Source organism: Pseudomonas sp. PDM15, assembly GCF_014851565.1.
Lineage (GTDB): Bacteria > Pseudomonadota > Gammaproteobacteria > Pseudomonadales > Pseudomonadaceae > Aquipseudomonas.
Genome location: NZ_JACVAA010000002.1, coordinates 168174 through 225844, shown reverse-complemented (window position 1 = coordinate 225844; position 57671 = coordinate 168174). Strand labels below are relative to the sequence as shown.

47 protein-coding genes (1 of these 47 only partly in view) are annotated in these 57671 nt (G+C 62.5%); 32 read left to right on the top strand and 15 right to left on the bottom strand.

The genetic code is table 11. The features are described from left to right. The 9 genes from IB232_RS05055 to IB232_RS05015 all read left to right on the top strand — a co-directional run. Positions 1-729 carry the 3' portion of a hydroxypyruvate isomerase family protein gene (locus IB232_RS05055; protein WP_192397458.1) on the top strand. 75 nt of this gene lie to the left of the window's left edge, so the window shows 729 of its 804 coding nt (coding positions 76-804); its start codon lies beyond the left edge, outside the window; the stop codon is at positions 727-729. A gap of 75 nt (positions 730-804) precedes the next feature. After that, on the top strand, positions 805-1914 hold the full coding sequence (locus tag IB232_RS05050) for a DegT/DnrJ/EryC1/StrS family aminotransferase (protein ID WP_192397457.1): 1110 nt from the start codon (positions 805-807) through the stop codon (positions 1912-1914). Positions 1915-1943: 29 nt separating this feature from the next. Next, positions 1944-2486: an acyltransferase gene (locus IB232_RS05045; protein ID WP_225592152.1), complete on the top strand. Its 543-nt coding sequence runs from the start codon at positions 1944-1946 to the stop codon at positions 2484-2486. A gap of 88 nt (positions 2487-2574) precedes the next feature. After that, positions 2575-4002, top strand: coding sequence for a polysaccharide biosynthesis protein (locus IB232_RS05040; RefSeq protein ID WP_192397455.1), 1428 nt, complete (start codon positions 2575-2577; stop codon positions 4000-4002). Positions 4003-4012: 10 nt separating this feature from the next. Further along, positions 4013-4939, top strand: coding sequence for a WavQ (locus IB232_RS05035; RefSeq protein ID WP_192397454.1), 927 nt, complete (start codon positions 4013-4015; stop codon positions 4937-4939). Between the two features lie 19 nt (positions 4940-4958). Beyond that, the gene (locus tag IB232_RS05030) at positions 4959-6236 is read left to right on the top strand and encodes a hypothetical protein (RefSeq protein ID WP_225592151.1); all 1278 of its coding nucleotides are present in this window, start codon (positions 4959-4961) and stop codon (positions 6234-6236) included. Continuing rightward, positions 6226-7347 carry a DUF1972 domain-containing protein gene (locus IB232_RS05025; protein WP_192397453.1) on the top strand — a complete coding sequence of 374 codons (1122 nt, stop codon included), beginning with the start codon at positions 6226-6228 and terminating at the stop codon, positions 7345-7347. The genes IB232_RS05030 and IB232_RS05025 overlap by 11 nt, the downstream gene beginning before the upstream one ends. Before the next feature lie 104 nt (positions 7348-7451). Continuing rightward, on the top strand, positions 7452-8837 hold the full coding sequence (locus IB232_RS05020) for an undecaprenyl-phosphate glucose phosphotransferase (protein ID WP_192397452.1): 1386 nt from the start codon (positions 7452-7454) through the stop codon (positions 8835-8837). 113 nt (positions 8838-8950) lie between these two features. Further along, on the top strand, positions 8951-10177 hold the full coding sequence (locus IB232_RS05015) for an O-antigen ligase family protein (protein ID WP_192397451.1): 1227 nt from the start codon (positions 8951-8953) through the stop codon (positions 10175-10177). A 60-nt stretch (positions 10178-10237) separates the two neighbouring features. On the opposite strand, the gene IB232_RS05010 is transcribed toward IB232_RS05015, so the two are convergent. Further along, positions 10238-12292 (bottom strand): hypothetical protein, encoded by a 2055-nt coding sequence (locus tag IB232_RS05010; RefSeq protein WP_225592184.1) that lies wholly within the window; start codon positions 12290-12292, stop codon positions 10238-10240. Positions 12293-12671: 379 nt separating this feature from the next. On the opposite strand from IB232_RS05010, the gene IB232_RS05005 reads away from it, so the two are divergent. From IB232_RS05005 to IB232_RS04985, 5 genes are all read left to right on the top strand, one after another. Continuing rightward, the gene (locus tag IB232_RS05005; RefSeq protein WP_192397449.1) at positions 12672-13040 is read left to right on the top strand and encodes a DUF3302 domain-containing protein; all 369 of its coding nucleotides are present in this window, start codon (positions 12672-12674) and stop codon (positions 13038-13040) included. 3 nt (positions 13041-13043) lie between these two features. Next, positions 13044-14003 carry an HlyD family secretion protein gene (locus IB232_RS05000; protein WP_192397448.1) on the top strand — a complete coding sequence of 320 codons (960 nt, stop codon included), beginning with the start codon at positions 13044-13046 and terminating at the stop codon, positions 14001-14003. Between the two features lie 108 nt (positions 14004-14111). Further along, a complete protein-coding gene (locus tag IB232_RS04995; RefSeq protein WP_192397447.1) occupies positions 14112-15272 on the top strand; it encodes a CynX/NimT family MFS transporter in 1161 nt (386 codons plus the stop codon). A gap of 97 nt (positions 15273-15369) precedes the next feature. Then, entirely contained in the window at positions 15370-15798 is a 429-nt protein-coding gene (locus IB232_RS04990; RefSeq protein ID WP_137971677.1) for a hypothetical protein, read from the top strand. An 11-nt stretch (positions 15799-15809) separates the two neighbouring features. Then, positions 15810-16142 carry a YnfA family protein gene (locus tag IB232_RS04985; RefSeq protein ID WP_192397446.1) on the top strand — a complete coding sequence of 111 codons (333 nt, stop codon included), beginning with the start codon at positions 15810-15812 and terminating at the stop codon, positions 16140-16142. A 15-nt stretch (positions 16143-16157) separates the two neighbouring features. Here the strand turns inward: IB232_RS04985 and IB232_RS04980 are convergent, their stop codons facing one another. The 6 genes from IB232_RS04980 to mnmC all read right to left on the bottom strand — a co-directional run bounded on the left by IB232_RS04980 (position 16158) and on the right by mnmC (position 26117). Continuing rightward, positions 16158-16388, bottom strand: coding sequence for a YheU family protein (locus tag IB232_RS04980; RefSeq protein ID WP_192397445.1), 231 nt, complete (start codon positions 16386-16388; stop codon positions 16158-16160). Positions 16389-16449: 61 nt separating this feature from the next. Continuing rightward, on the bottom strand, positions 16450-19203 hold the full coding sequence (locus IB232_RS04975; RefSeq protein WP_192397444.1) for a hybrid sensor histidine kinase/response regulator: 2754 nt from the start codon (positions 19201-19203) through the stop codon (positions 16450-16452). 102 nt (positions 19204-19305) lie between these two features. Then, entirely contained in the window at positions 19306-20502 is a 1197-nt protein-coding gene (locus IB232_RS04970) for an osmoprotectant NAGGN system M42 family peptidase (RefSeq protein ID WP_192397443.1), read from the bottom strand. 14 nt (positions 20503-20516) lie between these two features. After that, positions 20517-22253 carry an N-acetylglutaminylglutamine synthetase gene (gene ngg / locus IB232_RS04965; protein WP_192397442.1) on the bottom strand — a complete coding sequence of 579 codons (1737 nt, stop codon included), beginning with the start codon at positions 22251-22253 and terminating at the stop codon, positions 20517-20519. 20 nt (positions 22254-22273) lie between these two features. Then, complete coding sequence (locus tag IB232_RS04960) at positions 22274-24043, bottom strand: N-acetylglutaminylglutamine amidotransferase (protein WP_192397441.1); 1770 nt, start codon at positions 24041-24043, stop codon at positions 22274-22276. A gap of 130 nt (positions 24044-24173) precedes the next feature. Beyond that, complete coding sequence (gene mnmC, locus IB232_RS04955) at positions 24174-26117, bottom strand: bifunctional tRNA (5-methylaminomethyl-2-thiouridine)(34)-methyltransferase MnmD/FAD-dependent 5-carboxymethylaminomethyl-2-thiouridine(34) oxidoreductase MnmC (RefSeq protein ID WP_192397440.1); 1944 nt, start codon at positions 26115-26117, stop codon at positions 24174-24176. A gap of 95 nt (positions 26118-26212) precedes the next feature. Between mnmC and pap the strand changes: the two genes are divergently transcribed. Next, positions 26213-27700, top strand: coding sequence for a polyphosphate:AMP phosphotransferase (pap, locus tag IB232_RS04950; RefSeq protein ID WP_192397439.1), 1488 nt, complete (start codon positions 26213-26215; stop codon positions 27698-27700). Here pap and IB232_RS04945 read toward each other — a convergent pair whose 3' ends face one another. After that, positions 27701-27910, bottom strand: coding sequence for a DUF6316 family protein (locus IB232_RS04945; RefSeq protein ID WP_192397438.1), 210 nt, complete (start codon positions 27908-27910; stop codon positions 27701-27703). Between the two features lie 210 nt (positions 27911-28120). On the opposite strand from IB232_RS04945, the gene IB232_RS04940 reads away from it, so the two are divergent. Further along, a complete protein-coding gene (locus IB232_RS04940; protein WP_192397437.1) occupies positions 28121-29080 on the top strand; it encodes a DMT family transporter in 960 nt (319 codons plus the stop codon). Positions 29081-29089: 9 nt separating this feature from the next. Here IB232_RS04940 and IB232_RS04935 read toward each other — a convergent pair whose 3' ends face one another. The 3 genes from IB232_RS04935 to IB232_RS04925 form a co-directional block, all read right to left on the bottom strand. After that, positions 29090-29710 (bottom strand): NAD(P)H-dependent oxidoreductase, encoded by a 621-nt coding sequence (locus IB232_RS04935; RefSeq protein WP_192397436.1) that lies wholly within the window; start codon positions 29708-29710, stop codon positions 29090-29092. Then, complete coding sequence (locus IB232_RS04930) at positions 29703-31097, bottom strand: class II fumarate hydratase (protein ID WP_192397435.1); 1395 nt, start codon at positions 31095-31097, stop codon at positions 29703-29705. The genes IB232_RS04935 and IB232_RS04930 overlap by 8 nt, the downstream gene beginning before the upstream one ends. A 67-nt stretch (positions 31098-31164) precedes the next feature. Then, positions 31165-32175, bottom strand: a complete 1011-nt coding sequence (locus IB232_RS04925) for a DUF2804 domain-containing protein (RefSeq protein WP_192397434.1) — start codon at positions 32173-32175, stop codon at positions 31165-31167. 258 nt (positions 32176-32433) lie between these two features. Between IB232_RS04925 and IB232_RS04920 the strand changes: the two genes are divergently transcribed. The 6 genes from IB232_RS04920 (at position 32434) to IB232_RS04895 (ending at position 37431) form a co-directional block, all read left to right on the top strand. Continuing rightward, complete coding sequence (locus IB232_RS04920; RefSeq protein ID WP_192397433.1) at positions 32434-32931, top strand: DUF2059 domain-containing protein; 498 nt, start codon at positions 32434-32436, stop codon at positions 32929-32931. Positions 32932-32943: 12 nt separating this feature from the next. Then, positions 32944-33249 (top strand): BolA family protein, encoded by a 306-nt coding sequence (locus IB232_RS04915; RefSeq protein ID WP_192397432.1) that lies wholly within the window; start codon positions 32944-32946, stop codon positions 33247-33249. A 206-nt stretch (positions 33250-33455) separates the two neighbouring features. Continuing rightward, positions 33456-34394, top strand: coding sequence for a rhodanese-related sulfurtransferase (locus tag IB232_RS04910; RefSeq protein WP_192397431.1), 939 nt, complete (start codon positions 33456-33458; stop codon positions 34392-34394). 114 nt (positions 34395-34508) lie between these two features. Continuing rightward, a complete protein-coding gene (locus IB232_RS04905; RefSeq protein ID WP_412547714.1) occupies positions 34509-35108 on the top strand; it encodes a DsbA family protein in 600 nt (199 codons plus the stop codon). Beyond that, positions 35101-36879 carry an ABC transporter ATP-binding protein gene (locus IB232_RS04900; protein WP_192397430.1) on the top strand — a complete coding sequence of 593 codons (1779 nt, stop codon included), beginning with the start codon at positions 35101-35103 and terminating at the stop codon, positions 36877-36879. Before IB232_RS04905 ends, IB232_RS04900 begins: the two co-directional genes overlap by 8 nt. 99 nt (positions 36880-36978) lie before the next feature. Beyond that, positions 36979-37431, top strand: a complete 453-nt coding sequence (locus tag IB232_RS04895) for a hypothetical protein (RefSeq protein WP_192397993.1) — start codon at positions 36979-36981, stop codon at positions 37429-37431. A gap of 12 nt (positions 37432-37443) precedes the next feature. Here the strand turns inward: IB232_RS04895 and IB232_RS04890 are convergent, their stop codons facing one another. The 3 genes from IB232_RS04890 to ccoG all read right to left on the bottom strand — a co-directional run bounded on the left by IB232_RS04890 (position 37444) and on the right by ccoG (position 41019). Next, positions 37444-38049, bottom strand: coding sequence for a hypothetical protein (locus tag IB232_RS04890; protein ID WP_192397429.1), 606 nt, complete (start codon positions 38047-38049; stop codon positions 37444-37446). An 82-nt stretch (positions 38050-38131) separates the two neighbouring features. Then, a complete protein-coding gene (mapR, locus tag IB232_RS04885; RefSeq protein WP_192397428.1) occupies positions 38132-39541 on the bottom strand; it encodes a GntR family transcriptional regulator MpaR in 1410 nt (469 codons plus the stop codon). Positions 39542-39603: 62 nt separating this feature from the next. After that, positions 39604-41019 carry a cytochrome c oxidase accessory protein CcoG gene (ccoG, locus tag IB232_RS04880; RefSeq protein ID WP_192397427.1) on the bottom strand — a complete coding sequence of 472 codons (1416 nt, stop codon included), beginning with the start codon at positions 41017-41019 and terminating at the stop codon, positions 39604-39606. 115 nt (positions 41020-41134) lie between these two features. On the opposite strand from ccoG, the gene IB232_RS04875 reads away from it, so the two are divergent. The 7 genes from IB232_RS04875 (at position 41135) to IB232_RS04845 (ending at position 50461) form a co-directional block, all read left to right on the top strand. After that, positions 41135-41308: a hypothetical protein gene (locus tag IB232_RS04875; RefSeq protein WP_192397426.1), complete on the top strand. Its 174-nt coding sequence runs from the start codon at positions 41135-41137 to the stop codon at positions 41306-41308. 145 nt (positions 41309-41453) lie between these two features. Then, positions 41454-43895 (top strand): EAL domain-containing protein, encoded by a 2442-nt coding sequence (locus tag IB232_RS04870; protein WP_192397425.1) that lies wholly within the window; start codon positions 41454-41456, stop codon positions 43893-43895. A 221-nt stretch (positions 43896-44116) separates the two neighbouring features. Further along, complete coding sequence (hppD, locus tag IB232_RS04865) at positions 44117-45199, top strand: 4-hydroxyphenylpyruvate dioxygenase (RefSeq protein WP_192397424.1); 1083 nt, start codon at positions 44117-44119, stop codon at positions 45197-45199. Positions 45200-45203: 4 nt separating this feature from the next. Then, positions 45204-46340, top strand: coding sequence for a homogentisate 1,2-dioxygenase (locus IB232_RS04860; RefSeq protein ID WP_192397423.1), 1137 nt, complete (start codon positions 45204-45206; stop codon positions 46338-46340). Between the two features lie 74 nt (positions 46341-46414). Next, positions 46415-47398: a fumarylacetoacetate hydrolase family protein gene (locus IB232_RS04855; RefSeq protein ID WP_192397422.1), complete on the top strand. Its 984-nt coding sequence runs from the start codon at positions 46415-46417 to the stop codon at positions 47396-47398. Then, positions 47388-48050: a maleylacetoacetate isomerase gene (gene maiA / locus IB232_RS04850; RefSeq protein ID WP_192397421.1), complete on the top strand. Its 663-nt coding sequence runs from the start codon at positions 47388-47390 to the stop codon at positions 48048-48050. The genes IB232_RS04855 and maiA overlap by 11 nt, the downstream gene beginning before the upstream one ends. 866 nt (positions 48051-48916) lie before the next feature. After that, the gene (locus IB232_RS04845; protein ID WP_192397420.1) at positions 48917-50461 is read left to right on the top strand and encodes a DUF4365 domain-containing protein; all 1545 of its coding nucleotides are present in this window, start codon (positions 48917-48919) and stop codon (positions 50459-50461) included. Between the two features lie 53 nt (positions 50462-50514). Here IB232_RS04845 and IB232_RS04840 read toward each other — a convergent pair whose 3' ends face one another. Then, positions 50515-50982 (bottom strand): Lrp/AsnC family transcriptional regulator, encoded by a 468-nt coding sequence (locus IB232_RS04840; RefSeq protein WP_192397419.1) that lies wholly within the window; start codon positions 50980-50982, stop codon positions 50515-50517. A 198-nt stretch (positions 50983-51180) separates the two neighbouring features. Here IB232_RS04840 and IB232_RS04835 point away from each other — a divergent pair, with 198 nt between their 5' ends. The 3 genes from IB232_RS04835 to IB232_RS04825 all read left to right on the top strand — a co-directional run bounded on the left by IB232_RS04835 (position 51181) and on the right by IB232_RS04825 (position 57506). Beyond that, entirely contained in the window at positions 51181-54648 is a 3468-nt protein-coding gene (locus IB232_RS04835) for an indolepyruvate ferredoxin oxidoreductase family protein (protein WP_192397418.1), read from the top strand. 82 nt (positions 54649-54730) lie between these two features. After that, entirely contained in the window at positions 54731-55783 is a 1053-nt protein-coding gene (locus IB232_RS04830; protein ID WP_192397417.1) for a Glu/Leu/Phe/Val family dehydrogenase, read from the top strand. Positions 55784-56102: 319 nt separating this feature from the next. After that, positions 56103-57506, top strand: a complete 1404-nt coding sequence (locus tag IB232_RS04825) for an amino acid permease (protein WP_412547709.1) — start codon at positions 56103-56105, stop codon at positions 57504-57506. The last annotated feature ends 165 nt before the right edge of the window (positions 57507-57671 follow it).

Genomic DNA, 57671 nt, shown 5'->3' with positions numbered 1-57671 from the left:
GCAGGCTTTGATGGTGTCGAAATTCAATTTCCCTACGAGGTGCCAGCCAGAACGCTCAATGCTGAACTTGCTAGATGCAACATGCCTCTGGTACTAATCAATTTGCCTGCAGGCGATTTTATAAATGGCGGCGCAGGTCTATCGGCTATTCCAAGCAAACAAATAGAGTTTAATAGTGCTTTAGAGCAAGCTCTAAAGTATGCCGAGGTGGCGCGCCCTAGATATGTAAACGTTCTTGCAGGTCGTATTGGTCACGGCCTATGCAGAGAGACTGCTACTGATCAGCTAGCGGTTAACGTGCGGAAAGCCGCAGAGATATTTGAACCGCTGGGAATCCAAGTGTTGGTTGAGATGATCAATACGCTAGATGTGCCAGGATATCTAATTGATACTCCAATGGGTTTAGATGATTTGCTTAAGAGGGTTGATCATCCAAATTGCGGGGCACAGCTTGATATCTACCATCTTGCGCGGCAGGGTTTTGATGTGGATTCCGAAATTCGCACACTCAAGAGATATATAAAGCACGTACAGTTTGCAGATTGTCCAGGGCGAGGGGAGCCAGGAAGTGGGGAGCTGGATCTATTCTCTGCTGTTCGCGCTCTGCGAGAGATTGGTTACGATGATTGGATGTCGGCCGAGTATAAGCCAGTCAATATGCATAAGAGTCTGCAGTGGTTGTCCACGTGGCGAGAATGGCCGCAGGTTCGTGGTTGTAATAATGGCTGATTTTGCTGTCGTTGAATATCATAGATTCTGAGTGGTTGTGTTTTATTCTTAGGGTGATGCAGGTGGTTTCTTTCTATGAGTAAACGTTCGGTATATGTAACACAGCCGTATCTTCCTCCGTTGGCAGAATTTCTGCCTTATTTGGAGGAGATTTGGAGTAATAAAACACTAACAAATGGTGGGCCGATGCATCAACGCCTAGAGGCGGCGCTTTGCGAACATCTTGGTGTGGAGCATATTGCGCTGTTCAATAATGGCACTATTGCATTGCTGACTGCCCTGCAGACCATGCGCATCACTGGTGAAGTAATCACAACACCATATTCGTTTGTTGCTACTGCGCATTCTCTATTGTGGAATGGAATAAGGCCGGTATTTGTTGATATAGATCCTCAGACTCTTAATATTGATCCCGGTAAGGTTGAGGCTGCAATCACTCCGCAAACCACTGCAATCATGCCGGTACATTGCTATGGGAATCCATGCGCTGTTGAGGACCTGCAGGGTATTGCTGATAATTATAATTTAAAAATAATTTATGATGCGGCACATGCTTTCGGGGTGCGTGATACTGGTGGAAGTATACTTCGCCATGGTGATTTAAGTGTTTTAAGTTTTCATGCGACAAAGGTTTTTAATACTTTTGAGGGAGGGGCTATAGTTTGTCCCGATGCTAATACCAAAAAACGAGTCGATCAGCTCAAAAACTTCGGCTTTGTTGATGAGGTTACGGTGGTTGCGCCGGGAATTAATGGAAAGATGAGTGAAATAAACGCGGCCTTTGGCTTGCTACAACTGCAGCACATGAGCCGAATTGTCGCTCGCCGAAAAGAGATTGATACCTACTATCGAGAAATGCTTGGTGGTGTTAAGGGAGTTTGTCTGCTCGGTAACGGTGGGGCGGATAGTGCTAATTATTCATATTTTCCGATTCTGGTTGGAGCCCAATATTCTTTGAGTCGCGATCAGCTTTATGAGAAGTTGAAGTGTCAGGGTATATATGCTCGCCGATATTTCTATCCTCTGATTAGTGATTTTCCGATGTATCGTGGTATGCAGTCTGCGCAACGTGGCAACTTACCAGTAGCAAGCGCTATATCCGATAGCGTCTTGTGTTTGCCTATTTATCCAGCTCTTGGCGATGAAGATCTTCAGCGAATTGTTCGTGTGATTCAGGAAGGATAGTTATGGGCTTTTTATCGAGAGATGATCTAATGGATCTGGGCTTCGCGAAGCTTGGGCTAAATGTACTTGTCTCTGATCGGGCATCGTTATATGGATGCGCAAGAATTTCAATTGGGGATAATGTGCGTGTGGACGATTTCTGCGTCCTATCTGCGGGAGAGGGGGGGATTGAAATTGGGAACTATATTCATTTGGGTGTTTATAGCTCTCTAATTGGTGCGGGTAAGATTGTCTTAGAAGACTTTTGCGGAATTTCTTCGCGTGTTTCTGTTTATAGCAGTAATGATGACTATAGCGGTCAAAGCATGACGAATCCGACGGTGCCAGAGGAATTTACTAATGTCCAGCATGCGGACGTTACCATTGGCAGGCATGCAATTATTGGGGCCGGGAGCGTTATTCTTCCGGGTGTTATTTTAGGGCAAGGTGTTGTTGTTGGTGCGCTCAGTTTGGTGACAAAAAGTTGTCAGGACTATGGGGTTTATTCCGGGACGCCTGCAAGATTTATAAAGGAGCGCAAGAAGAATTTTGTTCAGTTGGAGCAGTTGCTCAGAGTGCAGAGTGCAGAGTGATATTTTTGATTGATTGGGATTTGCGTGGGCGTTTAACGTGTCCTTAAAAAGAAATGTAATAGCAGGTTACGTCGCTCAGATATATTCAATGGCAGTAAGTGTGCTTATGTTGCCATTATATATGAAGTCACTAGGTGCAGAAGCTTATGGCTTGATAGGCTTTTTTACTATGCTATTGGCATGGTCCGCTCTGCTGGACTTAGGGCTTGTGCCAACAATTAGCAGGGAGACGTCCCGCTATCGCAGTGGCGCTTTATCAGATCAGCAGTTTCAGGGATTATTTCACACTTTACAGATGATGTTCCTGGTCGGTGGCTTTTGTGGTGGTGGTGGATTATGGCTACTTTCAGATGATATTGCCTACCAATGGCTGAATGTTGGTGATTTATCGCGCTCGGAAGTGCTGCTTGCTGTGCAAGTAATGGTCGTAACTACTATGCTGCGGTGGATGGGAGGGCTGTATCGCGGAGTAATTAACGGTGCAGAACAATTGGTTTGGCTGAGTTCGTTTGGTGTGGTGGCTGCAACCTGTCGTTCGATTCTGGTTTTCGTTAGTATGTGGCTGTTTGGATTCACACCGAAGATTTTCTTTTTACACCAGCTTCTGGTTTCTCTTGTTGAGTTAATATTTCTTTATTGGAAGGCTCGTTCTTTTGTTTCTAAAGAAAGTGTATCTCACGGGTGGTGGTCAATTCGGGATATTGCACCTGTCTTAAAATTCTCTGTTGTGATTGCTTTTACCTCATCGATTTCTATTTGTCTGACTCACCTAGATAAATTAGTCCTGTCGGGAATTCTTCCATTAATAGAGTATGGTTACTTTTCCTTGGCTGTGCTAATGGCGGGGGTTGTAACTATGATTAGTGCGCCTGTGGGAGGGGCGCTTATGCCTAGACTTGCCTTTTTGCATGCAGAGGGTAATGACGAAAAATTAGGGTACCTCTACCGTGGAGCTACTCGCCTAGTTAGTGCGCTGGCAGGATCTTTAACTGTTTATTTGTATTTTTTTTCGCATTTGATTGTTTACGCTTGGACGGGAGATGCTGCAGTGGCAAGAGAGGCGTCCTCCATTTTGGAGTTATACTCTTTGGGGAATTTATTTTTGGCTTTTGCTGCTTTTCCATATTATCTGCAGTATGCGCGGGGTGATTTGAAATTGCATCTGTGGGGGAATGTTTTCATGCTTGTATTCTTGGTTCCAATGGTGGTTGTTTTTTCTAAAGAGTTTGGTGCGCTTGGGGCTGGTAGGGTTTGGGTTGCCTTGAATTTTATATACTTGATAACCTGGGGTGCATATGTTCATTGGAAATGGTTGCCAGGCTTTCATTTGCGTTGGATATGGAAGGATATATTGATAATTATCTTGCCTGCTACTTTGAGTGGGTGGGGTATCTCGGTGCTCTTGCCTATTGCGAATGGGCAGAGTGAGGCTTTGATTCAAGCAATGCTTGTCGGCGCTGCGGTGTTGCTGGTATCGATGGTCTCGTTTGTTTTGAGTAATAGGAAGAGTGGGTGACGGCAATAGTATGAAGAAGTTTCTTATTTTTGCGCCTGCATACGATGCGAATGTGGGCGGTGCTATTGTCTTGCATAAGCTCTGTTCGTTGTTGAATTCTTTAGGGTATGAAAGTTATCTATATCCGTCTTTCATTAATTTTGAAATAAGCCGTATGGGTTTCTGGCGTCAGCTTCTTGGTTTGGTTGCTGATTATGTTAGAGGCTTTAAGCGCTACCTGACCAATCCTGCACTGGACACACCGGTGTATCGCGGTAAGGTTACAGATGACTTTGTGGTCGTGTACCCGGAAATTGTTTTTGGCAACCCTCTAAAGGCAAAGAATGTTGTCAGATGGTTTTTGCATCGGCCAGGATTTCATACAGGGGTTGTTTACTACGGCCAAGGAGAGTTGCATTTTGATTTCAATGATTTTGCGCGAGGCTTTCAGTATCCAGGGGCGATGATTTCGGAGTTGAGGCTAATGATTACACATTTCCCATTTGAAATTTACAATGAGAATTGTGCACTTCCCGCTGGTGAGAGGAAGGGGGTTGCTTACTGTGTTCGAAAGGGCGAGGATAAGACCGGGTTGCATCTAATAGACGAAGGAATAAAAATAGATGGAATGTCTCATGCAGAAATTGCTGAGGTGTTCAAGCGAGTTCGGACTTTTATTTCTTACGACTCCTATACCGCCTTCTCAGTATTTGCGGCCATATGCGGTACCGATTCAATTGTTATTCCCGATCAAGGTGTCGATAAATTGAGATGGCACCCGCGGGCTGAGGATAGATATGGTATTGCATATGGAATTAATGATCTGCCAGAGGCAAGGGATACAGTTCATTTGCTCAAGAAACGGTTGTTGGATATAGAGGAAGAGTCCCGTCGTTGTGCCTCTCTGTTTGCGAAAGAGACAATTGATTATTTTTCAGGGCGTAGAGATTTAGATTGAATTATTTGCGGGAGGGGAGATGAGGTTCTTGTTGCTTTATAAGGGGCATTATAATGGTACTCTGCGCGGGCCAGAAATGCGCTATGTTGCTGTTGCTGATCAACTGATTTCATCAGGGCACGAGGTGGTCATCTGCGGGAAAGCTGGTGGTGATAGTATCTCTGATGCGGTTCAGTTTGTTGCTGTTTCAAGAGTCTTTCGTTTGCTGAGAGCATTTTTGAACGCTGATGTAATTGTTCTTCATGGTGGTGGCCCTGTTGTTTTGGCTTTTGCATTCATATCAGCTCTTTGTGGGCGAAAAATTGTGCTTGATAGCTATGTGCCGCACTGGATTGAGCTTGATGCAATGGCAGGGAGTTCCGGACTCTCGCTTAAGCTGAAATTATTAGTGAAGACATATTTCAATGCAGTTAGATGTTTTTCTGCTGGGCTGCTCTTTGATTTCATTATTGTGGCCAATAAGCGACAGCTGGATTTGCACCGAGGGATGATGTTTCCTTTCCAGTTGACCCGAGATTTTTCCCGTGTTTCGGTTATCCCATTTGGATGCGAAGAGTCTCGTAACTGCTCAAGGGCTGATGGGCGGAGGCTTATGTCTGAGTTGGGAGGAGTTAAATTAGGTGATGATGATTTCTTGGTTGGTTGGCTCGGAGGAACCTATGGCTGGTTTGATCTTGAACTCCCTTTGCGAGCTGCCTCAGAAGCAATTTGTCGTAACTCTCAGATAAAGCTTATATTTTTTGGGGTTGATAAAGCCTATAGAGAAGAGCTCCTTGAATATGTTGCGCCTGCAGCTAGGGACAACATCATATTTCTCCCTTGGGTGGATTTTTCTAGACGTTTCCAGTATTGGTCTGGTTTTGATTTGTCGCTGGTGTGGGGGGGGGGAGGGTACGAGAATGATTATGCTTCAAGGACTCGTAATTTTGATTGCCTGACGCTGAGTTTACCGATAATTCAGAATTACGATGACGAGTGGGGTGAGCGACTTCGGGCTTCTGGTGGTGGAGTGATTGCTGATCAATCCTCTTTGGCTGAGGGCATTTACCGTCTTAGTAAGGATCAAGGCACATTGGCGGCAATGCGCAAGTCTATGGCGGAGCTCGCCGGTGGCTTTTATTGGAGAAAATTTACAGACTCTCTACTTCAGCAAGTTGCGCAACCTGCAATGAGTCTTGGGCGCAGGATGGTTGGTTTTTTTGCAATGCTTGCTGTGCTTCCGGCTGTTTTCGTTTTTTTTGTTTTTAGCTCTCTTACTATTTTTCTTGAGAGATGGTTCTCTAATAATGAAGCGTAAGATTAATATTCTAGGTACGCGCGGTATACCTGCTCGACATGGGGGCTTTGAAACGTTCGCGGAAAAGTTAGCGTGCTTCCTCGTTCAGAATGAGTGGTGCGTTACAGTATACTGCCAAGAGGAAGGTGATGGAGCAATCTGGGAAGACCAGTGGCTGGGTATTCGTTGCATTCATATACCTGTTAGCAGAGATGGCGCTCTTGGTACCATAATTTTTGATTGGAAGGCGACAGTACATGCATTGTCTGCAGAGGGACTTTTCCTGACATTGGGTTACAATACCGCCATCTTCAACTTACTGCAGCGTCTGAAGGGACAGGTCAATGTCATTAATATGGATGGTATTGAATGGCGTCGGGACAAGTGGGGTATCGTCGCCAAGACATGGTTCTGGCTTAACGAGCGTATCGGTTGCTGGGTGGGTAACCATCTAGTTGCGGACCACCCGAATATTAAGGCGCACTTGGCGACTCGCGTGAGCGAGCAGAAGATTACGATGATCCCTTATGGAGGAGAGGCGGTCATGCAAGCTGATGTAACCGCGTTGGCAAGTCATGGCCTCGAGCCAGGAGACTTCTCCGTCATTATTGCCCGTCCCGAGCCGGAGAACTCGCTCATCGAGATGGTGCGAGCTTTCAGCCAGAAGCCTCGCTTTCATAAGTTGGTGGTGCTCGGCCATTTCCAGCCTGATCGAAATGAATATCATCGACAGGTGATGCAGGCTGCTGGCCACGAGGTTGTCTTCCCTGGTGCCATCTACGATGCCCGCGTCGTAAACGCCTTACGTTTGTACAGCCGTTTTTACTTGCATGGGCACCGGGTAGGAGGTACCAATCCGTCGCTGGTTGAGGCTTTAGGTGCAGGTTGTGCTGTGATTGCTCACGACAACCAATTCAATCGCTGGGTTGCAGGTGATGGGGCTGCTTATTTTGCGAATGAAGTGGAGTGTGGCCTGCTGTTTGATCGCCTGTTGGCTGATGAGACTGCAACTGCGGGGATGCGTGCGGCCAGTCGGGGGCGTTTCGAGGGGCACTTCACGTGGCCTCAGATTCTTACCGAGTACGATGCACTGCTGAGCGATTGGCACTCGAAAGTGGGGGGGCATTTCTGACTCGCGACGTCCCTTGCGGACTGCAAGCGCTGAGCGGACGGCCCGCACTATCTGCTAGGATTGCCCACTTTTGATGATTTGCTGCTGGGAGCAGTATTTACTTTATGCCCTTATATCCCCGCTATCAGCCCACTTTCGCTGAACGCTATCCGATCGCTACGTTAGCGGCCATGGTGGATTTTCTGGTCGTTGTGGCTGCGGGTTATCTGTCCCATCTATGGCGTTTCGACAGTTTGGCCATGGACGGGCGCTATACGCTGACGACATTCCTATTTGCCCTCGTGGTGATGCTCAGTCTGTGGTTGTGCGGCATGTATCGCTCTTGGCGAGGCAAGTCTTTTGCCCGTCAGATGGGCAGCTTGTATGGCGGATGGTTGGCAGCCATTGGGATTGCCTTCACCTTGGCATCGGTGCTGAAGGAGTCTCAAGTTTACTCTCGGCAATGGTTTTTCATGGTGCTAGCGCTGGGAGGGCTTGGTTGTACTTTGGCGCGTTTTGCCCTGCACCGGCTCTTAAAGGGACTACGCTCGAGCGGACATAATCTGAAAACGGTGGTTTTGGTTGATGCAGGAGGGCGTGCAGCTCATCAGCTGAATCAGCGCCAGGCTCTGCAGGAACATGGCTATTTCGTTGCCCGCGTTCTGCCTTTCGCACCAGATAGCGAGTGGTTGGATCTGTTGGTAGATACCATAGAACAGAAGCGCCCGCATGAGGTTTGGTTGTGTTTGCCGCTGACGGAAGGCGCCACGATCAAGGCGGTACTTTATGCTTTGCGGCATCATATGATTGAAGTCAGATTCATTCCTGAGTGGGGGGATATACCCTTGCTCAACCACCGGGTTAGTAATATTGCCGGCCTTTACTCCTTGGACTTGAGTTGTAGTCCGATGGATGGCTCCGCCCGAATTGTGAAGAGAATAGAAGATCTTTTGCTTGGCACGCTAATAGCTCTTCTGGTCCTGCCTGTCTGCGTCGCTATTGGGTTGGCGATTAAGTTTTCATCTCCTGGACCAGTACTGTTCAAACAATATCGTACGGGCATCAATGGCCAGAAATTCAAGGTTTATAAATTTCGCTCCATGGTCGTGCACCAAGAGTCCATGGAACAGGTGACCCAAGCAGTTAAGGGCGACGTACGAATTACCAAGCTTGGTGCTTTTCTTCGGCGCACCAGTCTCGATGAATTGCCGCAGTTTTATAATGTTTTGCAAGGGCGCATGTCGATTGTTGGACCTCGCCCTCATGCGCTGGCGCACAATGAATTTTACAAGGATTTAGTTGAGTCTTATATGCAGAGGCACAAGGTCAAGCCGGGAATTACAGGCTGGGCACAGGTGAATGGGTTTCGTGGTGAGACCGATACCCTTGATAAGATGCAGAAGAGAGTCGAGCACGACCTTTGGTATATAGATAATTGGTCACTTGGTCTGGACCTTCGAATCATATTCGAAACCCTTTATAAGGGCTTTGCTGGTCGCAATGCCTATTGAGTGATCACCATTTAATCGCGGGTTGAAGGCCCTATGCTTAAGGCATCGGGCTTTTTTATGGGCAGGCTATAAAGCATAAGCCGTAGTATTTCTGCTGTTGAGGGAGACTGGAGTTGGACGTTATTGGTGCTCGCAAGAAAGGATCCTGGAGAACTATTGCTTTATGGCTTATAGCGACAGGGGTCTTTGTCCAGCTAGCAGGCTTGGCGTTTAATTACGACAGTAGTCGCTATGCTACGCAGCTGTACTTTTCTCTTTTCCTCCCCTCATTGATTATGCTGCTCAGCAAGCCGGCGACTATGCGTCTGTGGTGGCAGCCGTCGGCCATCATTCTACTGGTCTTATTCAGCTGGGTGTTGCTGCAGGCTGGACTTAATCCCGGCTCGCAGAGTGGTCTTGGGCAGTGGGCCAAGGTCGTATTTTTGCTATTTTTGTACATCTCTGCGCTATCCATGCTGGTGGAAAAAGAGGCATTGCTAAGGCGCGCCATCTTGGCTGCTGTGACCGTCGTTGCTTTTTTTGCTTGGGCAACCTTGTACTACCAATATGGTGTTCTGGATCACCCCTTGAGTTATCCGGAAGTGCGCCTGTTTCGCCTGTATGAACTGGGGTGGCGCGAATTTGCCGATCTTGATCATCCAATCGTAGCCGGCCTGTACTATTCGGTTTTTGCTATCACTCTCTGCTGGTTATTTGTCAGTCGTCCGGTCAGCTACTGGCAGGCGGTCCTCATGGGTGTTGGAATGTTGGGGCTGTTGCTATATGTATTGTTTACCTTTTCTCGTGGGGCATGGTTCTCGCTGGCTGCCGGTCTATTCGTTCTATTGGTATTTACTCCCAATCTGAAGGCCAGATCACTGCTGGCATTGGGGGCGATTTCTCTGGTGCTGATTCTGTTCTTGCTCTGGCCGGAGATTCAGGCCGAACGGAGTGTCGGTTTGAGCAACCGCGATCAGATCTGGGCCAATTGGTATGCTCATCTACCCGACTTCTGGCTATGGGGCAGCGGCATTGGCGCCGAGCTCTTCTATCGTTTCTCTGAGGCCTATAAGGTCATTCATGCCCACAGCCTCTATCTCCAGCTCTGGTTCGAGCTGGGTATCGTGGGCATAAGTCTTTTTGCGGCATTCTTGGTCAGTCTGTTGTGGAAGGCTTGGCAATGCCGCCAGCAGCCCCTAGCGCGTCTCGGTGGCGCTCTGCTGGTGTTTGCCATCGTGGCGATGGTCACCGACATCTATGCCGTCTTCCATCGCCCTAGTCCTTACTGGGTGGTGCTCTGGTTCCCGGTTGGCATATTGCTCGGGGTACAGAAACCGGAGCGTGTACCGACTTCCGGTTGACTAGCTGGGAACAAAAAAGGCCTGCAACAGCAGGCCTTTTTATTAGCTCCGATCCCAGCGTCAGTCCTTGCACCCTTCATAGTCATTAAGCGAAATGACCCGGGTCTTGCCGACGCGGTGGCGGTAGATCTCGCGCAGGTACTTGATGGCTTTCTTCACGCTGTCGCGGGACAGGCGGATGTCGTTGATCGAGACGAACTTGTCCTGGTCGTGGATCAGTTCGCGGTACTTCTTCTCGTACATCGGCTTGATCGCGTACCAGTTGGTGTCGAGGATCTTCGCCGGGTTTTCGTACTCGTTGAGCATGGCCTCGATTCGCGCCTCGTCGAACTCCTCGGAGACGATGAAGTCGAGCATGGCGTTGTCCAGGCTCTCGTCGTAGCGGTACTGGTCGCGGGCGAAGCAGCGCTTGATGAAGGCCACGATCAGGGTCAGGAAGTCGTCCGACAGGCACGGGCTCTTGACGATCAGCGTGGTCAGCGACAGGTTGGCCGAGGCGCCGATCACCAGGGCGTAGCGCTTCAGGGTGGTGTTGGGGAACAGGCTGTTGAGGTGGGTCTTGAGTCGGTTCAGGTCCATGTAGGACAGCTTGTAGTCCTTCGGCAGAGAGACGATCGACACCACCGAGGAGCAGTTCTTGAAGAAGTGCAGGTCGCTCAGGGCGCTGGCGTCGAAGTTGGACTTCTTGTACTGCTCCAGGGCCGCGCGGTAGCGCTTGGCCTCGATCGGCAGCAGGCTGATGCCCTCGATGGCCTGGGTCACCTTGTTGAAGTGCGGTAGATCGATAGAGCGGAAGAACAGGTCGTCGATGTTGAGCTTGGGCTGCTCCTTCTCGAATACCTTGAACTTCTCGGTGGTGGTCGGCGGTGTCTGCTCGGCCACCACGGATTCTGCATAGGCCACGGCCACCGGGCCGGCCAGGCTCATGAACAGGTCGTTGGCGTCGAGGCGAATGGTCTCGCCGATGTCGATGCCGGCACGGCGGAAGTAGTTCTGGTCGTAGTCGGTGGTCACCGCCTGGGCGGTGAGGATGTTGAAGATCTGCTGCGAGATGTACTGGTTGGCGTGGCGTTCCATGGCGTTCACGTCGATGTTCTGCACGTTGCCGCCGTCGCTCTCCTCGGCGTAGCGCATGATGTCGTTGGAGATCAGCATCATGGCGTTCCATGGGCGGATGCGGCGCATCACGCTTTCTTCACCGGTTTCCTCGCTGTCGAAGTTGTAGGAGAAGTCCCACTCTTCGGCGAGGTACTTGCACAACAGGCGGCCGGCGTTGATGTGCAGGGCCTCGGACATCTCGATGCGCTGATCGGAGATGTTCGGCAGGATGCAGATGCCGCTGGTGAAGATCGGCTCGAAGACGAAGGAGTGGCCGCGGTTATCCTCGCTGCTGCTCTCCTGCTTGGTCTCGAAGGTCTTGCTCATGTAGGCGAACTGCTGGGCCAGGCCGAATTCCGAGGCCATGCCCGAGCCGGTGCCGCCGCCAGCGCTGAAGATGTAGAAGTACAGGCGCGACTGGTTGGCCTTGATGCCGCAGGAGTCGATCAGGTAGCTGTGGATGAACTTCCAGTCGGCGTTGGAGAAGCGCTGGGTATCCTTGTTGAGGATGATCTTGGCCAGGTACTGGCCGAGGATCGGCGCGTTACCGGCGCCACCGGCGTGGACCTCGGACAGGTCCATGATCTTCATCTTGCTGTAGTCGTCGAGGAAGCCGCTGGTCTCTGCCTTGCGCGAGAAGCGGATGCGTCCCTCGATGTCCTTGTCCAGGTCGCCCAGCATCACCAGCGGCTCGATCAGGAATACCGGCTTGGCGGCGCGGCTGCCGGACAGGCGCAGGTTGCTGCGCAGCCAGCCGGCCGGGCGCTGCTCGCCGCCGTTCTTTTCCTGGTTGCTGAATTCGTTGAGGTAGAAGCGACGCGCGTTGTACACCAGCGAGGCCACGTCCAGGGCAATGTTGGAGCCGCAGCGGCCGAGGCCGATCAGGCACACCGATGGGAAGTGCTGGGCGTGGAGCGCATCGAGGGCGTCTTCGCCGTGCAGCTTGGGAAATACTCGCTCGCGCAAGCCGTCCAGATTCTCTAGGATGCGGTCGATGTCGCGCTCGGTGAAATACATGTACTGCTCGCCACCGACCTGCAGGGAATTGCTGACCGGCAGGGGCAGGGCTTCGATCTCGGTATGTGCAACGGTGCGTGGTTCGGAAACGGTAGAATCTGCGTCTTTGTCTTTAGTTGTTTTCATCGTCGACATTCCGGGCTGTTGGCGGCAGCTTTCTTATTAATGGAACTGGAGCAGGGAAATGCTTGGTTACATGAGCTAGCACTATATACAGCGAACCGGCATTGTTCGAGGCGAGTTCAGGCTCTTTTTCACCGCTTCACGCCTCGTATGCTCTGCGTTAGCGGGAAAAAGCTGGCGAAACGCTATGCCACTCGACGCTTGACCGATTCTGGCTAGCCTTTCAACCGATTTGGTTGTTTCTGGGGAGATCCACATGCTCGACTATTTTGCGCTTGGCCTGCTGGTGTTCGTGGGGCTGGTGCTGTTCTACGGCATCATCGTGATTCACGACATCCCTTACGAGATCGCGGTGCACCGCAAGCATCCGCACCAGGATGCGATCCACGCCACCGGCTGGGTCAGCCTGTTCACCCTGCATGCGCTGTGGCCGTTCCTGTGGATCTGGGCCACGCTCTATCGCCCCGACCGTGGCTGGGGCTTCAGCGATGGCAAGTCCACCGAGAGCCATGTGGCGGGCCTGGAGCAGCAGGTCGCCGAACTGCGTGAGCGTCTGCAAGTACTGGAACAGCGCCAGGGCGCTGGCGAGCCGCCGGTCGAATCCGCACCGGTACAGGAGGTGTAAGCCATGGATCTTCTACTGATACTGACCTACACCGCCATTTGCGTTGCCATCTTCAAGATCTTCCGCATCCCGCTGAACAAATGGTCGGTACCCACCGCCGCCCTGGGTGGGATAGTGCTGATTGGCGCACTGATCTTCCTCATGAACTACAACCATCCGTACTCGGAAGTGAGCCGGATGTATTTCGTTTCGACGCCAGTGATCCCGGTTGTCAGTGGCCGCGTGATCGAAGTGCCGGTGCAGGGCAACCAGGCGCTGAAGAAAGGTGATGTGCTGTTCCGCCTGGACCCGATCCCGTTCGAGAACAAACTGAAGTCGCTGAAAGCGCAGATGGTCTCGGCCAAGGCCGATCAGTTCCGTGCCAGCGAGCTGGTCAAGCGCAACGTCGGCAATCGCCGCGACCTGGATATCGCCACCGCACGGGTGGATGACCTGCAGGGGCAGATCAACATCGCCCAGTACGAGCTGGACAACACCACGGTTCGCGCCCCGTCGGACGGCTTCGTCACCCACGTCTCGCTGCGTCCGGGCATGTATGCGGCCAGGTTGCCGCTGCGGCCTTCGATGGTGTTCGTGCCGGCTGAAAGTCATTACTTCGTCGCGTGGATGCGCCAGAACAGCCAGCTGCGCCTGACCGTGGGCGACGAGGCCGAAGTGGCCTTCGACGGCATTCCCGGCGAGGTCTTCAGCGGCAAGGTCAAGACGGTGGTCGGGGTGATCGCGGAGGGCCAAGTACAGCCCTCCGGTAATCTGGTCGGCTTCACCGGCTCGCCGCCTCCAGGACGGGTACCGGTGCAGATCGAGATCGACGATCCCGACTTCGAGAAGTACCGCGCCCTGGTGCCGGGTGGCGCCTATGGCCAGGCGGCGCTCTATAGTGAGCACTTCCACCATGTGGCGGTGATGCGCAAGATCCTGCTGCGCATGGCGGCGTGGATGAACTACATCTTCCCGTTCCATTGATGCTGTCTGGGCGGTCAGATTTTTCCGCCCCAAGTCTTGCCTGAGGCGTCCGCCGGGGAGTAGGGTTGCTGCCCCGGCCGGACCGGCCGCCATGCTGTTGGATGTACCGTGAAACCTGTATCCCGGGCTCTGCTGATGCTGGCGCTGGTGTTGGCGGCGATCAACCTGCGCCCCGGCATCACCTCCTTCGCCCCGCTGATCGAACGCATCGCCGCCGAGCTGTCGCTGAGTCGCGGCCTGATCAGCCTGACCACCGCCTTGCCGGTCCTGTGCATGGGCCTGCTGGCGCCACTGGCGCCGCGCCTGGCCGTGCGCTTCGGCCTGGAACGCACCATCACCTGCTGCCTGGGGCTGATCATGCTGGCCCTGCTACTGCGCATCGGCGGCCACGCCAGCGTGCTGCTGATCGGCAGCGCCGTGCTGCTCGGCGCCGGCATCGCCGTGGCCGGGCCGCTGTTGTCCGGCTTCATCAAGCGGCACTTCCGGGATCATGTCGGCCAGGTGGTCGGCTGGTATTCCTTCAGCATGGCCATCGGTGGTGCCGGCGGTGCGGTGCTCACCGTGCCGCTGACCCAGAACCTGGGCGATGACTGGAGTCTGGGCCTGGCCGCCTGGTTCCTGCCGGCCCTGCTCGCCGGCCTGCTCTGGCTGCGCCTGCCGAACCGCACCGAAGAGGCCGTCGCCAGCGATGGCCAGGGCCTGCCCTGGCGCGAACCACGGGCCTGGCTGGTGACCGGCTTCTTCGCCATTCAGGCCGGCTTCTTCTACACCATGGCCACCTGGCTGGTGGCGCGCTACCACGAGGCCGGGCTGAGTCTGCTGTACAGCAACGGTCTGTTCAGCCTGTTCATGCTGGTCGGCCTGCCCAGTTCCTGGCTGATGCCCTGGCTGGCCCAGCGCTTCGATATTCGGCAGCCGCTGCTGGTGGCCTGCGGCCTGAGCCTGACCTTGTGCCTGACCATGATCACCTTCCAGCCGACCCTGCTGCCCGAGGTTTGGGCGGTGCTGATGGGCTTCGCCCTCAGCGGCTCCTTCGCCCTGTCGCTGGTGCTGCCACTGTACGAGGTGCATACGCCGCTGGCGGTCAGCCGCTGGACCGCGATGATGCTCTGCGCCGGCTACTGCATGGCCTGCCTGGCGCCGATCCTGGCCGGCCTCGGTCGCGACCTGGCCGGCCACTACCAGGCGCCGTTCATGGTGCTGATCGGCCTGGGCGTGTTGATGACCGTCATCGCCTGGGCCCTTCGTACGCCGAAGCGTCCGGCCTAGGGCCGGCGCCGCGGTTTTTCCGCAAGCGGCGCACTGGTTCCTTTGCAGGGCCGATGCCCTGTGTTAGAAGGCAGCCTGCACTTTCTGGAGTACCCGCGTGGAGTCCGAATCCATCGTCTATGGCTGCATCCGCGACTGGCCGTCCGGTGACCGCGAGCAACGCCAGTTGCGCCGTGGCACCAATCGCCGGGTGCTGCAGCAGCTGCCCGACGGCGACGCCTGGCCGTTCCTCGGCCGCGAGATGTTCTCCTTCTGCGGCACCGAGGGCGAGGGCCTGTACCAGACCCAGGTGATCCACTTCGGCGCCAGCTACCAGGCCATCGAGTACGAGTGGGCGCTGTGGGTCAAGGAGTTCGAGGCGCTGCTCAAGCGCCTGTACTGGGCCAGCGCCGTGGTGCACCTGGAAACCGAGCTGAACGGCCTGCACACCTTCCGCTGGGAGTCCGAGAGCGGCTTCCACAGCCCCCAGGAAGAAGACCTGCGCATGCGCTGCGTGTGGGAGCGCGAGGGCAGCCTGCGCGGCTGACGGACAACGCCATGCCCAACTATTTCTGGTTCTTTCTTGCTGCGCTGTTCGAGATCGGTGGCTGCTACGCCTTCTGGATGTGGCTGCGTCTGGGCAAGAGCGCCTGGTGGATCGCCCCCGGCCTGCTGAGCCTGACCCTGTTCGCCCTGCTGCTGACCCGCGTCGAGGCGGCCTATGCCGGGCGTGCCTATGCCGCTTATGGCGGGGTCTACGTGGTGGCTTCGCTGCTCTGGCTGGGGGTGATCGAGCGCACCCGGCCGCTGGCGTCGGACTGGCTGGGCGCGCTGCTGTGTCTGATCGGGGCCGGCGTCATCCTGTTCGGCCCGCGCTTCACCAGTCAGTAGCGGTCACCCGGGCCGCTAGTCCTCCAGCCACTCCTTCGGCACTTCCTCGCGCAGCATCAGCTGGCACTGCTGGCTGTCCGGGTCGAAGGCGATCACCGCCTGGCCTTTTTCCAGCGCGCGGCGGGCCCGCTCGACGCGGGTATCCAGCGGCGTTTCGTCGCCGTTGTCGGTGCCTTCGCGGGTGACGAAGTCTTCCAGCAGGCGGGTCAGGGTCTCGGCTTCGAGCATCTGGTGGGGGATCAGCATGGTGGCTCCTGGGCCAGTTTCTGCGCGGGCCTTTCAACAGACTCGGCGGTGGGCGGCCATGCTAATCGGTCACGCGCGCCTGGGCGAGCAGATAGCGGTCGAGCAGGGCGTAGAGCTGCTGGCAGTCCAGCGGCTTGCCGAGGAACTCGTTCATGCCGGCGGCCATGCCGCGATCGCGATGCTCGTCGAGAATGTGTGCGGTGAGGGCGACTATCGGCACGGCCGATAGGTGCCGGCTGGCCTCCAGACGGCGGATCTGCCGAGTGGCCTCGAAACCGTCCAGTTCGGGCATTTCGCAGTCCATCAGGATCAGCTGGATGGCGTTTGGATCGCGGCGGTATTCGTCCACCGCGCTCTGCCCGTCGGCAACCATGCGCACCGAGTAACCGCGCTTGCGCAGGAAGCCCTGCACCACCATCTGGTTCACCCGGTTGTCCTCGGCCACCAGGATGCATGGTGTGTTGCCGCTGCGCTGGTCCAGCACGGGAGGCTGCGCCGGCGATTCCTGGCGCCGCTCGCTGTACAGCTCCTGCAGGGTATAGCGCAGGCCGGTGACCGACAGCGGTAGGGCCAGATGCAGCAGGCGCAGGCCCAGGCTTTCCGGCAGCTGTTGATGCTGCTCCGGCGGGCTCAGCAGTAGCACGCGCTGGCCCTGTTCCAGGTGCGGGCGCAGGCTGTCCAGCCAGTGTCCGCTGCTTCCCGGCCAGGGCGACATCAGCACCAGCAGCGGCGGCGTGGTGAAGTCTTCCAGGTAGTCCTGCAGGCGCTCCGGGTCCTGGCAGCGCTGGGTGCGCATGCCCCAGCGGCCGAGCAGATGGCCCAGGCAATCGAGGCCCTGGCCGTCCAGCGAGCAGAGCAGGGCGATGCGGTTCTCCAGCAAGGTGGCCAGCTCGTCCTCGCCGGCGGCTGCGGCGCGCAGGGGGATATCGAAGGCGAAGCGCGAGCCCTGGCCCGGCGTGCTCTGCACCTCGATGCGGCCGCCCATCATCTCCACCAGCTCCTTGCTGATGGCCAGGCCCAGGCCGCTGCCGCCATAGCGGCGGGTGGTGCTGGAGTCGCCCTGGGCGAAGGACTTGAACAGCTGAGTGAGGGAGTCGTCGTGGATGCCGATGCCACTGTCGCTGACGGCGAACACCAGGTGCTGCTGGCCCTGGCTGTCGCTGCGGCGGCTGAGGGTCAGCGCCACATTGCCCTCCTGGGTGAACTTCAGCGCGTTGCCCAGCAGGTTCATCAGCACCTGCTTGAGGCGGGTCGGGTCGCCCCGTACCCGGCGCGGCACGCCGCCTTCCAGGCTGACGTAGAGGCGCAGGCGTTTTTCCAACGCCTGGGCGGTGAACAGCGCCAGGGTCTCGGAAACCATCTGCTCCAGGTCGAACTCGATCTCTTCCAGGCTGAGCTTGCCGGACTCGATGCGGGCGTAGTCGAGGATGTCGTTGATCACCGCCATCAGCGAGCTGCCGGAGCTGCTGATGGTGTCCACGTAGAAGCGCTGGTTGCGCTCCAGCGGCGTCTCGCGCAGCAGCTGCAGCATGCCCAGCACGCCGTTGAGCGGGGTGCGGATCTCGTGGCTCATCTTGGCCAGGAAGCGGCCCTTGGCCTGGTTCTCGTACTCGGCCTGCTCGGCGGCCTGGCGCGAGCGGAAGCCTTCCTCTTTGAGCAGGTTGATGCGGTCGGCCAGGCCGATGGACAGGCTGAGCAGCTCGATGGTCACGCCCATCTTGACCACCGCCGAGCCGTAGATGCCGAAGATCTCCAGGCCCAGCGAGCCGCTGGTGACCAGCATGAAGGCCACCAGCAGCACGCTCCAGGCCAGCACGTAGTAGGAGCCGTGGCGCACGCCGCGGCGCCAGGCGTAGATGCCGGTGAGCAGTAGGATCAGCGACATGCCGAGCACCGCCACGCTGGCCAGGATGTTCCAGGCGGCCAGGCCGATCAGCGGCACCGACAGCAGGCAGCCGACGACGCCCAGCATCAGCAGGCGCAGGCCCTTGTCCAGGCGCGGGAAATGCTGCGGGATGTGCAGGAAGTGGCGGCTGAACTGGGCGGCGGTGAGGCAGTGCAGGAACATCAGCACGTAGATGCTCACCGACTGCAGGCCCACGCTGTTGGGCAGCAGCTTGAACAGCATGCCGTCGAAGCAGGCGGCGAACAGGCCGACGTTGACGTTGTACACCAGGTACCAGAAGTAGGCTCGCTCGCGCAGCGAGATGAACAGGAACAGGTTGTAGATGAACATGGCGAACAGCACGCCGTAGAAGGCGCCGTTGATGCCCATCAGGTTTTCCTGGGCCGCCGCGCTGGCACCATAGGTGCTGAAGAACAGTGGCACGAAGATGGTGCTGGTGCTCTCCACCCGCAGTAGCAGGGTGTTGCTGCCATGGGGCAGGGTCATGGGGAACCAGAAGTGGCGCACCTGCACCGGGCGCTGGGCGAAGGCGAAGCTGTCGCCGCTGGACTGGCGCTGCAGGCGACCCTCGCTGTCCTGCAGGTAGACGTCGATGTGATCGAGCAGCGCGTAGTTGACTTCCAGGTAGCCATTCAGCGGCTGCGGGCGGCCGTTGACCAGGCGTACCTTGAACCACCACACCGAGGCATTCTTGCCCAGGTTGGCGTGGTCGCCGTGAACTCGTTCGAAGGCATTGTCGGGCAGGCGTTGCACGGCTTCGGCATCAAGCGTGCCGTCACGGTCCTGGTAGTAGCCCATGTAGGGCGCCAGCGACAGGCGCAGCTCGTCGCGGTCCAGGGGGGCCGGGGAGAGTGCCCACAGCGGCCCGCTCAGGCAGAGCAACAGCACAGCCAGACACACGCGAGGCATCCGCAACCTCATGCTTCTTATTGGTTATTGCCTGCACTTTGCCTAGTTGCCGCCCAGGCATCAAGAGAGCATTGCAGAGCCTGCGCGGCCCTGCGCTGAAGCTTAGTCGGAAGATTCGCCGCGTGCTCCGAGCACGCTCTCGACGGTGGGCACCTGGGTGTCGCTGGCCATCTGCGCGTCGTGCTCGATCTGATGGCTGAAGCGTTCCAGCGAGTGCTCGCGGGCCGGCTGGGCGTCGCTGGCGAATACCGGCGGGCTGAGCAGGTAGGCGCCGATCAGGCGGGTGAGGGCGGCCAGGCTGTCGATATGGGTGCGTTCGTAGCCATGGGTGGCGTCGCAGCCGAAGGCGAGCAGGGCGACACGGATGTCATGGCCGGCGGTCACGGCCGACTGGGCGTCGCTGTGGTAGTAGCGGAACAGATCGCGGCGCACCGGGATGTCGTCCTCGGTGGCCAGACGCAGCAGGTGGCGCGACAGGTGATAGTCGTAGGGGCCGCCGGAATCCTGCAAGGCCACGCTTACCGCGTGCTCGCTGGACTGCTGGCCGGGGGCGACCGGGGCGATGTCGATGCCGACGAACTCGCTGACGTCCCAGGGCAGGGCGGCGGCGGCGCCGGAGCCGACTTCCTCGGTGATGGTGAACAGTGGATGGCAGTCGATCTGCGGCTCCAGGCCACTCTCGGTCACCGCCTTGAGCGCCGCCAGCAGCGCCGCCACGCCAGCCTTGTCGTCCAGGTGGCGGGCGCTGATATGGCCGCTCTCGGTGAACTCGGGCAGCGGGTCGAAGGCGACGAAGTCGCCCACCGAGACGCCCAGCGCCTCGCACTCGGCGCGGCTGGTGCAGGCGGCATCGAGACGCAGCTCGATGTGCTCCCAGCTCACCGGCAGGCTGTCGACCTGGGTGTTGAAGGCGTGCCCGGAGGCCATCAGCGGCAGCACGCTGCCACGCAGCACGCCGTTGTCGGTGAACAGGCTGACCCGGCTGCCCTCGGCGAAGCGGCTGGACCAGCAGCCCACCGGGGCCAGGGCCGGGCGGCCGCTGTCTTTGATCTCGCGGACGATGGCGCCGATGGTGTCCAGGTGCGCCGACACCGCCCGATCCGGGCTGGACTGGCGACCCTTGAGCGTGGCGCGGATGGTGCCGCGGCGGGTCAGCTCGAAGGGGATGCCGAGCTCTTCCAGGCGCTCGGCCACGTAGCGCACCACGGTGTCGGTGAAGCCGGTGGGGCTGGGAATGGCCAGCAGCTCCAGCAGCACCTGGCGCAGGTAGGCCAGGTCGGGTTCGGGCAGGCGATGCATAGGGCCTCCTCGGGTCACGGATGGCGGCGGCTTAGCGGGAACAGCAGGTCGATGAAGCGCTCGGCCGTCGGCTGCGGCTGGTGGTTGGCCAGGCCGACTCGCTCGTTGGCCTCGATCAGCACGTAGTCCTCGCTCTCGGCGGATTCCACCAACAGGTCCAGGCCCACCACCGGGATGTCCAGGGCGCGCGCCGCCTGCTCAGCGGCCTTGCGCAGGGTCGGGTGCAGACGCTCGGTAACGTCTTCGAGGATGCCGCCGGTGTGCAGGTTGGCGGTCTTGCGCACGGCCAGGCGGGTGCCAGCGGGCAGCACGCTGGAGTAGTCGTAGCCGGCGTCGTGCAGGGTGCGCTGGGTCTCGGCGTCCAGCGGGATGCGGCTCTCGCCGCCAGTGGCGGCCTGGCGCCGACGACTCTGCGCCTCGATCAGCGCGCCGATGGTGTGTACGCCGTCGCCGATCACCTCCGCCGGATGACGGATGGCCGCGGCCACCATCTGGTAGCCGATCACCACGATGCGCAGGTCCTGACCACGGTGGTAGCTCTCCAGCAGCACGCGCTGGTCGAAGCGTCGGGCCCGCTCGATGGCTTCCTGCACCGCCTGCGGCGTGCGCAGGTCGACGGCCACGCCCTGGCCCTGTTCGCCGTCCACCGGCTTGACCACGATGCTGCCGTGTTCGGCGAGAAAGGCGGCGTTGTCCTCGCTGCTGCCGGCCAGACGCTGGGCCGGCTGACGCAGGCCCGCGCGCTCCAGGGCGCGATGAGTCAGGCGTTTGTCCTGGCACAGGGTCATGCTCACCGCCGTGGTCAGGTCGGACAGCGACTCGCGGCAGCGGATGCGCCGGCCACCCTGGGCGAGCGTGAACAGGCCGCCTTCGGCATCGTCCACGCGCACCTCGATACCCCGGCGGCGGGCTTCGTCGACGATGATCCGCGCGTAGGGGTTGAGCTCCGCCTCCGGCCCCGGACCGAGGAACAGCGCCTGATTGATGCCGTTGCGGCGTTTCACCGCGAAGGTCGGCAGTTCGCGGAAGCCGAGCTTGGCGTACAGGCTCTTGGCGCTGTCGTTATCGTGCAGCACCGACAGGTCCAGGTAGTTCAGACCGCGGCCCATGAAGTGCTCGACCAGGTGCCGCACCAAGGCTTCGCCAACACCGGGGCGCTGGCAGTTCGGCGCCACGGCCAGGCACCACAGGCTGCTGCCTCCCTCGGGGTCGGTGAAGGCTTCGCGATGGTTGAGGCCCATCACGGCGCCGACCACCCGGCCGTCCACCTCGTCCTCTGCCAGCCAGTAGTCGGGCCCGCCGGCCTCGCGCGGGGTCAGCTGCGCGGTGTCGATCGGCAGCATGCCGCGCTGCAGGTAGAGGCCGTTGATGCCCTCCCAGTCCTGCTCGTTGTGTACCCGACGGATGCGAAATCCGCGGAAGCTGTCGCGCGCCGGACGGTAATCGGTGAACCACAGGCGCAGGGTGTCGGAGGGGTCGAGGAACAGCTGTTGCGGCGCCTGCGCCAGCACCTGGTGCGGCGCGGCCACGTACAGGGCGATGTCACGCTCACCCGGGCGCTCTTCCTGCAGCGCCTTGGCCAGGGCCTCGGCGTCCGGGTAGGTGTGGCCCAGCAGCAGGCGGCCCCAGCCGCAGCGCACGCTCTGCGGTTCCGGCTGCTCCATTCCGTCCTTGGCCAGATGCGCCTGCAGGCGCTGGTAGGAGGGTGGCTGGCCGCGCTGCAGGCGTTGGTTGTAGGCGGATGCACGCATGGTGAAGCTCCTTGTGTCGTTCACAGGCCCTGTTCACTGAGCCACAGATTGAGTGCGGCCAGCTGCCAGAGCTTGGAGCCGCCTAGGGGGGTGAGTTGGCCATCCGGCTCGCTGAGCAGGCGGTCGAGCACGGCCGGTTCGAACAGGCCACGGTCCTGGCTGGGATCGAGCAGCAGCTCCTGCACCCAGTCCAGGGTCGCGCCCTGCAGGTGCTTGAGACCGGGCACCGGGAAGTAGCCCTTGGGCCGGTCGATCACCGCATGCGGGATGACCTTGCGCCCGGCTTCCTTGAGCACGTATTTGCCGCCGTCTGGCAGCTTGAAGCGCGCCGGAATGCGTGCGGACAGCTCCACCAGGCGGTAGTCGAGGAACGGTGTGCGGGCCTCCAGGCCCCAGGCCATGGTCATGTTGTCGACCCGTTTCACCGGGTCGTCGACCAGCATCACCGTGCTGTCCAGGCGCAGGGCCTTGTCCACCGCCGCGTCGGCGCCGGGCATGGCGAAGTGTTCGCGGAGGAATTCGCCGGCCCAGTCCGGACCGTGCCATTGCGGGCGCAGGGTGGCCAGGGTCTCCTCGCGGGAGCGGTCGAAGAAGGCGGCGCGGTAAGCGGCTTGCGGGTCCCCGGCGCCATCCACCTGCGGGTACCAGTGGTAGCCAGCGAACAGTTCGTCGGCGCCCTGGCCGCACTGCACCACGGTGCAGTGCCTGGCCACTTCACGGCCTAGCAGGTAGAAGGCGATGCAGTCGTGGCTGACCATCGGCTCGCTCATGGCGCGGAAGGCCGCCGGCAGCTCATCGAGGATTTCCGCCTCGGCGATGCGCAGCTGCTGGTGGCGGGTGCCGTAGTGGCGGGCGATCAGGTCCGAGTAGAAGAACTCGTCGCCGCGCTCGCCGCCGGCATCCTCGAAGCCGATGGAAAAGGTCGCCAGGTTGGCCACGCCGGCCTCGTGCAGCAGGCCGACCAGCAGGCTGGAATCGAGCCCGCCGGAAAGCAGCACACCGACATCCAGCGCCGCGCGCTGGCGCACCTGCACGGCCTGGCGCAAACCATCCAGCACCCGTTCGCTCCAGTCCTCCAGCTGCAGGCCGGTCTCGTCGGCACGCGGGCCGAAGTCCAGCTGCCACCAGCGGCGTTCGACGCGCCGGCCGTCGCGCTCGATGCGCAGCCAGGTGGCCGGTGGCAGCTTCTGCACGCCGGCCAGCAGGGTGCGCGGTGCCGGCACCACGGCGTGGAAGTTGAGGTAATGGTCGAGCGCGACGGGGTCCAATGACGAGTCGAGGTCGCGGCCCTGCAGCAGGGCCGGCAGAGTGGAGGCGAAGCGCAGGCGAGTACCGTCGTCGCTGAGGTACAGCGGCTTGACGCCGAGGCGGTCGCGGGCGAGGAACAGGCGCTCGGTGTCGCGCTCCCAGATGGCGAAGGCGAACATGCCGTTGAGTTTCGGCAGCACGTCTTCGCCCCAGGCGTGATAGCCCTTGAGCAGTACCTCGGTGTCGCCTTCGGAGTGGAACTGGTAGCCCAGGGCGCGCAGTTCGTCGCGCAGTTCCGGGTAGTTGTAGATGGCGCCGTTGAACACCATGGCCAGGCCGAGCTGCTGGTCGACCATCGGCTGGCCGGAGGCCGGTGCCAGGTCCATGACCTTCAGGCGGCGGTGGCCCAAGCCCAGTGAGCCGCTGCTATGGAAGCCGCAGGCATCGGGGCCGCGTGGGGCCAGATGGTGGGTAATTCGGGCTAGGGCGGCCAGGTCGGCCGGTTGGTGATCGAAACGTAATTCTCCAGCTATTCCGCACATGATTCCTTACCGGTTTTGCCGTTGGGGATGCCCCTGCCAAGGGCAGGGGCACAGCTTCCGACAGGCGTATTCCCGGAAAGGTCTAGTCCATTTGGTTATATGCAGGCCAATGCCATCACGGCCTGGCGGCCTAGCCGCGGATCAGTCGGCGCAGCATGAAACGGTTGGGATGGCAGGCCTCGGCGACCGCGCGCGGCAGTGGCAGCGGCTCGTCGCTGAGCCAGGCGGCCAGCAGTTCGCCGCACAGCGGCGCGCTGATCAGCCCGCGCGAACCGTGGCCACTGTTGACGTACAGACCGTCCAGCCAGGGGCAGGGCGCATCCGGCACCTGGCGCGCGTCCTTGCCGAGCACCGCGTAGGCCTCGGCGAAGGCGGCCGGATCGGCCAGTGGTCCGACTATCGGCAGGTAGTCCGGGCTGGTGCAGCGGAACGCGGCGCGGCCTGCCAGTTGCGCGGGGTCGAGATGTTCCGCACCCAGGCGTGCGGCCAGGTCGGTAGATATTTCCCGCAGCAGATCAAGGTTGCCGGCGTGCTCGGCAGCAGTCGGCGCCAGGTCCTCGGCGTGGAAGTCGAAGCTGGCGCCGAGGGTGTGCTCGCCGGCGCGCGGTGGCGCCACGTAACCCTCTGCGCACAGCACGCAGCCCAGCGCGGCGCTGGCCTCGGTTTGCGGCAGGCGGCTGATCTGCCCGCGGATGCGCTTGAGCGGCAACTCGGCGAAGCGCTGCACTTCGGCGGCGCCGGCCAGTACCGCCACCGGTGCCTCGGCCAGCAGGCGCTCGCCGGCCATGGCCTGCCAGCTGCCGTCGAGGCGGCGCAGGTCGAGGGCTTCGCTATGCGGCAGCAGGCGGATGCTCGGATGGTCGGCCAGCAACTGGCACAGGGCGGGTGGATGCACCCAGCCGGCCTCGGGATAGAACAGGCCGCCCGCCGGCAGCTCGACCCCGGCGATGGCCTCGGCCTGCTGGCGATCCAGGTTACGCAGCAGATCGGCGGGGAAGGCCCCGGCCAGTTTGGCCTGGCGCTCGGCTTCCTTGGCGTCGAAGGCCAGCTGCAGCACGCCGCAGGCCGCCCAGTCGCCGGGCTGCAGGCGTTGCAGCAGGCGCCGGGTATGGCCGAATCCGGCCAGTACCAGTTGCGACAGCGCGGTGCCATGGGAGGAGAGCTTGAGGTAGAGCACGCCCTGGGGATTGCCCGAGGCCTCGCGGGCCACCGAGTCGTGGCGTTCCAGTAGGGTGACCTGCCAGCCCCTGCTGGCCAGGCTGGCGGCCGTGGCGCAACCGGCCAGGCCGGCGCCGATCACCAGGGCCTGGCGCCGCTCCTGCTGTGCTGGTCGCGCGTACCAGGGCTTTTCCGCCGGCGCCGGGGCGCCCTCGAACTGGCCGCGCAGGATCTCCCATTTCTTGCCGTAACCCGGTGTGCGGCGCATGACGAAGCCGGCCTCGTTCAGTGCGCGGCGCACATAGCCGGTGCTGGTGAAGGTAGCCAGGCTGGCGCCGGGGGCGGACAGCCGCGCCAGTTGCTGGAACAGCGGCGGCGTCCACATCTCCGGATTCTTGGCCGGGGCGAAACCGTCGAGGAACCACACATCGATGCGCGCATCCAGCTGCGGCAGCATCTGCAGCGCATCGCCGACCAGCAGGGTGAGGATCACACGGCCGCCGCCCAGCACCAGGCGCTGGAAGCCGGGGTGGATGGCCAGGTACTGCTCTAGCAGCGGCGCGGACCAGGGCGCCAGTTCCGGCCACAGGGCCAGGGCGCGGTGCAGGTCGGCGGCGGCCAGCGGGTATTTCTCGACGCTGACGAAGTGCAGCTGGGCATCAGGCGGCGCGCTGCGCTCGAACTGGCGCCAGGCGCAGAGGAAGTTGGTGCCGGTGCCGAATCCAGTCTCGCCGATCACCAGGCGTCCGCCGGCGGGCAGGGCGGCGCAGCGGGCCGCCAGGTCGGTGCCTTCGATGAACACGTGGTGGGTCTCGCCGAGCCCGTCCTGGCTGGCGAAGTAGATATCGTCGAACTGGCGCGAGCGGGGCTGGCCCTGGTCGTCCCAGTCGAGCTGGGCGTGATGGAAATCGGTCATGCGCGCATCCGTATGCAAGGTGGCGCATTGTAACGACATGGCCGGGGGCGCTGGGAATCCGCTAGGCTGAGCGGATTCTTGGCAGGGAGATGGATATGTTCGAGTCCGCCGAATTGGGACATGCGATCGACGAAGAGACCTTCGACAAGGAGGTGCCGGCGCTGCGCGAGGCGCTGCTGGAGGCGCAGTTCGAGCTGAAGCAGCAGGGGCGTTTCCCGGTGATCATCCTGATCAACGGCATCGAGGGCGCCGGCAAGGGCGAGACGGTCAAGCTGCTCAACGAGTGGATGGACCCGCGGCTGATCCAGGTCAGCACCTTCGACGTGCAGACCGACGAAGAGCTGGCGCGCCCGCCGGCCTGGCGTTTCTGGCGCCAGCTACCACCCAAGGGGAGGATCGGCATCTTCTTCGGCAACTGGTATAGCCAGATGCTGCAGGGCAGGGTCCACGGTCACTTCAAGGATGCGGTGCTGGACCAGGCCATCGACAGTGCCCTGGCCCTGGAGCAGATGCTCTGCAACGAGGGGGCGCTGATCTTCAAGTTCTGGTTCCACCTGTCCAAGAAACGCATGAAGACGCGCCTCAAGGAGCTGCAGGACGACCCGCAACGCGCCTGGCGCATCAGCCCGCTGGACTGGCAGCAGTCGAAGACCTACGACAAGTTCGTGCGCCACGGCGAGCGGGTACTGCGCCGCAGCAGCCGCGACTTCGCGCCCTGGTACGTGGTGGAGGGCAGCGACGAGTGCTACCGCAGCCTGACGGTGGGGCGCATCCTGCTCGACGGCCTGCAGGCCGCCCTGAAGAACACCGGCCCGCGCACCGCACTGCCGCATGTGGCACCGCTGATCGCCAGCCTGGACAACCGTGGCCTGCTGGACTGCCTGGACCTGTCGCAGAGCCTGGAGAAGGAGGAGTACAAGGACATCCTCGCCGTCGAGCAGGCGCGCCTGGCCATGCTGATGCGCGACAAGCGCATGCGCCGGCATGCACTGGTGGCGGTGTTCGAGGGCAACGACGCGGCCGGCAAGGGCGGCGCAATCCGCCGGGTGGCGGCGGCGCTGGACCCGCGCCAGTACCGCATCGTGCCGATCGCCGCGCCCACAGAAGAGGAACGCGCCCAGCCCTACCTGTGGCGCTTCTGGCGGCATATTCCGGCGCGCGGCAAGTTCACCGTGTTCGACCGTTCCTGGTACGGCCGGGTGCTGGTCGAGCGGGTGGAGGGCTTCTGCGAGCCGACCGACTGGCTGCGCGCCTACGGTGAGATCAACGACTTCGAGGAACAACTGAGCAATGCCGGCGTGGTGCTGGTGAAGTTCTGGCTGGCCATCGACCAGGACGAGCAGTTCAAGCGCTTCCAGGAGCGCGAGGAGATCGCCTTCAAGCGCTTCAAGATCACCGAGGAAGACTGGCGCAACCGCGACAAGTGGGGCGATTACCGCGATGCGGTGGGTGACATGGTCGACCGCACCAGCACCTCGATTGCGCCCTGGACGCTGGTAGAGGCCAACGACAAGCGCTTCGCCCGGGTGAAAGTGCTGCGCACGATCAACGAGGCCCTGGAGCGGGCCTTCGCCGAGGACTGACTAGAAGGCGCGACTCTCGATGATGTCGTTGGCCTGGCGCATGCGGCGGATGTAGAGGGCGATTTCCCGCTCGGCATCGACGCGTGTGAAGTACGGGCCTTCGAGGGTGCCTTCGCGGGTGGAGAAGAAGTACTGACCGTTGACCGCGCTGACCCTCTCGCTCCGGTAATGGGTGCCGGGCGTGGGGTCGATATGGCGTTGACCGAACATGGCGAAGCCTCCTGCAGCAGCGTGCACTGTTGTGAGTGTAGTGGCTGGCCTCAGGCGAGACGGGGCGCGCGACAAGTGGTCATTTTTTAGCCATATTGGGGCATGCGCAGCACAGTTGCATACTGTCCGATTGGTCAACTGTGGCTGACGCAGCTGCGGGCCACGGCCTAGAATGGTGGGCTATTTCGCTGTTGCGCTGTCGAGGCTGTCATGCACGTTTCCTCCGGCCGCTGGCTGTTCGGCCTGCTGCTCGCCCTGACCACCGCCGTGCTCTGGGGCATCCTGCCGATCAAGCTCAAGGAAGTGCTGCAGGTGATGGACCCGGTCACCGTCACCTGGTATCGCCTGCTGGTCTCCGGCCTGCTGTTGCTGATCTGGCTGGGCGCCACCCGCCGCCTGCCGCGTTTCGCCCCGCTGGGCCGCCGTGGTCAGGGCCTGCTGGCGCTGGCCATCGCCGGGCTGACCAGCAACTACGTGCTGTACCTGATCGGCCTCAACATGCTCAGCCCCGGCACCACCCAGTTGGTGATTCAGATGGCGCCGATCCTGTTCCTGGTGGCCAGCCTGCTTGTGTTCCGCGAGTCCTTTAGTATTGGCCAGGGCATCGGCATGGCCATCCTGCTGCTGGGCTTCGGCCTGTTCTTCAACCAGCGCCTGGAAGAGCTGCTGACCTCACTGACTGCCTACACCACCGGGGTGCTGGTTATCCTGCTGGCAGCCTTTCTCTGGGTGTTCTACGGCCTGGCGCAGAAGCAGCTGCTGACCCAGTGGAGCTCGCCGCAGATCATGATGGTGATCTACCTGGCCTGCGCGCTGTTGCTGTCGCCCTGGGCCCATCCACTGCAGGTGCTGCAGCTCAGCCCGCTACAGTTCTGGCTGCTGCTGGCCTGTTGCCTGAACACCCTGGTGGCCTATGGCGCCTTCGCCGAGGCCCTGGCGCACTGGGAGGCGTCACGGGTCAGCGCGACCCTGTCGATCACCCCGCTGGTGACCTTCGTCGCCGTCGCGCTGGCCGCCGTCTGGTGGCCGGACCACGTGCAGCCGGAGCAGATCAATCTGCTCGGCTACGGTGGTGCGCTGCGGGTGGTACTGGGCTCGGCGCTGACCGCGCTGGGCCCGTCGCTGCTGACCGGCTGGCGTGCGCGGCGCGCGCGCCTGGCCCTCAGGTAAACGCCGACGTCAGACCCTGACGCCCAGATTTTCGGCCTTGCGCAGCCAGCCCTGGCGCTGCTCCTCGGAGGAGGGGCGTACCGGTGCGAACTCGGTCAGGCGGCGGGTCTTGATGCCGCAGAAGCCGAGGATGGTGCGCACCATCTGCCGATGCGCCGGCGCGCCGTAGATCCAGCGGAAATACCAGGGCGGCGTGTCCAGGGTCACCAGCAGGTCGGCAGTGCGTCCGGTCAGCAGCTTGTCCCACAGCTGCGAGCGGTTGCGGTACTTGAAGGCGAAGCCGGGCAGGAAGGTGCGGTCGAAGAAGCCCTTGAGCAGCGCCGGCACACCGCCCCACCAGACCGGGTAGACGAACACCAGGTGCTCGGCCCAGTGGATCTGCCGCTGGGCCTCCAGCAGGTCCGGCTCCAGCGTCTGGTGCTGGCCGTAGCCCTCGCGCAGGATAGGGTCGAACTGCAGCTCGCCGAGCTTCAGTTGGCGCACCACATGGCCCTCGCCGCGGGCACCGCTGCTGTAGGCCTCGGCGATGGCGTGGCACAGGCTGTCGCTCTTTGAGGTGCCGAGGATCATCAGGATGCGCTTGCCGTCGCCTTCCAGCGGGGTGGCGCCACTCTTCGCTTCTTCAGCCATGTTGTCCGGACTCCAGCATGTTTTCCGGGCGCACCCAGGCGTCGAATTCTTCGTTGCTCAGATGGCCCAGCTGCAGGGCCGCCTCGCGCAGGCTGAGACCCTCGGCATAGGCCTTCTTGGCGATCTCCGCGGCCTTGTCGTAGCCGATGTGCGGGTTCAGCGCGGTGACCAGCATCAGGCCGCGCTCCAGGTGCTCGGCCATCTGCCGGGCATCCGGTTCCATTCCCGCCACGCAGTGCTGTGCGAAGTTGCGGCAACCGTCGGCCAGCAGGCGCGTGGACTGCAGCAGGTTGTGGATGATCACCGGCTTGAAAACGTTGAGCTGCAGGTGGCCCTGGCTCGCGGCGAAGGCGATGGTGGCGTCGTTGCCCAGCACCTGGCAGGCCAGCATGGACAGCGCCTCGCACTGGGTCGGGTTGACCTTGCCGGGCATGATCGAACTGCCCGGCTCGTTGGCCGGCAGCTTGACCTCGGCGAAGCCGGCGCGCGGGCCGGAGCCGAGCAGGCGCAGGTCGTTGGCGATCTTCATCAGCGCCACGGCCAGGGTCTTCAGCGCACCTGATAGCGCGGTGAGCGGCTCGTGGCCGGCCAGGGCAGCGAACTTGTTCGGCGCCGAGATGAAGGGCAGCCCGGCCAGCGCGGCCAGTTCCGCGGCCATGGCCTCGGCGAAGCCCTTCGGCGCGTTGAGCCCGGTGCCCACGGCTGTGCCGCCCTGGGCCAGCTCGCACACCGCCGGCAGGGCGGCGCGAATGGCGCGGTCTGCATATTCGAGCTGGGCGACGAAGGCCGACAGCTCCTGGCCGAAGGTCACCGGCGTGGCGTCCATCAGGTGGGTGCGGCCGGTCTTGACCAGATGCATGTGGCGGGTCGATTGGTCCGCCAGCGCGCCGGACAGCTCGGCGATGGCCGGCAGCAGCTGTTGCTGCACGGCCTGCACGGCGGCGATGTGCATGGCGGTGGGGAAGCTGTCGTTGGAGCTCTGCGCGCGGTTGACGTGATCGTTGGGGTGCACCGGGCTCTTGCCGCCGCGACCCTGGCCGGCCAGCTCGTTGGCGCGGCCGGCGATCACCTCGTTGACGTTCATGTTGCTCTGCGTGCCGCTGCCGGTCTGCCACACCACCAGGGGGAACTGCGCGTCGTGCTGGCCGGCCAGTATCTCGTCGGCGGCCTGTTCGATCAGGCGGGCGACCTCCGGCGGCAGCTCGCCGATGCGGTTGTTGACCCGCGCCGCGGCCTTCTTGATCAGCGCCAGGGCGTGCACCACGGCCAGGGGCATGCGCTGCTCGCCGATGGCGAAGTTGATCAGCGAGCGTTGGGTCTGGGCGCCCCAGTAGGCGTCCTCGGGTACTTCGATGGCGCCTAGGCTGTCGGTTTCGATGCGGCTCATGAACTCTCTCCGGATTGTTTCCGGCAGTTTAGGCCGCCGCTACCGAGGCGGGTTCCCTGACCGGGGATTACCAGCGGGCGTGGGTCGCGCCCAGCCAGCCATAAGCGCTGCTGACGGGCACTTTTTCGCCCTGTGGGCCACGCAGCAGACCGTCGAAACGGCCGAACCACTGGCGGGTGTCGGCATAGAAAGGGCCGAACTTGGGGCATGCCTGGTGCAGCTGACGCGGGGTGAAACACAGGTCGACCTGGCCGCTGGGACTGGACAGGCGCCAGGGCTCCAGCGAGTTCGACGAACCTTGGGCGATTTCTACGCGCTCTTCCAGGTGCAGCAGCTCACCGCCAAACCACAGGGCGTTCTCCGACAGGCCGCTATAGTCGCACCAGCCGCTACCGAAGTTGCCGGCGATGCCGCCGGGCGCGGCAAATGCGGCGCGGGTCCAGTGGCTGTTCAACGGCCACACGCCACGGGCGAAATCCAATGAGGCGAAGCTCTGCCCCGGCGTGCACAGGTACTGCTGCCTACCCAGCTGCAGGTTGCCGCTGACCGGCAGGCCGAGCTGGCGGCTGGTGGCGTGGAAGGTGCGACGGCCCATGGGGCAGACCAGGTTGACCGAATCCAGGTGCGGGGGGCGCTGGATGTCCAGAGCGACCTGCAGCGGCTGGCCGCCGATGTCCGGCGCCACCACGGTGAGGCGGATCGAACTGCCGCGATCGTCGGCGCGCAGCTGCAGGTGGCTGTGGCTGAACTCGTGGCTATCCAGCGGCGAGTCGGGCAGGTCGCAGCCCAGGCCGAACGGGCGTAGCTGGGTGTGGCTGGCGGACTTGCCGCTGTGCAGGTCGAGGAAATAGGCGGCGCCGTAGCCCAGGTAATCGAGGTCGGCGAAGGTCAGCGCCAGCATCCAGTCCGGTGTGGTGATGCACCAGTGGTTCCAGCGCTTGCGCCGCCCACGGTTGCCGGGCAGGGCGCAGTGCACGCGCGGCCGCGGCGACCAGCCGACGGCACCTTCGGCCAGACGGCCGCGGGCGTCGCACAGCGGCTGGGAAAGAGGGGCGAGCGGATTGGTGAAGCTGTTCATCAGACACGTCCGTGTGTGGGGCCGCGAGCGCGGGTGCGGCCTCAGAACCTGTTGGCGATCCGCTGCGCCTGGCCATGCGTCGTTGAGACAGCCTGGCTAGCCCGCGAGATTCCCGAACAGGGTCTTGGGAGAATGGTAAGCATGCACATTTGCAGGGGCATGAGGCAAGTGCTGGCTTTTTGCCCGGCCGCGGCGCGCTTGAGCGGCGCCGGCCGGACGCGCAGAATGGCCGCCCGCTTTTCTGCCCGAGGATTTCCCATGACCCGCCTGCGCGCCCTGTTTTCCTGCCTGCTGCTGGTCGCCAGCGGCCCGCTGCTGGCCGACGCTGCCAGCCACGCCGCCGAGGCCAAGCGCTTCATCGAGATGAGCCGCGCCGACAGGCTGGCCGTACCAGCGCACATGCAGGTGCGCCAGATGTTCGCCCAGCGTTTCGCCCAGGCCGGTGGCAGCGAGGCGAAGAAGGCTGTGCTGGAGCGCTACCAGGCCCAGGCCGATGCGGCCATCGAGAGGGTGGTCGGCAAGGGCAAGCTGGAATCCGAACTGGTCAACCTTTACACCGATGCGTTCACCGAGGCCGAGTTGAAGGAGCTGTTGGCCTTCTACCAGACTCCGGTCGGGCGCAAGGTATTGGAGCAGATGCCGCAGCTGATGGCCCACGCCGCCCAGCTGACCCAGGAGCGCCTGCAGCAGGCCGTGCCGGAAGTGGACAAGCTGCTCGGCGAGATGACCGCCGAACTGCAACCTGCGAAGCAGTAAGGAGTGCCGGACATGAGCATGCGCGACAAGATCCAGCAGGCCCTGAGCGACCTGCAGCCCGAGCACCTGGATGTGCTGGACGAGAGCCACATGCACAGCCGTGGCCAGGAGACCCACTACAAGGCGGTGATCGTCAGCCCGGCGTTCGCGGGTCTCAATGCGGTCAAGCGCCATCAGAAGGTCTACGCCACCCTCGGCGAGCTGATGGGCCAGTTCCACGCCCTGGCGCTGCATACCTACACCCCCGAGGAGTGGGCGCAGCAGGGCATGGCGCCGGATTCGCCGACCTGCCGCGGCGGCAGCAAACACGACCACTGATCCGTGGGAGCGGCCTTGGCCGCGGTTGGGTTGCGAGAAACGCTCGCGGCCAATCGGAGTGCCGCCCAACCGCTCCCACCGTTGATCCAGCCCGGCTGACCGCCGCCGCTCAGCTAAGTTAGAATGTCCCCGCGCCGGCCCCAGCCGGCGCTTTCATTTCATCCCCGGTCCGCCCTTTGCGAGGGCGACCACTGGAGAGAGTCCGCATGACCGACAAGATCGTCGTCGCGGCGCTGTACAAGTTCGTCTCCCTGCCGGACTACCAAGCGCTGCGTGAACCCCTGCTGCAAACCCTGCTCGACAACGATGTCAAAGGCACCCTGCTGCTGGCCGAGGAAGGCATCAACGGCACCGTTTCCGCCAGCCGCGCCGGCATCGATGCGCTGTTCGCCTGGTTCCGCCAGGACCCGCGCCTGGCCGATGTCGACCACAAGGAATCCTACTGCGACGAGCAGCCGTTCTATCGCACCAAGGTCAAGCTGAAGAAGGAAATCGTCACCCTCGGCGTGCCGGGCGTGGACCCCAACCAGCGCGTCGGTACGTACGTCGAGCCGCGGGACTGGAACGCCCTGATCAGCGACCCCGAGGTGCTGCTGATCGATACCCGCAACGACTACGAAGTAGCCATCGGTACCTTCGAGGGCGCCATCGACCCGAAGACCAAGTCATTCCGCGAATTCCCCGACTACATCAAGGCTCATTACGACCCGAGCAAGCACAAGAAGGTCGCCATGTTCTGCACCGGCGGCATCCGTTGCGAGAAGGCTTCCAGCTACATGCTCGGCGAAGGTTTCGAGGAGGTCTTCCACCTCAAGGGCGGCATCCTCAAGTACCTCGAAGAGGTGCCGCAGGAGCAGACCAAGTGGCAGGGCGACTGCTTCGTCTTCGATAACCGGGTGACCGTGCGCCATGACCTCTCCGAGGGCGACTACGACCAGTGCCACGCCTGTCGCAATCCGATCTCCGTCGAGGACCGCCAGAGCCAGCACTACTCGCCCGGCATCAGTTGTCCGCACTGCTGGGATTCGCTGCCGGAGAAGACCCGCGAGGCGGCCCGCGAACGCCAGAAGCAGATCGAGATCGCCCAGGCACGTAACCTGCCGCACCCGATCGGCTTCAACTACAAGGCGCTGCAGGAAGGCTGAACCGCTGCCCCAAATGGCTGCTCTGTACGTACACTGCAGCCATTCCCACCTCGTCGCCTGCCGACTAAGGACCGCGTCGTGCGCCCAGACCGCCTGCTCTACGTGATGGACCCCATGTGTTCCTGGTGCTGGGGCTTCGCCCCGGTAGTGCAGGCCCTGGCCGAGCAGGCCGCGGCGGCCGGCGTGCCGCTGCAGCTGGTACTCGGCGGCCTGCGCCGCGAGCGTGCGGCGCTGGACCCGGCTGCGCGCGTGCGCATCCTCTCCCACTGGCAGGCGGTCAACGCCAGCACCGGCCAGCTGTTCAACTTCAACGACGCGCTGCCCGAAGGCTTCGTCTACGACACCGAGCCGGCCTGCCGCGCCCTGGTCACCGCCCGTGGCCTGGACGAGCAGAGCGTCTGGCCGCTGCTGGAGCTGATCCAGGAAGCCTTCTACGCCGAGGGCCGCGACGTCACCCGAGCCCAGGTGCTGGTGGAGCTGGCCGAGCGCGCCGGTATCCCGCGCATCGAGTTCGCCGCCGCCTTCGACAGCGTGGAGGCCGCCGAAGCCACCGCCGCCGACTTCACCTGGGTGCAGGACCTCGGCATCTCCGGCTTCCCGACTCTGCTGGCCGAGCGCGATGGCCGCCTGGCCCTGCTGACCAACGGCTACCAGCCGCTGGAGGCACTGGCGCCGCTGCTGGGGCGCTGGCTGGAGCAGCGTGCGCATGCCTGATCGTTTGACCTGGGCGGAGATTCGCCGTCTCGCGCTGCGGCATCGCAAGGGCCTGATCCTGGCCAACCTGATCGCCTTCGTCGCCACCCTGTGCAGCGTGCCGATTCCGCTGCTGCTGCCGCTGCTGGTTGACGAGGTGCTGCTCAAGCAGGGCGACGCCGCGCTCAAGGTCATGGACCGCTTCCTGCCTGCCGGTTGGGAGAGCGCCGCCGGCTACATCGGCCTGATGCTGGTGCTGACCCTGGTGCTGCGCCTGGGTGCGCTGGTCAGCAACGTGCTGCAGGCGCGCCTGTTCGCGCGCCTGTCCAAGGACGTGATCTATCGCCTGCGAGTGCGTCTGATCGAACGCCTCAAGCGCATCGCCCTGGGCGAGTACGAGAACCTCGGCGGCGGCACCGTCAGCGCGCACCTGGTCACCGATCTGGACACCCTCGACAAGTTCATCGGCGAGACCCTGAGCAAGGTGCTGGTGGCGTTGCTGACCCTGACCGGCACCGCCGCCGTGCTGATCTGGATGCACTGGCAGCTGGCCCTGCTGATCCTGCTGTTCAACCCGCTGGTGATCTTCGCCACCGTGCAGCTGGGCAAGCAGGTTAAGCACCTGAAGAAGCTGGAGAACGACAGCACCTCGCGCTTCACCCAGGCCCTGACCGAGACCCTGGAGGCGATCCAGGAAGTGCGCGCCGGCAATCGCCAGGGCTATTTCCTCGGCCGCCTCGGCCTGCGCGCCCGCGAGGTGCGCGATTACGCGGTGGCTTCGCAGTGGAAGAGCGACGCGGCGGGGCGCACCAGCGGCCTGCTGTTCCAGTTCGGCATCGACATCTTCCGCGCCGCGGCCATGCTCACCGTGCTGTTCTCCGACCTGTCCATCGGCCAGATGCTCGCCGTGTTCAGCTACCTCTGGTACATGATCGGCCCGGTCGAGCAACTGCTCAATATGCAATACGCCTACTACGCCGCCGGCGGCGCGATGACACGGATCAACGAGCTGCTGGCGCGTGCCGACGAGCCGCAGCACCAGGGTGTGGTCGACCCGTTCAAGGGGCGCGACACGGTCGGCATCGAGGTACGCGGACTGAGCTTCGCCTACCGCGACGATCCGGTGCTGCACGACCTCGACCTGAGCATTGCCCCTGGCGAGAAAGTCGCCTTGGTCGGCGCCAGCGGTGGCGGCAAGAGCACTCTGGTGCAGTTGCTGCTCGGCCTCTACACGGCCCAGGCCGGGAGTATCCGCTTCGGCGGTTCGAGCCTGGAAGAGATCGGCCTGGAGCGGGTGCGCGAACACGTGGCGGTGGTGCTGCAGCATCCGGCGCTGTTCAACGACACGGTGCGCGCCAACCTGTGCATGGGCCGCGAACGTAGCGACGAGGCGTGCTGGCAGGCGCTGGAGATCGCTCAGCTGGCAGCCACCATCCGCACCTTGCCGGATGGCCTGGACAGCATGGTCGGTCGCTCCGGCGTGCGTCTCTCAGGTGGCCAGCGTCAGCGCCTGGCGATTGCCCGCATGGTGCTGGCCGAGCCCAAGGTGGTGATTCTCGACGAAGCCACCTCGGCCCTGGATGCCGCCACCGAGTACGCCCTGCACGAGGCCCTGGGGCGTTTCCTCAACGGTCGCACCACGCTGATCGTGGCGCACCGCCTCTCCGCGGTGAAGCAGGCCGACCGGGTGCTGGTGTTCGATGGCGGCAGCATCGCCGAGGACGGCGACCACCAGCAGCTGATCGCCGAGGGTGGTCTCTACGCCAAGCTGTACGGCCACCTTCAGCACTAAGCCGCGCTGCGCTTGTCTCAACCTTGTGTCGGGTGGTTTCTGCCGCGTCGCTGGCCGCCCTAGACTGAAACTGTCTGAGGAGCTCCTCGGGAGGTTCCCATGTTGAGACTAGGCACTCTGCTGGCCATACCGGCTAGCGTACTGATGCTGGCGGCGGCCGTTCCGCCCGACCTCAATCCACTGATCGACTCCGCTTACGCCCGCGATGGCGGCGGTGGCAATGGTGGCGGAAACGGTGGCGGGCGTGGCGGCGGCAATGGCGGCGGCCACGGTGGTGGTGTCGGTGGTGGCCAGGGCCATGGTCTGGCCGGCGGCGATCACGGCCCGGGGCTCGGCCATGGTCCGGGTCGGGCGCCCGGCGTGGGTCAGGGCAAGGGACAGGGCCACGGCGCGGCTACTTCGGCGGCCGCCCGTTCCGACGAGACCAGCGGCCTGGCCAAGGCGATGGCCGTGGTGGCCAGCACGCCGGCTGCCATCGCCGGGGCGCTGGGGCTGGACAAGGCCTTCGCCAACCATGAGGAACGCGAGCTCGACGACCACCCGCGCGACTGATTCAGGCGCGGCTCACTGGGCGTCGGCGGACCACTTCTGCAGCGCCTTGACCCGCGCCTGGCTGTCGGCCATCGGCTTGGCCAGCGACTCCTCGTAGAAATCCAGCCAGCTGCGCGAGCCCGGCGTCATGCCGGCCAGCTCGCGCATACCTTCCTTCAGCGCGTTGAGCGTGTGTTGGTAGTTGTGCTCCTGGCCGATCAGGGTGCGCGCCAGCATGCGCACGTTCTCGCGGTCCTGCTCGCGGGGCTCGGTGGCGTTGGCCGGGGCTTCTGCCTCGGTCGGAGGGGCAATCTGCTGCTGGGCCTGCAGCAGGATCAGCTTCTGTTGATCCTTGATCTGCTGTTGCAGCGGGGCGATCTGCAGTTGCAGCACGCCGAGTTCCTTCTGCAGGGCCTCGACGCTGGCCAGGCTGGCCAGCTGGGCCTGGTCTTCCTTTTCCTCCTCGGCGGAGGAGGAGAGCAGGGCCACCAGCAGCCAGCTCAGCAGGGTCAGCAACAGCGCGCCGGCCAGGCCAAAAATCAGCAGGCGATTGAGCTTGCCGGCCTTCTCCAGCTTCTCGATGCGTTGCTGGTCGGTGAGGAGCTCGTCGGTGCTGACGGCTTCGGTGTCGCTGCTCATGCGTCTGTCCTTGTCTTGATGGCGCGTGGCCAGTATCGCTGATGGCGGGCCTGCTGCCTATCCGCAGCATAGCTGCGGGGCTCTAGAACGAGGCGAGGATGCGCCCGAGCACCTCCATCGCCCTCTCGCTTTGGGCATCCCAGGGGTGGCCATGGTTCAGTCGCGCGCAATGGCGGAAGCGGCGGGTGGCGGAAAAGATCGGCCCCGGCGCCAGGCTGATGCCCTGGGCCAGGGCGAGCTGGAACAGCTGCAGCGAGTCGACCCGCTCGGGAAACTCGAACCACAGGAAGTAGCCGCCGCTGGGCCGGGTGACCCGCGTCTCGGCCGGGAAGTGCCGCGCGGCGGAGGCGAGCATGGCCGCCTGCTGGGTCTCCAGGGCGATGCGCAGCTTGCGCAGGTGGCGGTCGTAGCCGCCGTGCTGCAAGTAGTCGGCGATGGCCGCCTGGGCTGGCACCGACGGCGAGATGGTGGTCATCAGCTTAAGCCGGCTGATCTGCTCGGCGTAGCGCCCGCCGGCCACCCAGCCGACCCGGTAGCCCGGCGCCAGGCTCTTTGAGAAGGAGCCGCAATGCATCACCAGACCGCCATCGTCGCAGCTCTTCACCGGCCGCGGCGGCTGTGCGCCGTAGTACAGCTCGGCGTAGACGTCGTCCTCGATCAGCGGCACCTGGTGCCGTTGCAGCAGGGCGTACAGCTCGCTCTTTTTCGCCACGCTGAGGCTGGCGCCGATGGGGTTTTGCAGGCTGCTCATGAACCAGCAGGCTTTTATCGGCAGGCTTTCCAGGCGCTCGGCCAGCACGCCGAGGTCGATGCCCGTGCGCGGGTGCACGGGGATTTCCACGGCCTTGAGCTTGAGGCGTTCGAGCACCTGCAGGGTGGCGTAGAAGGCCGGCGCCTCGATGGCTACCAGTTCGCCCGGCTGGGTCACCGTCTGCAGGCACAGGTTCAGTGCTTCCAGGGCGCCGTTGGTGATCACCAGTTCCTCCAGCGGCAGGCGCACGCCGGCGACCATGTAGCGCAGGGCGATCTGTCGGCGCAGGTCGGGGTTGCCAGCGGTCATGTCGGCGATCACCGCGTGGCTCGGCATGTCGCGCAGGGCGTGGGTCATGGAGCGCGCCAGGCGCGGCAGCGGGAACAGCTCCGGGCTGGGGAAGGCCGAGCCGAAGGGCACGGTGTGCGGGTCTTTCAGCGAGCCGAGCACGGAGAACACCAGCTCGCTGACGTCCACCTCGGTACTGGTGGGCGGTGTGGTGCTGATCTGCGGCTCGGCCAGCGGCTGGTGAGCCAGCTCCCGGACGAAGTAGCCGGAGCGCGCGCGGGCCTGGATCAGGCCGCGATCCTCCAGCAGGTAGTACGCCTGGAAAATGGTGGACGGGCTGACCCCGTAGGTGTGGCGGGCCTGGCGCACCGAGGGCACCCGCTCGCCGGGGGCGAGCACGCCGGAGCGGATCAGCTCGGCGATCTGGTCGGCGAATTGCTCGTAGCGCTTCATCTTGTCCGTGACTGTGGCCGCAGGTGCGTCACAGTCTACGGGCAGTGAGCGGGCGTCGGCCATCAGCGCCCGCTCGGCGCGATAAAGGTGCTGCTCGCCACTTTGCGCTCGCTGGCATCCGCCTGGTTGACCACCTCGAACTGCACCGGCGCCGGGCTATGGGCCAGCGGCTCGTGCACAAGGATTACGCTGACCGGTACTTCGAGAATCTCGCCGGCGGCCAGGTTGAGGTCGCCGGGGCCGCTGAGGCTGAACGGTTGGCCATCGACCAGGCGCAGGTGGTAGCGCTGCGGCTGCTGGGTCTTGTTGATCAGCTTGAGGCGGTAGACGTTCTCGATCTGCCCGGCAGCGTTCTCGCGGTACATGCCGCGGTCCTTGGCTACGTCCAGCGACACCAGCGAGCGGGCCTGCAAGGCCCAGGCGAAGGCGCCGATCATCAATGCAAGCGCCACTGCATAGCCGACCAGGCGCGGCCGCAGCAGGTGGGTGCGGCCGCCCTGCATCTCGCGCTCGGAGCCATAGCGGATCAGGCCGCGCTCGTAGCCCATGCGGTCCATGATGCTGTCGCAGGCGTCGATACAGGCGGCGCAGCCGATGCAGTCCACCTGCAGGCCGTCGCGGATGTCGATGCCGGTGGGGCAGACCTGCACGCACACAGTGCAGTCGATGCAGTCGCCCAGGCCCTCGGCCTTGTAGTCGCTGTCCTTCCTGCGCGGACCACGGCCTTCGCCGCGGGCGGCGTCGTAGGAGACGATCAGGGTGTCCTTGTCGAACATCACCCCCTGGAAGCGCGCGTAGGGGCACATGTACACGCAGACCTTCTCGCGCAGCCAGCCGGCGTTGAGGTAGGTGGCGGCGGTGAAGAACAGGATCCAGAACAGCGCGGCGCCCTCCAGCTCACCGCCGAACAGCTCCAGCGCCAGCGGGCGGATCGGCGTGAAGTAGCCGACGAAGGTCAGCGCGGTGAACAGGCTTACCGCCAGCCACAGGCCGTGCTTGGCGCCACGCCGTAACAGCTTGGCCGGGCCCCAGGGTGCGGCATCGAGCTTGATGCGCTGGTGGCGCTCGCCCTCGGTCACCTTTTCCACCCACATGAACACCCAGGTCCATACGCTCTGCGGGCAGCTGTAGCCGCACCACACGCGGCCGGCGAACACGGTGATGGTGAACAGGCCGAAGGCGCAGATGATCAGCAGCGCCGAGAGCAGGATGAAGTCCTGCGGCCAGAAGGTGGCGCCGAAGATGTAGTAGCGGTGCTCAGCCAGGTTCCACAGCACGGCCTGGCGACCGTCCCAGTCCAGCCAGGCGGTGCCGAAGAAAATCAGGAACAGCAGACCCGCACCATACAGGCGCAGGTTGCGGAAGCGGCCGCTGAAACTGCGGGTGTGGATCGGCCCGCCGGCTTGCGACGGGGTCAGGCGGAGGGGTTGGCGCGGGTCGATGATTTCGATGATCTGCGCCGGTATGCGCTCGCTCATGGTGGGCCTCTCGGGCTTCTAATCAGGCTGAGCGAACTGTGCGCGTCGGACTGTTTGGATAACAGGCTCAGGTTTATCGAGAAAAACCGTATCAGATGCTTGGCGGAGCCATTCCTTGGGGCGCCCAGAGCTGGGACCATCGCCGCACCGGTTGAGCGCACAGGTAGGTGCCATCTCCGCAGAGAACAGCGGCGCTCTGATCACCCTGGACAGCCAGAGTCGGGTGTTCGTGCTGGGCGTGGTGGCGGACCAGCTCAATGACGCCAACCTGCAGTTCGTCGGCGTCTGAGGAGAGCCGCTCGGCGCCCATCTGGCGCGAGAAAGCCGGCGGCTCTGCGACCCGGCAAAAAGCCATCTATACCTGACTGGTACGCCAGTCACGTATTGCGGGGCCTGGCGTGCCTGCCAGCTTTGCCCCGGGGAGACAGGGATAGATGAGTCAGGAGACGGACGCGCCGCGGGCGCGCATCGCTTCGCAGCTGTTGCGGCTGGTCTGGCCCTTTGTGCTGGTGGTGGTGCTGCAGTCGCTGTTGGCCGGGGGCAGCCTCTATCTGCACTCGGCGGTGCGCGGTTATGTGGCGGGGGAGAGCCTTTGGTCCAAGGGGCTCAAGGACGCCGTCCGCTATCTCGACCTGTATGTGCAGAGCGGCTCATACAACCACCTGCGCAAATACCACGAGGCCATCGAGGTGCCGCTCGGCGACCATGAGTTCCGCGTCGCCCTGGACCTGCCGCAACCGGATATCGAGCGAGCCCGGGATGGCATCCTGCTGGGGCGCAATCATCCCGCCGACATTGATGCCATGATCTGGCTGTACCGCAACTTTCGCTCATTCAGCTACCTGCAACGGGCCATCGAGCAGTGGGCGCTGGGCGACCGCTACGTGTTCGAGCTCACCCTGCTCGCTGGTGAAATCGAGCAGGCCAGCGCGTTCGCTCCCCGGCCGGCCCAGCAGAGCGTCTGGCGCGAACGCATCGAACAGATCAACCTGGGTGGCACGCGGGCCGCTGAAGTCTTCTCGCAGGTTCTCGGCGAAGCCTCGCGAACGGTGTTGTGGATACTGGTGCTAGGCAACCTGGCCACCGCCCTGCTGCTGATCAGCCTGGCCCTGCTGCGCACACGCCACCTGCTGCTGGAGCGCGACACGGCCGATCGCGCCCTGGAGGCGGTGAAGCAGCGCGCGCAGACCATTCTTGCCTCGATCGGCGATGCGGTGATCAGCCTCGACCGCGAAGGTCGCATCGCCTACATGAACGCGGCGGCCGAGCAGCTTACCTGCTGCAGCATGGCCCAGGCTCAGGGCACGCCGTTCGAGCAGCTGTTCTCCATCGTCGACGAGCATGCCGAGACTGCCGGTGGCTCGCCCATGCAGCAGATCCTTGCCGGCCAGGACGGCGGCGACTACGCCAAGCTGATCGTGCGTCCGGATGGCAGCACGGTGGCGGTCAACCTGGTCGGCACGCCGATCCAGGAACGCGGCCTGGTCAGCGGCGTGGTCATGGTGCTGCACGACATGACCCGCGAGCGCCAGTTCGTCGCCAGCCTGTCCTGGCAGGCCAGTCACGACGCCCTGACCGGCCTGGCCAACCGCCGCGAGTTCGAGTACCGCCTGGCCCAGCTGCTGGCGCGCATGCTGCGGCAGGCGGGCCGGCACGCGCTGATGTTCATCGATCTGGACCAGTTCAAGTTGGTCAACGACACCTGCGGCCACGCCGCCGGCGACGAGCTGCTGCGCAAGGTCTGCCAGGAACTGCAGCTGCACCTGCGCGAGGGCGACACCCTGGCCCGCCTGGGCGGCGACGAGTTCGGCGTGATCCTGGAGAACTGCCCGACCGAAGCCGCCCTGCGTGTCGCCGAGGCGTTGCGCAAGTCGGTGCAGGAGCTGCGCTTCGCCTGGGGCGGGCGCTTGTTCTCGGTCGGCGCCAGCATCGGCCTGGTGCAGATTCCGCCGGGGCAGACCAGCCTGGTGGAGCTGCTGCGCACCGCCGACCTGGCCTGCTACTCGGCCAAGGAGCGCGGGCGCAACCGGGTGCATGCCTACCAGCCGGATGATTCCGAGCTGTCTCTGCGGGTTGGCGAGATGAGCTGGGTGCAGCGTATCCACCGCGCCTTGGAGGAGAACCGCTTCTTCCTCTACGCCCAGCCCATAGTGCCGCTGCGCAGTGGCGAGGATGGCGGTCATGTGGAAATCCTCCTGCGCCTGCAGGACGAGGCGGGCGAGCTGATCGCCCCCGGCACCTTCATCCCGGCTGCCGAGCGCTACGGCCTGATGCCGCAGATCGACCGCTGGGTAGTGCAGCATACCCTGCAGGCCCTGGCGCACTTCCATGCCGAGCACCCGCATGCGCCGGCGCTGCACTGCGCCATCAACCTGTCCGGCGCCAGCATCGGCGACCGCGATTTCCTCGCCTTCATCCGCGAGCAGCTGGCCAGCCAGTCGATGGTGCCACAGGCCATCTGTTTCGAGATCACCGAGACGGCGGCCATCGCCAACCTGGTCGACGCCACCCATTTCATCAACGAACTGAAAGCACTCGGCTGCCGTTTCTCGCTGGACGACTTCTGCGCCGGCATGTCGTCGTTCATGTACCTCAAGCATCTGCCGGTGGATTACCTGAAGATCGACGGCAGCTTCGTCCGCGATTTGCTCGACGACCCCATCGACCGAGCCATGGTCGAGATGATCAACCAGATCGGCCACGTCATGGGCAAGCGCACCATCGCCGAATTCGTCGAGACGGCCGAGGTGCTGGAGGCCCTGCGCGAACTCGGCGTGGACTTCGCCCAGGGCTACCACCTGGGCAAGCCGCAACCCTTTGCCAGCCTGCTGGCCACCCCGGAGGCGCAAACCGCGGTAGGACTGGCAGCCGGCTGAACCACATTGGCAAGAAAACGTTACGCCTGGCGAGGGTTGCGGGCAGCACATTCAACGAGCCGGGATGGTGTAAGGAATATTTGCCGAACCGAGGGCGTCAGCCCCGCCTCCAACGCAGGCAGGCGGCTTGCCCGGCACCGGGGCAGGCGTTGTGATGAGGCAATCCACCCGCACCGCCGCAACGGTGTGCGACTGCCCACAACAACAATCATGGAGGCCGGATGAACACCGTGGCCAAGATCGAACAGCATAACCCCATCGGAACCGACGGCTTCGAGTTCGTCGAATTCACCGCGCCCACCGCCGAGGGCATCGAGCAGTTGCGCCAGCTGTTCGGCGCCATGGGCTTCACCGAAACCGCCAAGCACCGCTCCAAGCAGGTCTGGCTGTTCCAGCAGAACGACATCAACATCGTCCTCAACGGCAATCCCACCGGGCATGTGCGCGCCTTCGGCGAGAAGCATGGGCCGAGCGCCTGCGCCATGGCCTTCCGGGTAAAGAACGCGGCCCAGGCCGCCGCCTACGTCGAATCCCAGGGCGCTACCCTGGTCGGCAGCCACGCCAACTTCGGCGAACTGAACATCCCCTGCGTGGCAGGTATTGGTGGCTCGCTGCTGTACCTGGTCGACCGCTATGGCGACAAGACCATTTACGACGTCGACTTCGAATACATCGAGGGCCGTTCGGCCAATGACAAGGCCGTCGGCCTGCAGCAGATCGACCACCTGACCCACAACGTCAAGCGCGGGCAGATGGATGTGTGGTCCGGTTTCTACGAGCGCATCGCCAACTTCCGCGAGATCCGCTACTTCGACATCGAGGGCAAGCTCACCGGCCTGTTCTCCCGCGCCATGACCGCGCCGTGCGGCAAGATCCGCATCCCGATCAACGAGTCGGCCGACGACAAGTCGCAGATCGAGGAATTCATCCGCGAGTACCACGGCGAAGGTATCCAGCACATCGCCATGAGCACCGATGATATCTACGCCACCGTGCGCCAGCTGCGCGCCAATGGCGTGGACTTCATGACCACCCCGGACACCTACTACGAGAAGGTCGACAGCCGCGTCGCCGGCCATGGCGAGCCCACCGCCACCCTGCGCGATCTGAACATCCTGATCGACGGCGCGCCGGGCGACGACGGTATCCTGCTGCAGATCTTCACCAACACGGTGATCGGTCCGATCTTCTTCGAGATCATCCAGCGCAAGGGCAACCAGGGTTTCGGTGAGGGTAACTTCAAGGCGCTGTTCGAATCGATTGAAGAGGATCAGTTGCGTCGTGGCGTGATCTCTGAGGAGTAATGCAATGAGCCGCAAATGGATCAGCTTCCCCCTGCGCGAGGGCGAGCACTCGCGCCAGGCCCACTGCGATTTCCCCGACGGCACCTACGAGCGGGAGATGGGCCGCGAGGGCTTCTTCGGTCCGGTGACCCACCTGCACCACAAGCATCCGCCCACCGGCTGGATCGACTGGGAAGGGCCGCTGCGCCCGCACGCCTTCAACTTCAACAAGATATCCAGCGAGCGTGATTGCCCGCTGGAGGCGCCGCTGACCCTGCACAACGCCGACGTGAAGTTGCGTGTATGGAAGACCCACGGCGCCATGCGCCACCTGGTGCGCAACAGCGACGGCGACGAGCTGCTGTTCGTGCACGACGGCGCCGGGCACTTCTACTGCGACTTCGGCCACCTGGAATACCGTGACGGCGACTACCTGCTGATCCCGCGTGGCACCGCCTGGCGCATCGAACCGACTGCGCCCAGCCACTTCCTGCTGATCGAGAACACCGACGGCGCCTACCAGCTGCCGGACAAGGGCCTGCTCGGCCCGCAGGCGATCTTCGACCCGGCGGTGCTCGACCACCCGCATATCGACGACGCCTTCAAGGCCCAGCAGGACGAGCAGACCTGGCAGATCCGCATCAAGCGGCGCAACCAGATCAGCACCGTGACCTATCCGTTCAACCCGCTGGATGCGGTGGGCTGGCACGGCGACAACACCGTGGTGCGCCTGAACTGGCGCGATATCCGCCCGCTGATGAGCCATCGCTACCACCTGCCGCCGTCGGCGCACACCACCTTCGTCGCCAACGGCTTCGTGGTCTGCACCTTCACCCCGCGTCCGGTCGAGAGCGACCCAGGCGCGCTCAAGGTGCCGTTCTTCCACAACAACGACGACTACGACGAGGTGTTGTTCTACCACCGTGGCAACTTCTTCAGCCGCGACAACATCGAGGCTGGGATGGTGACGTTGCACCCCTGTGGCTTCCCCCACGGCCCGCACCCCAAGGCGCTGAAGAAGGCCCAGGAAGACCCGGCCACCTTCGCCGAGGAAGTGGCGGTGATGATCGACACCCGCCGCGCGCTTGAGGTGGCCGAGGTTGCCGCCGCCGTGGACGTGCCCGAATACGTGAACTCCTGGCGTGCGCCGGGGTTGAAGTAAAAGTGCGTGGCCGTCTGGCCGCACGCACTGAACAAATTCCCTGGCGCGCACGGCGCGCCTAATGAGGCTGAAGCATGAAACTCGCATCACTGAACCTGGGCCGCGACGGCGAGCTGATCGTTGTCTCCCGCGACCTGACCCGCGCCGTGAAGGTGCCGCAGATCGCCGCCACCCTGCAGGCCGCGCTGGACGACTGGGAGGTCAAGCGCCCGCTGCTGGAGTCGGTCTACCAGCGCCTCAACGACGGGCTGATCGACGAGTCTTTCGTCTTCGACCAGGCCGATTGCCACAGCCCGTTGCCGCGCGCCTATCACTGGGCGGATGGCAGCGCCTACGTCAATCATGTCGAACTGGTGCGCAAGGCCCGCGGCGCGGAGATGCCGGAATCCTTCTGGCACGACCCGCTGATGTACCAGGGCGGCGCCGACAGCTTCATCCCTCCGCATGCACCGATCCAGATGGCCGACGAGGCCTGGGGCATCGACCTGGAAGCGGAGATCGCGGTGATCACCGACGACGTGCCGATGGGCGCCACGGCCGCCGAGGCCGGCGAACATATCCGCCTGCTGCTGCTGGTCAACGACGTCTCGCTGCGCAACCTGATCCCCGGCGAGCTGGCCAAGGGCTTCGGCTTCTACCAGAGCAAACCGTCGTCGAGCTTCTCGCCGGTGGCGGTGACCCCGGACGAACTGGGCGAGACCTGGAAGGACGGCAAAGTGCACCGGCCGCTGGTCTCGCATATCAACGGCGCGCTGTTCGGCCAGCCCAACGCCGGCGTGGACATGACCTTCAACTTCCCGATCCTGGTGGCCCACGCCGCCAAGACCCGCCCGCTGGGCGCCGGCACCATAATCGGCTCCGGCACCGTGTCCAACTACGACCGCAGCGCCGGCTCCAGCTGCCTGGCCGAGAAACGCATGCTGGAAATCATCGAGCAGGGCGAGGCCAAGACGCCGTTCCTCAAGTTCGGCGACCGGGTGCGCATCGAGATGTTCGACGCCGCCGGCCAGAGCATTTTCGGCGCCATCGACCAGGCGGTGGAGCGCTATGAGCAGTGAGCTGACGCTCTACGGCTACTGGCGCTCCAGCGCCGCCTACCGGGTGCGCATCGCCCTCAACCTCAAGGGCCTGGCCTACCGCCAGGAGTCGGTGCATCTGGTCAAGGATGGCGGCCAGCAGCACGCGGCCGAGTATCGTGAGCTGAACCCGCAGGAGCTGGTGCCGCTGCTGGTGGATGATGCCAACGGCGGCGCGCGCATCGCCCAGTCTCTGGCGATCCTCGAATACCTGGACGAAGTATTCCCGGTGCCGGCGCTGCTGCCAGCCGACCCGGTGCATCGCGCCCAGGTACGTGCCTTGGCCCTGCATATCGCCTGCGATATCCATCCGCTAAACAACCTGCGCGTGCTGCAGTACCTCAGCGCCGAGCTGGGCGTCGACGATGAGGCGAAGAACACCTGGTATCGGCATTGGGTGGGGAAGGGGTTGGCGGCGGTGGAGCAGGGGTTGGGTGGGCTCAAGGGTGGCCTGTCGCTGGGCAACCGGCCGGGGTATCTGGAGGCCTGCGTGATTCCGCAGCTGTACAACGCGCGGCGTTTTGCCTGTTCGCTGGATGCTTTCCCAAGACTGCTGGAGATGGAAGACCGGTGCCAAGCGTTGGACGCCTTCAAGGCCGCTGCCCCCGAAGCCCAGTCAGACGCAGTGCTCTAGTCCCCTCTCCCGTTTACGGGAGAGGGTTAGGGAGAGGGCAGATGTGCTGCTCCTGACGTTCCTGCCTGTAGGGTGGATAACCGCGTAGCGTTATCCACCCTCTTTTGTTCGTGCCGCTACCTATTTTCGTATCTGTTGAGGCATTGGTTCCGCCCTGCTGGGCGGGTCCCTTTTGGCAGTCGCCCCAAAAGGAACCAAAAGGTCTTGCCCCGCCATCCGGCCCTACGCTTCGCTCCGGGTTCGTTCGCTCCATCGTTGCACCGAGGGTCGGCTTACAAGGGCCATCCATGGCCCTTTAAGCCTTTCGCCGCATCCATGCGGCTCACCCCTCTATACAACGATTCCGCTCACCCTCCTGAAGGGGCGTTTGGCGCTGCCTGAAGGTTGGTGCGACTTCTGTAAGCAGTACATCGTTCCGGTGTGGTGGGCTGCCTTCGGCGAGACCACCCTACGAAGGCGAGCCTGCTAACACCGTTCGGACTCGCAGTGCTTAGAGGAACCATCAGGCAACTCGGAGCCCGAGTCCCCGTCAGGAGGCCGAGTGGAGGTGTTGCGCAGGGGGACGAGCCGCATGGATGCGGCGAGAGGCTTGAAGGGCCATGGATGGCCCTTGCAAGCCGGCCCCCGGAGCGGCACCGGAGGGAGGGAAGTCTGGCCGCAGGCCAGACCCGGATGTCGGGGTGGCCTTCTCTTTGGTTACTTTCTCTTGGCCAGACAAGAGAAAGTGACTCGCCGTAAGGGCGAAAAGGGACGGCTCGCTCAGTGCGGTGGTTTAGGAAATAAAGCTGTCTTTTTTTTGTTGGCGTCTGGTAAAACTATCTACAAATCATTGTAGTTGCACGTATTTCACAGGTTGGCTTTATTTAATGAACTATCCGCTCACACAAAGAACTGGTGTGTTGTCCGAGATGGCCGTGGCGCAGCTTTTTGTTTCGTGGAGTTGGAATGTAGGGCGTGATCAGGTTGACATTGGATATGATCTTTTTGTTGCTCCATCCCACGATGTTTATAAAGGCGGCAGATTTTTAGTTCAGGTTAAGGGTACCGCGAAGTCAACGAAAAAAGGAGCAATTCGAGCCTCTGTATCTAAGAGCAGGCTTCGCCAGTATGCGGAATCTATTGTTCCCGTTTTTCTGGTGCGGGTAACTTCTGATAGTGAGGTCTATTGGCTGCATGCTCAGGCATGGGCTTGCATGAATGAATCAAGGCTTTTGGGTAAGGGTTATGTTAGCGTCGATTTTGATAGAGGGCAGTGTCTTAATAATCGGGTCCAATTTGAAAAGTATTTAAAGCCGATTTTATGCTCGGTTGATCAGAGGGCGCAGATCCAGCCTCCTGAAATTCTTCACAGTTTTTCGGGGGTGGCTGCTCAAGAAAATGAGAGCTTGAATTCTGAGTCTGACTTTCCAGAAAGTCTTCTGGCGGAGCTGAGCTTTACGCCAGTTCGAGATGTGGAAAATATCAATAAACTCAAAGACGTTTTTTACTTCGGCTTGCCTGGAAAATTTGCAGTTGAGCAATTTAATATCTCTGGTCTACCAATTCCTGATGGCTATTCAGGAGGGTTTGGTCAGGGCGAGTTGACTGTGGACCCTGTAAATTTCACTGCGGGAAAAATCTGTCTCATTCCAGGGGGGAAGCGCGCGGTTACATCCGCAGAGTTGGTGATTGATGCTGAGCTATTCTCCGGGTGGAAAGGGTTTGCAGTAACGAATGAAAGAAAGCCTAGTGTTCTGGATGTTTGTATTCGTTTTTTGGTTGGTGAGAATTTTAGTTCTACGCCTAGCGCAAAAATCAGTTTTAGAACACTGCTGATGTCTCAAGGGCCAATAAGGGGTGCGGATTATTTAAGTAATCTTCATTTGTGGGCAGAACAAGCGCTTAATCGCCAAGGATTTTCTATAGAGATGGAATTCTCAGGCCAGCGAATATTTCTACCGCTTCCAAGGGAGTTTCAAGAGCCTGTGGTGGAGTTTCTGCATTTGGCGCATGTGCTGGGTAAAATTCATCTTATTGCTAGAGCTACTGATTCTGCTATTTCCGTTCCTGCTGAGTTTTCATTATCGCGCGAAGAGTTGAACAATATAAACACTGCGTTCTCGCTTTTACGCGGCGATAAACAGCAAGCCGCTAATTCGTTAACAATGAGGCTTGAGCCGCATAAGAAAATGCTTCCGGCCGAAAAGGTATCTTTATCTGGGGTTAAGACGCTGGTGTTTACGTTGTTTGAACAGGAGCTTTGCAAGATTCCTGTTCAATTTGATTTGGTCGATTTTCGAGTCGAAAGTATTCCCGGCTCTGCAGATATGCTGATCACTCCAGGGGCGCATGGGCAGGCATGGCTTTCTTTTGCTGAGGACTACTCCGAAGAGATGGAGGGGGCATGGTTTTCTACTGAATCATCCGCCTGACTGGATCACCCCGCGAAGTTGTAAAAACTCACAGCTCTCCAGTGTTTTCATAGTCAATCCAACGGCAACTCCGTAGTCCTCTTCACCTCGCTCATCGCAATATGCGAGTGCGCCTCGTGCACATGCGGGCGTTGTAGCAGGTGGTCGCGCAGGAAGCGTTCGTAGTCGGCGATGTCCTTGGCCACCACCTTGAGCAGGTAGTCCGAGCCGCCGGCCATGGTGTGGCACTCCAGCACCTGGGGGTAGCCGACCACCGCCTGCTCGAATTCTTCCAGATTGCTGCGGCCGTGGGCCGAAAGCTTGATGTCGACGAACACGGTGATGCCCAAGCCAAGCTTCTTCGGGTTGAGCAGGGCGACCTTGCGCTCGATCAGCCCTTCTTCCTGCATGCGGTGGATGCGTCGCCAGCAGGGTGATTGCGACAATTCCACCTTCTCGGCGATCTCGGCGGCGGAGAGGTCGGCGTTGTGCTGCAGCAGGCGAAGAATGCGCCGGTCGATGGGGCTCAGATTTTCCTGCATGATTTTTTCTCTTTATTGCTCATGGCGGAATAACTCATGCGCAGTATCCCGCTTGTAGCCCGAAAAAAGAAAGAAAATCCCAGAACCCCTCGGTCATAGTCTTGGTCATACGACCCGCTGCGGTGATCCCGTGGCAGGGTTAATCGGCGACCTCCAAGAAAGGTCGCGCCGCTCACACAAGAATAAAAGGAGCGCACCATGTCTCTGGCCGAAATCCGCCTGGACGACAAGTACCGTGTAGCCACAGGTAAGCTGTACCTCACCGGTACCCAGGCCCTGACCCGCCTGCCGATGCTGCAGAAGCAGCGCGATACCGCCTTTGGTCTCAACACCGCCTGCTTCATCTCCGGATACCGGGGTTCACCCCTGGGCAACCTGGACAAGAGCCTGTGGGAGGCCAAGCAGTTCCTCCAGGAAAACCACATCCACTTCCAGCCCGGCGTCAACGAAGAGCTGGGCGCTACTGCCGTGTGGGGTAGCCAGCAGGCCAATCTGTTCCCGGGCGCGCGCTACGACGGCGTGTTCGCCATGTGGTACGGCAAGGGGCCGGGCGTGGACCGCTGCGGCGATGTATTCAAGCACGGCAACTCGGCCGGTGTGGCCGAGAAGGGCGGCGTGCTGCTGCTGGCCGGCGACGACCACGGCTGCAAGTCTTCGACCATCGCGCACCAGAGCGAGCACGCCTTCATCGCCGCGTCGATTCCGGTGCTCAACCCGGCCAACGTCCAGGAAATCCTCGACTACGGCATCATCGGCTGGGAGCTGTCGCGCTACAGCGGTTGCTGGGTGGCGCTGAAGACCATCGCCGAGAACGTCGACTCCTCGGCCGTGGTCGACGTAGACCCGCTGCGCATCGAGATCAAGCTGCCGACCGACTTCCAGCTGCCGGAAGACGGCGTGCACATCCGCTGGCCGGACCCGCCTCTGGCCCAGGAAAAGCGCCTCAACCAATTCAAGATCTACGCCGCCCGGGCCTTCGCCCTGGCCAACAACCTTAACCAGATCAAGCTCGACTCGCCCAACCCGCGCCTGGGCATCATCACCACCGGCAAGTCCTACCTCGATGTGCGCCAGGCCCTCGATGATCTCGGCCTGGACGAGGAGCTATGCGCCAAGGTAGGTCTGCGCGTGCTCAAGGTCGGCATGAGCTGGCCGCTGGAGCCGGTATCCGTGCACCAGTTCGCCGAGGGCCTGGACGAGATCCTGGTGGTCGAGGAGAAGCGCAGCATCATCGAAGACCAGCTCACCGGCCAGCTGTACAACTGGCCGGTCGGCAAGCGTCCACGGGTGGTCGGCGAGTTCGACGAGGAGGGCGTTTCCCTGCTGCCGAACCTGGCCGAACTGACCCCGGCGATGATCGCGCGGGTGATTGCCAAGCGCCTGGCGCCGATCTACACCAGCGCCACCATCGACGAGCGCCTGGCCTTCCTCGCGGCGAAAGAGGCCGCGCTGGCCGCACCCAAGCACGACACCAAGCGCACCCCGCACTTCTGCTCCGGCTGCCCGCACAACAGCTCCACCCAGCTGCCGGAAGGCAGCCGCGCCCTTGGCGGTATCGGTTGCCACTACATGACCCAGTGGATGGACCGTCGTACCGACACCTTCACCCAGATGGGTGGCGAGGGCGCTACCTGGATCGGTCAGGCGCCGTTCACCGACACCCAGCACGTGTTCCAGAACCTGGGCGACGGCACCTACTTCCACTCCGGCCAACTGGCCCTGCGCGCGGCCGTGGCCTCCGGGGTGAACATCACCTACAAGATCCTCTACAACGACGCGGTGGCCATGACCGGTGGCCAGCCGATCGACGGCGAGCTGCGCATCGACCAGCTCAGCCAGCAGGTCTACGCCGAGGGCGTGAAACGCATCGCCCTGGTTTCTGACGAGCCGGACAAATATCCGACCCGCGCCACCTTTGCGCCCATCGTCACCTTCCACCATCGCCGTGAACTGGACGCCGTGCAGCGCGAGCTGCGCGAGATCAAGGGCACCTCGGTGATCCTCTACGACCAGACCTGCGCTACCGAGAAGCGTCGCCGCCGCAAGCGCGGCAAGCTGGTCGACCCGGCCAAGCGGGCCTTCATCAACCCGGCCGTGTGCGAGGGTTGCGGCGATTGCAGCGTGAAGTCCAACTGCCTCTCCGTGCTGCCGCTGGAGACCGAGCTGGGACGCAAGCGCGAGATCGACCAGAACGCCTGCAACAAGGACTTCTCCTGCGTCGAGGGCTTCTGCCCGAGCTTTGTCACCGTGCACGGTGGTGGCCTGCGCAAGCCCGAGGCACTGGGCGCCAAGGCGCTGTTCGTGGCCCTGCCGGAGCCGCGCCAGCCGGAGCTATTGCGGCCCTGGAACATCCTCCTGCCGGGTGTCGGCGGCAGCGGCGTGACCACCGTCGGCGCCCTGCTGGGCATGGCCGCGCACCTGGAAGGCAAGGGTTGCACCGTGCTCGACCAGGCCGGCCTGGCGCAGAAGTTCGGCCCGGTGATCAGCCATATCCGCATCGCTGCCAAGCAGGACGACATCTACGCCGTGCGCATCGCCGCCGGCGAGACCGACCTGCTGCTGGCCTGCGACCTGGTGGTGGCGGCCGGCGAGGAATCCCTGGCCAAGCTCAACGACAAGATCGCCAACGCCGTGGTCAACAGCCACGAGGCAGCCACCGCCGAGTTCACCCGCAACCCGGACGCCCAGGTGCCCGGCGCGGCCATGCGCGAGGCACTGGTGGAGGCTGTGGGCGAGGGCAAGACCCACTTCGTCGACGCCACCCGCCTGGCCACCGCGCTGCTCGGCGATACCATCGCCAGCAACCTGTTCATGCTCGGGTACGCGTATCAGAAGGGCCTGGTGCCGGTGTCGGCCGAGGCCATCGACAAGGCCATCGAGCTCAACGGGGTGTCCATCAAGCTCAATCAGCAGGCCTTCCTCTGGGGCCGTCGCGCGGCCCATGACCTGGCCGCCGTGGAGCAGCTGGCCAAGCCGAAGAACCCCGAGGCGCCGCGCTGCGAGAGCTTCGACGAGATAGTCGCCGACCGTATGGCCCGCCTCACCGCCTACCAGGATGCCGCCTACGCCCAGCGCTACCTCGACCTGGTGACCCGTGTGCGCCAGACCGACAGCGGTGCCGACCAGGCCCTGAGCCGCGCGGTGGCGCGCTACTACTTCAAGCTGCTGGCCTACAAGGACGAGTATGAGGTGGCGCGCTTGTACAGCGAGCCGGCCTTCCGCCAACGCCTGGATGCGCAGTTCGAGGGTGATTATCGCCTGCAGTTCCACCTGGCGCCGAGCTGGCTGGCCAAGCCCGATCCACGTACTGGTGCGCCGATCAAACGCACGTTCGGGCCGTGGATGCTCAAGGCCTTCGCCGTGCTGGCGCGCTTCAAGTTCCTGCGAGGCAGTGTGATCGACCCGTTCGGCCACAGCGCCGAGCGCAAGGTCGAGCGCGAGCTGATCGGCGAGTACGAGGAGCTGGTCGAGCTGCTGCTGAAAGAGCAGCGTCCGGACAACTACCGCACCGCAGTGGCCCTGGCCGAGCTACCGGAGCAGATCCGCGGCTACGGTCACGTCAAGGAACACGCCCTGGCCAAGGCTCGCGAGCAGGCCAAGCAGCTCAAGGCCCGTCTGCTGGTCAGCGAGATCGCCGCCGTCCAGCTGTTCGAACCGGCCGCCTAACCCCAGTCACCCCTTGCCGTCCTCTCCCTTTCCCCTGGCGGGAGAGGGCGGCCTTTTACATCCCGAGAATCGAGGAAACAGCATGCCCGTCTTCACCCATATCGACTTCGACCACCACGAACAGGTGGTCTTCGGCCACGACCCGGCCAGCGGCCTCAAGGCCATCATCGCCGTGCACGACACCACTCTCGGCCCGGCCCTCGGCGGCTGCCGCATGTGGAACTACGCCAGCGACGAGGAGGCCCTGCGCGACGTGCTGCGCCTGTCCCGCGGCATGACCTACAAGTCCGCGCTGGCGCGCCTGCCGCTGGGCGGCGGCAAGGCGGTGATCATCGGCGACCCGCGCAGCGGCAAGAGCGAGGCGCTGTTCCAGGCCATGGGCGACTTCGTCGACAAGCTCGGCGGGCGCTACATCACCGCCGCCGACTCGGGCACCGGCGTGGCCGAGATGCAGATCATGGCCCAGCGCACCCGCCACGTGGCCGGCGCCGGTCAGCGCGAGGCCTTCGATGGCGGCAGTCGCGACGGCAATCCCTCGCCATCCACCGCCTACGGGGTGTTCGTCGGCATCCGCGCGGCGGTGCGTCACCGCCTCGGCCGCGACGACCTCAAGGGCCTGCGCGTGGCCATCCAGGGCGTCGGCGAGGTCGGCTTCAGCCTGGCCCGGCACCTCAAGGACGCCGGCGCCGAGCTGTGGGTGACCGACATCTTCGAGGCCAATCAGCGTCGCGCCGTGGAGCAGCTGGGCGCCCGCGCCGTGGGCCAGCACGACATCTTCGGTCTCGACGTGGACGTGTTCGCCCCTTGCGCCCTGGGCGCCATCGTCAACCCGCAGACCCTGGAGGCGCTGCGCGCGCCGATCATCGCCGGCGCCGCCAACAACCAGTTGGCCAGCGCCGAACTTGCCGAGCAGCTGCGCCGTCGCGACTGCCTGTACGCGCCGGACTACGCGATCAACGCCGGCGGCATCATCGACGTGTGCTACGAGCGCACCGGCGGCAGCGCCGAGCAGTTGAAGACGCATATCGAGGGCATCGAGGCGACCCTGGACGAGATCTTCCAGCGCTCCAAGGCCGAGGGTGCCACTACCTCGGCCATTGCCGATCAAATGGCGCGCGAGCGCCTGGGCCGCTAAGAACCTGCTGTGGGCCTGCTGCGCGTCGGAAAAACTGCGTTGAAAGCGACTGCGGAATGCTCATTTACTATTCGTAAACTCCGCTTCCTCAGCCGCTTTCGCCTTGTTTTTCTCTAGCTCGCAGGCCCACAGCAGGTTTTGCGCCATGCACTGGCAAGCCGCCCTCAGACCCTGGGTGTATACTCGCCGCGCCCCGGCGCCCAAGGCCTGCGGGCCACGGCCAATAGCCACGACCCCTGTCGCCGGACCACGAGCCCGGCGGCATACTTCGACAGACAGGTGATCCCATGCCTTGCCTTTCCCTGCGGAGCGCTCGCTGATGTCCGAGCAGCTGCACACCGGCCCGCTCAAGCGTGGCCTGAAGAATCGCCATATCCAGCTGATCGCCCTCGGCGGCGCCATCGGCACCGGCCTGTTCCTCGGCTCGGCCGGAGTGCTGCAGAGCGCCGGGCCGTCGATGATCCTGGGCTATGCGATAGGCGGCTTCATCGCCTTCCTGATCATGCGCCAGCTCGGCGAAATGATCGTCGAGGAGCCGGTCGCCGGCTCCTTCAGCCATTTCGCCCATAGCTACTGGGGCCCGTTCGCCGGCTTCCTGTCCGGCTGGAACTACTGGGTGCTCTACGTGCTGGTGGGCATGGCCGAGCTCACGGCGGTGGGCAAGTACGTGCAGTACTGGTACCCGGACATTCCCACCTGGACCACGGCGGCGGCGTTCTTCGTGCTGATCAACCTGATCAACCTGGTCAACGTGAAGGCCTTCGGCGAGACCGAGTTCTGGTTCGCCATCATCAAGGTGGTGGCGATCATCGGCATGATCCTGCTCGGTGGCTGGCTGCTGCTCAGCGGCACCGGCGGCGAGCAGGCCAGCGTCAGCAACCTGTGGAGCCACGGCGGCTTCTTCCCCAATGGGGTGTCCGGGCTGGTGATGATGATGGCGATCATCATGTTCAGCTTCGGCGGCCTGGAGCTGGTGGGTATCACCGCCGCCGAGGCCGACCAGCCGAAGACCGTGATCCCCAAGGCGATCAACCAGGTGGTCTGGCGTATCCTGATCTTCTACATCGGCGCGCTGACCATCCTGCTGTCGTTGTACCCCTGGGACAGCCTGGTGCAGACCCTCACCGCCGGTGGCGACTCCTACGGCAGCAGCCCCTTCGTGCAGATCTTCTCGTTGATCGGCGAAGACACTGCTGCGCACATCCTCAACTTCGTGGTGCTCACCGCGGCGCTGTCGGTCTACAACAGCGGCGTGTACTGCAACAGCCGCATGCTCTACGGCCTGGCCGAGCAGGGCGATGCACCGAAGGCGCTGATGAAGGTCAACTCCCGTGGCGTGCCGGTGCTGGCCATCGGCCTGTCGGCCCTGGTGACCCTGCTCTGCGTGCTGGTCAACTACCTGGCGCCCAAGAGCGCGCTGGAGCTGCTGATGTCGCTGGTGGTGGCGTCCCTGGTGATCAACTGGGCGATGATCAGCCTGGCCCACCTGAAGTTCCGCAAGGCCATGGTCGCCAAGGGCGTGCAGCCAAGCTTCAAGGCCTTCTGGTTCCCCTTCGCCAACTACCTGTGCCTGGCCTTCGTGCTGTTCATCCTCGGCGTGATGCTGATGATCCCCGGCATCAAGGTCTCGGTGTACGCCATCCCGTTCTGGCTGCTGTTCCTCTGGGCCTGCTACCGCATCAAGCTGGCGGCCGGTTCGGCGCCCGTCGCCACTCAGGGTTGATCCTGGTGGCATGAAAAAGCCCGGCTTCGGCCGGGCTTTTTCTTGGTGGGCGTCTTCGCTCTGCGCACATAGGCTGCACTTGTAGGAGCGAGCTCTGCTCGCGAACCAAGCAGCATAGAAACTTTGCGAGCAGAGCTCGCTCCTACAGTAGCGTGGTTGTCAGGG

Bases quoted from the DNA above. Each gene is read 5' to 3' on its own strand.
- IB232_RS05050 (WP_192397457.1), top strand. From the start codon at position 805: ATGAGTAAACGTTCGGTATATGTAACACAGCCGTATCTTCCTCCGTTG.
- IB232_RS05045 (WP_225592152.1), top strand. From the start codon at position 1,944: ATGGATCTGGGCTTCGCGAAGCTTGGGCTAAATGTACTTGTCTCTGAT.
- IB232_RS05040 (WP_192397455.1), top strand. From the start codon at position 2,575: ATGGCAGTAAGTGTGCTTATGTTGCCATTATATATGAAGTCACTAGGT.
- IB232_RS05035 (WP_192397454.1), top strand. From the start codon at position 4,013: ATGAAGAAGTTTCTTATTTTTGCGCCTGCATACGATGCGAATGTGGGC.
- IB232_RS05030 (WP_225592151.1), top strand. From the start codon at position 4,959: ATGAGGTTCTTGTTGCTTTATAAGGGGCATTATAATGGTACTCTGCGC.
- IB232_RS05025 (WP_192397453.1), top strand. From the start codon at position 6,226: ATGAAGCGTAAGATTAATATTCTAGGTACGCGCGGTATACCTGCTCGA.
- IB232_RS05020 (WP_192397452.1), top strand. From the start codon at position 7,452: ATGCCCTTATATCCCCGCTATCAGCCCACTTTCGCTGAACGCTATCCG.
- IB232_RS05010 (WP_225592184.1), bottom strand. From the start codon at position 12,292: ATGTATTTCACCGAGCGCGACATCGACCGCATCCTAGAGAATCTGGAC.
- IB232_RS05005 (WP_192397449.1), top strand. From the start codon at position 12,672: ATGCTCGACTATTTTGCGCTTGGCCTGCTGGTGTTCGTGGGGCTGGTG.
- IB232_RS05000 (WP_192397448.1), top strand. From the start codon at position 13,044: ATGGATCTTCTACTGATACTGACCTACACCGCCATTTGCGTTGCCATC.
- IB232_RS04985 (WP_192397446.1), top strand. From the start codon at position 15,810: ATGCCCAACTATTTCTGGTTCTTTCTTGCTGCGCTGTTCGAGATCGGT.
- IB232_RS04980 (WP_192397445.1), bottom strand. From the start codon at position 16,388: ATGCTGATCCCCCACCAGATGCTCGAAGCCGAGACCCTGACCCGCCTG.
- IB232_RS04975 (WP_192397444.1), bottom strand. From the start codon at position 19,203: ATGCCTCGCGTGTGTCTGGCTGTGCTGTTGCTCTGCCTGAGCGGGCCG.
- IB232_RS04970 (WP_192397443.1), bottom strand. From the start codon at position 20,502: ATGCATCGCCTGCCCGAACCCGACCTGGCCTACCTGCGCCAGGTGCTG.
- ngg (WP_192397442.1), bottom strand. From the start codon at position 22,253: ATGCGTGCATCCGCCTACAACCAACGCCTGCAGCGCGGCCAGCCACCC.
- IB232_RS04960 (WP_192397441.1), bottom strand. From the start codon at position 24,043: ATGTGCGGAATAGCTGGAGAATTACGTTTCGATCACCAACCGGCCGAC.
- mnmC (WP_192397440.1), bottom strand. From the start codon at position 26,117: ATGACCGATTTCCATCACGCCCAGCTCGACTGGGACGACCAGGGCCAG.
- pap (WP_192397439.1), top strand. From the start codon at position 26,213: ATGTTCGAGTCCGCCGAATTGGGACATGCGATCGACGAAGAGACCTTC.
- IB232_RS04945 (WP_192397438.1), bottom strand. From the start codon at position 27,910: ATGTTCGGTCAACGCCATATCGACCCCACGCCCGGCACCCATTACCGG.
- IB232_RS04940 (WP_192397437.1), top strand. From the start codon at position 28,121: ATGCACGTTTCCTCCGGCCGCTGGCTGTTCGGCCTGCTGCTCGCCCTG.
- IB232_RS04935 (WP_192397436.1), bottom strand. From the start codon at position 29,710: ATGGCTGAAGAAGCGAAGAGTGGCGCCACCCCGCTGGAAGGCGACGGC.
- IB232_RS04930 (WP_192397435.1), bottom strand. From the start codon at position 31,097: ATGAGCCGCATCGAAACCGACAGCCTAGGCGCCATCGAAGTACCCGAG.
- IB232_RS04925 (WP_192397434.1), bottom strand. From the start codon at position 32,175: ATGAACAGCTTCACCAATCCGCTCGCCCCTCTTTCCCAGCCGCTGTGC.
- IB232_RS04920 (WP_192397433.1), top strand. From the start codon at position 32,434: ATGACCCGCCTGCGCGCCCTGTTTTCCTGCCTGCTGCTGGTCGCCAGC.
- IB232_RS04915 (WP_192397432.1), top strand. From the start codon at position 32,944: ATGAGCATGCGCGACAAGATCCAGCAGGCCCTGAGCGACCTGCAGCCC.
- IB232_RS04910 (WP_192397431.1), top strand. From the start codon at position 33,456: ATGACCGACAAGATCGTCGTCGCGGCGCTGTACAAGTTCGTCTCCCTG.
- IB232_RS04905 (WP_412547714.1), top strand. From the start codon at position 34,509: ATGTGTTCCTGGTGCTGGGGCTTCGCCCCGGTAGTGCAGGCCCTGGCC.
- IB232_RS04900 (WP_192397430.1), top strand. From the start codon at position 35,101: ATGCCTGATCGTTTGACCTGGGCGGAGATTCGCCGTCTCGCGCTGCGG.
- IB232_RS04895 (WP_192397993.1), top strand. From the start codon at position 36,979: ATGTTGAGACTAGGCACTCTGCTGGCCATACCGGCTAGCGTACTGATG.
- IB232_RS04890 (WP_192397429.1), bottom strand. From the start codon at position 38,049: ATGAGCAGCGACACCGAAGCCGTCAGCACCGACGAGCTCCTCACCGAC.
- mapR (WP_192397428.1), bottom strand. From the start codon at position 39,541: ATGAAGCGCTACGAGCAATTCGCCGACCAGATCGCCGAGCTGATCCGC.
- ccoG (WP_192397427.1), bottom strand. From the start codon at position 41,019: ATGAGCGAGCGCATACCGGCGCAGATCATCGAAATCATCGACCCGCGC.
- IB232_RS04870 (WP_192397425.1), top strand. From the start codon at position 41,454: ATGAGTCAGGAGACGGACGCGCCGCGGGCGCGCATCGCTTCGCAGCTG.
- hppD (WP_192397424.1), top strand. From the start codon at position 44,117: ATGAACACCGTGGCCAAGATCGAACAGCATAACCCCATCGGAACCGAC.
- IB232_RS04860 (WP_192397423.1), top strand. From the start codon at position 45,204: ATGAGCCGCAAATGGATCAGCTTCCCCCTGCGCGAGGGCGAGCACTCG.
- IB232_RS04855 (WP_192397422.1), top strand. From the start codon at position 46,415: ATGAAACTCGCATCACTGAACCTGGGCCGCGACGGCGAGCTGATCGTT.
- maiA (WP_192397421.1), top strand. From the start codon at position 47,388: ATGAGCAGTGAGCTGACGCTCTACGGCTACTGGCGCTCCAGCGCCGCC.
- IB232_RS04845 (WP_192397420.1), top strand. From the start codon at position 48,917: ATGAACTATCCGCTCACACAAAGAACTGGTGTGTTGTCCGAGATGGCC.
- IB232_RS04840 (WP_192397419.1), bottom strand. From the start codon at position 50,982: ATGCAGGAAAATCTGAGCCCCATCGACCGGCGCATTCTTCGCCTGCTG.
- IB232_RS04835 (WP_192397418.1), top strand. From the start codon at position 51,181: ATGTCTCTGGCCGAAATCCGCCTGGACGACAAGTACCGTGTAGCCACA.
- IB232_RS04830 (WP_192397417.1), top strand. From the start codon at position 54,731: ATGCCCGTCTTCACCCATATCGACTTCGACCACCACGAACAGGTGGTC.
- IB232_RS04825 (WP_412547709.1), top strand. From the start codon at position 56,103: ATGTCCGAGCAGCTGCACACCGGCCCGCTCAAGCGTGGCCTGAAGAAT.